Below are 56193 nucleotides of genomic sequence, written 5' to 3' on the forward strand. Positions count from 1 at the left end.
CCTCCTGAGACAGCATGACCTGCCTGGCAGGGAGAAGGAAAAACACGATGGTCGAACTATTCGGGGAAGCGAAGTCGCGTCGCGACATTGCTGCCAGCGCAGGACGTTTTTCGCAATTTGCCGGCGTGCGGCTGATGACCTTGTCGGATGGTGTGGAATGCGGCATCCGCATGCTCGAATTCCGCAGCGGCACGGGCCTGCGCTTCACCGTGCTGGTGGACCGCGCTCTCGATATTGCGGATTGCGACTATCGCGGCATGGCGATCGGCTGGCATTCTCCATCAGGTTTTCGCCATCCGGGCCTGCACGAATACGAGGGCGAGGGCGGCCTTGGCTGGATGCGCTCGTTCTCCGGCCTGATGATCACCTGCGGCCTCGACCATATCCTCTTCATGTATGACGAGCCGGCCGATCATTATGTCTACGGCCCGAAGAAGACCGTGAAGCATTCCATCCACGGCCGGGTCGGCACCATTCCCGGCAAGCTGGACGGCTACGGTGAGCGCTGGGAAGGTGACGATTGTTATCTATGGTGCGAAGGCACAGTCACCCAGGGCACGGTCTTCGGCGAGCATCTGGAATTGAAGCGCCGCATCGAGATCAAGGCCGGCACCAACGACATCCGCATTTTCGACACGGTGGTCAATCGCGGTTTCTACCGCACGCCGCACATGTTTTGCTACCACATCAATGTTGGCCACCCTGTGCTGGCCGAGGGCTCGCGCTACCTGGCGCCTGTGCGCGATGTCGTCTGGGCAGCGCATGCCGGGCCGGACTATCAGAAGCAGGGCGTCGGCTACCGCACCATGCCGGCGCCGCAGTTCGGTTTCCACGAGCAGGTCTGGCAACATGAAATGGCTGCCGATGCGAAGGGCGAGGTGCCCGTGGCGCTGGTCAACGACCGCCTCGGCATCGGCTTCGAGGTCGTTACCCGCAAGGACCAGTTCCCCTGCATGTATGAATGGCAGAACCTGCAGGCGGGACAATACGCTGTAGGCATCGAGCCCTCGACCAACCACGTGCTCGGCCATGGTGCGGCCCGTGACCGCGGCGAACTGATCTGGCTCGAGCATGGCGAGGAGCGGCACTACGATACGACGTTCCGTATTCTGCCCGATGCCGACGCGATCGCGGTAAGCGAGGCCAGGATTACGGCCATTGCGCGCCAGCCGGATGCCGATTTCCCGCAGCCCTCGGGCAATCACGTCGCACTGGAGGGCAGGACATGAACATGCAGGCGGAGCAGCCCGTGCAGAAGGAAAGCACCATGATCTCGGTTGCCGGCAAGGTCATTCTCTATACCGGTGCGGCCGGTGGACTCGGCGCAGAGACGACACTGAACTTCCTGCGTGCCGGTGCGACGGTCGTCGCGCTCGACAACGATCCCGCGAAGAATGCGGCCTTGCAGGCTTCCGCCGACAAGGAGGGCCTGGGCAATCTGGTGATCCGGGCCATCGATCTCTCGGACCTTGCAGCCCTGCGCTCGTCTCTGGAAGACCTGTCGCGTGAAGTGGGCGGCTTCGACATCGTCATCAACAATGCCGCCATCTACCCCTCGAAACCGTTCGAGGATTATTCGATCGAGGAAATGCAGCGGGTCCAGCGCATCAATGTGGATGCCGGTATCGTCTGCGTTCAGGTCGCTTTACCGCACATGCGGGCGCGCGGCTGGGGCCGCATCATCAACATTGCCAGCGTCACATCCAATGGCGGCTGGGCCAATCTTTCGCCTTATGTCCAGTCGAAGGGGGCACTGATCGGCCTTGCGCGCGCCTGGGCGCGGGAATTCGGCGCCTATGGTATCACCGTCAATGCCGTCTCGCCGGGTGCCTTTCCAACGGATGCGGAAAAGATCCATCCCGATCCGGAAGGTTATACCCGTTTTGTATTGGATCACCAGGCGATCAAGCGGCGCGGCAGCGCCAGCGACATCGCCAATGCCTTGATGTTCCTTGCTTCCGATGCCGCTGGCTTCATCACCGGTCAGACGCTGAATGTCGACGGCGGCTGGGTGATGAACTAGCGCCTCGGAAGCGAATATGCCATGTCGGTGCGGGGCACGGGCGTGCCCCGTGATGCGTGTCAGCCTGGAGTTTTCGCGTGAGCCAGCCTTTTTATCTCGCCGTCGGGTCGCTCAATCGTGAAGCCCCTTATTTCCAGGGCGCGCGGGGCGAGGGGCTCACCATCTTCTCCTTCGATGAGGACGCGCTCGAATGGACCCGTCTTGTCGCGACGTCGACGATCGACAATCCCACCTTCCTCAGCGTCGATGCGGCGTCGGGCGTCATCTATGCCAACTCGGAGGTTTTCGGCTGGCATGAGGGTACGGTGAGCGCCTTCCGTTTCTCACCCGAGACAAAGGCGCTCACCTATCTCAACAAGCAGCCGACGCTCGGCAGCATCGCGGCGCATAACATGGTGTCGCGCGACCGGCGTTTCGTATTGGTCGCCAACTACGCGATGGGCGGCGAGGGGCCGGACCAGTCCGTTGCGGTGCTCCCGATCCGGGAAGATGGCAGTCTTGCGCCGGCTGCGGCATCGGTGCGACTTGACGGTCCGCTCGGTCCCGTTGCCGACCGGCAGGAGAGGCCCCACGCCCATATGGTGAGCGAGGTGCCGCAGAGCGGTGCGGTGCTTGTCACAGATCTCGGTCTCGATCAGGTCGTGGAATACACGCTTTCGAACGACGGCAGGCTCGTACAGACCGCTAAGGTCTCGCTTCCGGCAGGCGCGGGGCCGCGCCACATCGCGCAGCATGCGAACGGTCGCTACGTCTATGTTTCCAACGAGCTCGATTCCACGGTGTCCTTCGTCCTGCGTCGCCCCGGCAGCATGACGGTCGAGCAGACGCTGCCGACCATCCGGCCCGGCGTGGAATCCCATGGTGCGGACATTCATCTGTCGCCGGACGGACGTTTCCTCTATTGTTCGAACCGGGGCGAGGACAGTATAGCATGTTTCATGGTCGATCAGGCGACGGGTCAGTTGACGCTGCAGGACATCACCTCTTCGGGCGGCAAGACGCCGCGCAATTTTGCGCTCACGCCGAGCGGTCGCCATCTGCTGGTTGCCAACCAGAACGGTGATGCGATCGTGATCTTCCGGCGAAACGAAGAAACGGGTGCGTTGACGGACAGCGGCATGCGTATCGAGATCGGCACCCCCGTATGCGTGAGGCCCTTCATCCTGTGACGGACGAAATGCAGCCCGCAAGACGAGGCCGCCGGAAGGGCGCCGGGGTGACGATGGCGGATGTCGCCGCCGCCGCCGGCGTTTCCATGCAGACGGTTTCGCGTGCGCTGCGCTTTCCCGACACGGTGACGCCGGAAAACCGCAAGATCATCGACGACGCGATCAGGAAGACGCATTACGTCCACAATCTCGCGGCAAGCCATCTCGCCTCCCACAAGAGCAACACCGTCGCCGCCGTCATTCCGACGCTGTCGGCTTCCGTTTTCGCCGAAACCATGCAGCATTTTTCCGAGGTTCTGCATCGCGAGGGCTACCAGATCTTCCTCGGCAACACCGATTACCGGCTCGACCGAGAAGAGGAGGTGATCCGCAGCCTGCTCGGGCGGCGGCCGGACGGCGTGTTCCTGATCGGCACGCACCATACCCGCGCCAGCGTGACCATGCTGAAACGGGCCGGCATTCCGGTTGTCGAGGGCTGGGACATGACGGAAAAACCGATCGATCGGCTCGTCGGCTTTTCCAACACAGCCGCGATTGCCGAGATGGCGCGGCATCTGGCGCGCTCCGGGCGAACGAACATCGTCTTTGCCGGCGTGCTGCGCAAGGGCGACAGCCGCGCGGCCGAGCGGCGGGACGGCTTTGCCGCCGCCATGGAGGAGCTGTTTCCGGGCAAGACACCGCGCATTTCCATATCGCGTGATCTGCCGTTGACCATGGCGTCGGGCGCGGACCTTTTGCGCAAGGCACTGGCGCGCTATCCCGAGGCTGATGCTGTGATGTTCTCGAGCGATATCATAGCCTCGGGCGCGCTGCAGGAAAGCGTGCGCATCGGCCTGAAGGTGCCGGAGCGTCTTGCCATCACCGGCTTCGGCGACTTCGAGCTTGCCCGGCATCTCATTCCGTCGCTGACGACGGTCTCCGTGCCGTCGGCGGAAATCGGCCGCGAGGCCGGGCGTCTTCTTCTGGAGGGCATGCGCGGCATCCAGTCCGAAACCACGCTCATCGACATGGGTTTCAAGCTGATGATCCGCGATAGCGGCTAAGAGGATGGAATATCCGGCCGGTGTTCGAAATCGGTTAGCACTTCGCAACCCGTCGCCGTCACCCGCAGCATAGATTCGAGCCGCACGCCGCCGATATCGGGATCGAGTGCTGTCGGCTCCACCATGATCACCATGTCTTGCTTCAGCGTCTCGCGTTCATAGGCGACGAGGCGCGGCCACTCATGCACGCTTGTCCCGATCGAGTGGCCGGAATGGTGGGCGTAGGAGTAACCATGCCGGATGATCGCCGCCCGCAGGCTCTGGTCGAGCCGATCGATGCCGAGGCCGGGGCGAATGGTTTCGATCGCCAGATCCAGGGCGGCTCGGGCTGCCTTGAAGAGCTTTTCGAAGCCGGCGGACGGCTGTCCGATCATGGCGGACGCGCAGCTGTCACCCCAGTAGCCGGCAACGCGCGGCGCAAGATCGCAGATCAACGGATCGCCTTTTTCAAGGATGCGGTTGCCGGGCCAGCCCATGAATTGCGATGTGCGCTCGCGTCCGGAAATCAGGTCGCCGGTTACCGGCAGTCGCGCGCCGGCGCGGGTTTCCATTGCAAGCCGGATGGCGGCGAAGACGTCGAGTTCGCTCATGCCGGTACGGGCCGTCGAAAGGAAGGCCTTCTGCCCCGCCGAAGCCGTCAATGCAGCCTCGCGCAACAGACCGATTTCGGTCTTGGTCTTGATGGCACGCTGCCAGCGGAAGGCGGGCTCTATCGGAACGATGGTGCTTCCCTCGTCGAGCGAGAGAATCGACAGGATTGAAGCCGGCAGTGCGTGTTGCTCCACCGCGATTTTTCCACCGACCCTGAGGCGTTGCAGCAGTGCTGTCGCCTCCCCGATATAGTTCGCGAAGATGTCGGTCGGCTCCTTGAAGGAGAAGCCGGTATAGGTGACGACGAGATCGGCCCAACTCCCGGTTCCGGCCTCCAGATTGGTGACGAGCAGCCCGGTTTCGCCGTTGACACCGACAATGCCGAGGCTCGGGCCGCCGGCGAAAGGCGAGGGGCCGGCCTCGATGCCGGAGACATGGCCAAGCGCATAGGCGACGCCGTCGGGGCTGGTGAAGAGACCCCAGTCCGCACCGGTCTCCCTGATGGCGGCGATGGTTTTTGCAAGCCGTTCGTCCATGGATCTCTCCTCAGATCAGGTTGCGGATGTGCTGGTCGCGTCCGTAGGCTGCGACCAGCAGGAGGATCAGTAGGCCGAGTGCCGACTGCACCAGCGCTTCCGACAGGCCGAGGCCGATCAGCAGCGTACGCAGTTCGACCAGCACGATGGCGCCCGCGACCGTGCCGACAAAACCGCCGCGCCCCCCGATCAGCGCGGTGCCGCCGATCACCACCGCCGAGACCGTCTGGAACAGGTAGGGCGTGCCGACGGTGGCGCTCGACGAGCCGGTAAAGCCGACGAGCAGGATGCCGGCAAGAGCCGCGAAGGCCGCACTGAGGGCAAAGGTTGTCGCCCACATTGCAACGGGGCGCACCAGCGCGAGTTCGGCCGCCTTCAAGTTGGAACCCAATGCGTAGAGGCGGCGGCCATAGACGGTTCGCTGCAGCACGAAGACGCAGCCGAGTGTCAAGGCAAGCGTAAAGGGGATCAGCCAGGGGAAGGGCAGTGGGCCGATCGTGCCCCCAAGCGATACGAACTCGTTGATGAAGGGTGGTGCCGATCCGGTTGGAAGCCCCCGCGTCCAGAGCTGCACGGCTGCCTGAACCACCGTGCCGACGCCGAGCGTCACGATCAGCGGATGGATCGAGAGGCCGGCCGAGAGCGCGCCGGACACTGCGCCGATGGCGGCCGCGCAGCCGATGACGATGAGGAAGGCGGGCAATGCCGGCATGCCGCCGCCGTAAAGGCTGGCGAAGACGACATTGGCAAAGCCGATGACGAAGGGGATCGAGAGATCGATGCCGCCAAGGATCATGACGAGCGTCTGGCCAAGCGCCGCGATCGCCAGCAGCGACGCCAGGATGAGCATGGCGCGAACTGAAAACACGCTGCCGAAACCTGGGATAAGGATCGTTCCAAGCAGGAAGACAATGATCACGCCGATGACGGCGATCAGGGCGCGGTTGGAAAAATGGGCGGTCGTCATCGGCTGGCCTTCCAGGTCTGGAACCGTGCTTTCAGCTTTTCGGAATTGAGGCAGACGGCGAGGACCAAGACGACGCCATAGGCGGCCTGCAGCATGAAGGTCGAGACGTTGAACGATGTCAGCACATTCTGCAGCAGGAAGATATCGGCTGCGCCAATGAAGGCCGCCGCCAATCCGCCGACGCCACCCGCAAGGCTCACGCCGCCCAGGGCTGCGGCTGCAATGGCGATCAGCGTATAACCGGGGCCGATGTTCGGATCGCCCGAGCCGATCAGCGCGGTGAGCGCAAGGGCCGCGACCCCGGCGGTCAGGCCGGAAAACACATAGGAGAAGAAACGGATGAGCGGCACGTTCACACCGGCGGTAAATGCCGCCCGGTCATCGCTGCCTACCGCCATCAGGAGCTCGTAGAACGGCAGCCGCTTGAAGATGAGCCAGGCGGTGATGACGACGCCGACTGGGATAAAGGACAGCGGGCCGGCGAGAGCGGACAGCCAACTAGGCACGGTGCCCGAAGGCGAGGGCAGGATGGAGAGCGCAAGGCCGCCGTAGATGAGATAGGTGGCGAGCGTCGCGACGATCGGCTGGATGCGCAGAATGGCGGCCAGGAGGCCGTTCAGGGCACCGGAGGCCAGGCCGAGCAGGAGGGCGGCGGGTACGATGATAAAGGGCGAGGATATGCCGAGATCGCCGATGACAACCTTTACGAGGATGACGTTGATCAGCCCCATCAGCGGGCCGACCGACACATCGATGGAGCCGCGGCCGGCGAGGAACGGCAATGTCGTCGCCATGGTCGCGAGGATCATCGGTGCGGCGAGGCCGAGTACGGCCGGCCAGTTTGCGGGAGAGAACCGCACGGGGTTGAGGAAGGCGTTGAGCACGATGAGAACGAGGAAGAGGATCGCCGCAAGGCGGGTCTCGCCGCGATCCCAGAATCGTGCTTTGCGAAAGGTCATTGGATCGGTGCTCATGTCGGCGCTCCTTCCTGCCCGAACATCGCGGCCATGACGTGCTCCATAGTCATGGAAGCACGGTCGAGAACGGTACTGCATTCAAAGTCCCGGAAGATCGAGACCGTATCGCAGAGCTCGAGGATTTCCTCGATCTCGCTTGAGAGAATGACGAGAGCAATGCCGTTCTCGGCCGCGAGCTTGCGGAAGGCCTCGTAGAATTTCAGGCGCGTGTTCAGATCGACGCCGCGTGTCGGGTCGTTGAGCAGCATGACGCGTGGTTTGAGGGCGAGCAGGCGCGCGAGGAGTATCTTCTGCTGGTTTCCGCCGCTCAGAGCAGAAATCGGCGCGTCGGCCGAGGGATAGCGGATAGACAGGAAGTCCGTGTAGGCGGCGAGCTCGTCCTTCAGGCGCTTGCGATTGAGAATGCCGGCCAGCGAAAAACGTGGCATGGAGGGGATTGCGAAATTGTCCAGCACGGACAGCACAGGAAAGATGCCGGTCGCACGCCGGTCGCGCGGCAGATAGACGACGCCATGGCTCGCGGCCTCGTAGTGATCGCGATAACCGAGCGGGCCGCGATCGGCTGTCTCGACGGTGATCGCTCCGTCGCGATATCGGCCCAGGCCGGCCAACGCGAGCAGAAACTGCTCCTGCCCATGGCCTTCGAGGCCGGCAACGCCGGTTATTTCGCCGGCGCGGATTATACCCGACAGCGGTGTCTTGCCGGGAGCGAGGACGAGATTGTCGTAGCGCAGAAGGATGGTGCCATCAGGCATGGATCGCCGCCTCCGGGGCCATGAGCTTCAGGAGCCTCCCGGTCGTGATGTCGTTCCGCTCGAGGGTCTCGACGACGCGCCCGCTTCGAAGCACGGTGACGCGGTCGGAAAGCCGGCGGACCTCTTCAAGCCGGTGCGAGATGAAGATGACGATGTTGCCCGTAGCGGCATAGTCCTCGATCGCACTGAAGACGAGATCGCGGTCGGCATAATCGAGCGCGGCCGTTGCTTCGTCGAGAAGCAGGATGGACGGTAGGCGGACGAGCGCGCGGGCGAGGACGATGAGTTGCTGGCTGGCGAGTGGCAATTCGCCCGCCGGTGCGGACAGCGGAATGGGGAAGCGTGCGATTTCGGCAAGCAGCGCCCTGGCGAGCGGCGCGCGCGCGGATTTTTCGATCCGCCGCTTCAGCGGTCCGTCGTAGCCGAGAAATATGTTTTCGACGACGGTGCGGTGCGGAGCGACCAGCACCTCCTGGAATACGGTAGATAGGCCGAGATCATGCATGGCCCGCGGCGTGCGCGGGCTGATCGCGCGGTCGTTCAGTGCAACGGTGCCTTCGCTCTGCGATACGACGCCGGACAGTATTTTGAGCATCGTGCTCTTGCCCGAGCCGTTCTCGCCGAGGATTGTGTGGATGCCGGGCCGGAACGTAACGGATGCATCGCTCAGCGCCAGCGTCTCGCCATAGCGTTTGGTCAGGTGGCTGACTGTCAGTTCGATGCGGCCCTCGCGATGGGGAGCCAATCCACCGTTCTCGGCGACGACGCGATGGATGCGGGATGTCGCGACCGTCGTTCCGGATTGCGGATGTGTCGTAGCAAGCATGCAGGGCAGCCTTCTCGTTGCCGAACGCGAAGGAACCACCGCCGGATGTCCGGCAGTGGTCACCGTTCAGGCGATTACTTCGTGCAGGAGGCCGGGACTTTGGCGAAATCGTAGAGCGACGTTGCCTGACCGTTCGTGAAATAGCCGTTGAGCAGCTCTTCCGGGAAGGGGTCCTGCGGTGGCATCGGGAAGATCGCTGCCGAATCCGGTTTCATGCAGTCCTTGTACCAGGTCGGCAGGTCGGCCTGCGTGATGGTTGGCATCGGCGCGATGATCGTGTTCACGATCGGCTTCTGGCCCTCGATGATGCGCAGTGCGACGCGGAAAGCGTTCTGCGCGGCGACATGCGGCGAGACCTCGCCGCCGTAGAATTTGAAGCTGTCCTGGTTCTCATGCCAGAAGCCGAGGGCGTCGCCGGAAATGGAAGCCGCGATCAGCGGGAGAGGCCTGCCTGCCTGCTGGAAGGCTTCGGCGATGAAGCGTGCCTCGCTGCCGGTGGACCAGACCGCGTCGATCTGCTGCGGCGTCGTTGCCAGCGCCTGGAGAACGGCGGATTTCGTCGTCGTGCCCGTCCATTCGCCGCTGACCTTGCGGGCGATCGTCAGGTTGCCGCTTTCGGCGACCGCCTTGTCGAGGCCGGCATTTTCCTGCTGCACCAGGGGGTGGCCGGAAATGCCCTCGACCTGGAGGATCGTGCCGCCATTGGGCAGCCCCTCGGCAATGCCCTTGCCCATCTGGTAGCCCCAGAGGTTCTGATTGTGCATGACGTTGATGGCGGCGGGCGTCGTAACGGCGCCGGCGGAGGTGATGACCGGAATGCCTGCCTTTCGGGCATCCTCGATGACCGCGTTCAGCGCCGTCGACGAGCCGGCGATCGTGGTGATGACCGAGCAGCCACGCTCGATGAAGGAGCGGATCTGCGAGATCTGCTGCGTGGCATCGCCGTTGGAATCCGAGACGATGAATTCCGAGACGTCGCCGGCTTCCTTGGCGCCGTTGACGAGGCGGGCGAGTTCATCGTTAAAGGTCACGCGCCAGGGATTGCCCATATAGGATTCCGAGTGGCACCAGCGCCACGGCTTGGCCGGAGCCTTGAAGTCGGCGAACGCGGCCGGCGCCACGTCGACGGCCTCGGTATAGAGCACGCGTACATTTTCCGGCAGGGCCTGAAGCGCGTCGGAACGGGCGTCCGCATAGGCGGGAACTGCGGCCGACGAGAGCAGCACGGCAGCAAGCAAACTCAGGCCGCAGCCTGGCTGGAACGTCTTCATTGTCTTCCTCCTCCCGCGGCACCTCCGCCGCGTAACCTTTACCAATAAATTATCTATTCATCATCTTGGCGTTGGTCAACATTAAAGTTAGCGCTCATCATTTCTCCTTCGACTGTAGCCACGATAATCGCATCCATGCCCCCGCGCAATTCAAAAATAGTTAGCGCTCACTCTAGACAGATCAAATTTATCCGATAAGTTTCGGCCAACTTGAGAACGTGCAGGAGCGACCGCATATGGGTGTTTTGTCGGGTATAAGGGTTCTGGATTGCTCCATCGCCATGGCGGGCCCCTTCGCGGCGCAACGGCTTGGCGATCTGGGTGCCGACGTGGTCAAGGTCGAACCGACGACGGGCGAGTGGCAGCGTCATGTCGCGGCCGGGGGGGCCGGAGGCAATCGTGTCAACGTCTCGTTTCTGTCGCTCAATCGCAACAAACGTTCGCTTGCCGTCGATCTCAAGTCGGAGGACGGTAAGAAGGTCCTGCTCGATCTCGTCAAGACCGCCGACGTCTTCCTGCAGAACTACCGCCCCGGTGTGGCCAAGCGCCTCGGTGTCGACTACGAGACGCTGTCGAAGATCAATCCGCGCCTCGTCTATGTGTCGATGTCGGGTTATGGAGAGGACGGCCCCTATGTGAACCGCCCGGGGCAGGACCTCGTTCTACAGGGCATGTCCGGCGCCATGCTGTCGGCCGGCCGCGAGGGCGAGCCGCCGACGGCCGCCGGCCAATACCTCGTCGATGCGATTACGGCATACACGGCCTTCGAAGGAGCGCTTGCCGCGCTGTTCCACCGCGATCGGACCGGCGAGGGGCAACTCGTTCAGGTCAACATGCTGGACGCCATCACGACGATCCAGATGCAGGAGCTCTCGGTCTTCACGGTGGGCGGCAAGCCGCAACAGCGGTCCGCCGAACCGCACGCCCATGTCTATATCCGCGCGCCCTACGGCGCCTTCGCCACCAGCGACGGATTCATCATCGTTGCCTTTCCGAAGCTGAAGACGCTGGGTGAAGTGATCGGCGAAGACAGTTTCCTGACGATGGATGACGAGGTCGATACCTGGGCGCGGCGCGATGAAATCTTTTCCAAGACCCGCGACCGGCTGAAGACGAAGACGTCGGCCGAATGGCTGGAATTGTTGCGCGCCGCCGATATTTGGTGCGGTCCGGTCTACGGCTATGCCGATCTCGTCGAGGACGAGCAGATCAAGCACAATGGGACCTTCGTCGATTACGACCACCCGACCGAAGGCCGGGTCAAGACGCCGGGCTTCCCGATCAAGTTTTCCAAGACTCCGTCCACCGTCGAGCGCGGCGCGCCCGTCACCGGCCAGCACACGCAGGAAATTCTGAAGGAAGCCGGTTACGACGATGAGACGATCGCCTCGCTTGTGGCAAACGGCGCCGTCGCGACGGGGGCGATCTGAGATGGCGACCGTCAAGGCGCTGACCTGGGACCATCCGCGCGGCTTCAACGCGCTCGCCGCTGCCGCACGGCGCGACGAGATGATTGCGGCCGGTCTCGATATACAGTGGGAAAAGCAACCGCTCGAAGGGTTCGAGTCCCATCCAATCGCCGATCTTTGCGCACGTTACGATCTCGTCGTGCTCGACCATCCGCATGTCGGCGAAGCGGTCGGTGGCGATTGCCTGCAATCGCTCGAAAGCGTGTTCGGCACCGATGTGGTCGAGGCACTTGCCGCCGAAAGCATCGGCCCGTCGCTGTCGAGCTACCGCTATGCCGGGAAGCACTGGGCGCTGCCGCTCGATGCCGCAACACAGGTGATGGCGCTGCGCGCCGATCTCGTCGAAGGCGGAGCGCCGGAGACATGGGCGGCGGTGGCCGAACTTTCCCGCCGCACCGGCAAGGTCGCGCTCTCGCTCGCGGGGCCGCATGCGGCCCTGAGCTTCCTGTCGATTGCCGCCGCCTATGGCGAACCGCCGGCCGAAGCCGATCCGGATGTCCTCGTTTCCAGCGAGACCGGAACGATTGTCTATGAGCTGATGGCGGAACTGGCATCGCTGAGCCCGCGTGTCGTGCGCGAAAAGAACCCGATCGGCATTCTCGACCATATGGCCGCTTCGGATGACGTGGTTCTGTGCCCGCTTGTCTATGGCTACGTGAACTACTCGGCGCCCGCGGCCGGCAAGCCGGTCGCCTTTGCGGACGCGCCACGCCGCGTCGCGGGCGGTCGCCCCGGTTCCACGCTCGGCGGTACCGGCATCGGCATCTCGAAGCGCTGCGATCCGAGCCCGGAACTGAAGGCACATCTGTTGTGGCTGATGAGCCGAGAGGCGCAGATTGGCTTCATTCCCGCCCATGACGGCCAGCCTTCGCGGCGCGAGGCGTGGTTCGACAATGGCGTCAACCGGCGCTGGAACGGCTTCTACCGCCAGACGGCGGAGACGATCGAGTCGGCTTACGTGCGCCCGCGCCACGACGGCTACATCGCCTTCCAGAGCAAAGCGTCCGCGCTTTTGCGCGACGCATTCGAAGCAAAGGCGGCGGCCGCGAGCGTGCTTGGCCAGCTGCAGGACCTCTACCGCGCCCATCGGCGTGGCGGTGAGGAGCGATAGGAGACGACATGACGGAGGAGATCCTTTTCGAGGTGGACGGCGCGATCGCGACGATCACCCTGAACCGCCCGGCCAAGCTGAACGCCGTCACGCCTGAAATGGCGGATGCCATCGTGGCGGCGGTCAAGGAATGCAATGACAGCGACATGATCCGCTGCGTCATCCTGACGGGTGCCGGCGAGCGCGCCTTCTGCGCCGGCTCCGATATCCGCGAACTCGATACCTACGAGACGCCCTGGCAGTTCCGCAACCGCGAGGATTATTGCGACGCCATCCACGCGCTGTTGAAGCCGACCATTGCTGCCGTCAACGGCTACGCCTTCGGCGGCGGGCTTGAGACGGCCATGGCCTGCGATATCCGCATCGCCTCGTCGAACGCGCAGTTTGCCGCGCCCGAAATCAAGCTCGGCTGGATCGGCGGGGGCGGCATGGCGGCGGGCCTTGCCCATTCGATCGGTCCGTCCAACGCGGCGCTGATGATCATGACGGGCGACCCCGTCAGCGCCGAAAAGGCGCAGCAATGGGGTTTGGTCAGCGATGTGGTGAGCTCCGAGGAATTGCTGCCGAGGGCACGCGCCATCGCGGAAACGATCGCTTCCCGCGCGCCGATCGCGGCAGAGACCGCCAAGCTCAACCTGAAGGCCGCGGCTTCGATGCCACATGAGAAGGCTGTCGAATACGAGCGCGATCTCCAGACGATCTGCTTTGCCACCGCCGATGCGCAGGAAGGCCGTCAGGCCTTCAAGGAAAAGCGCCCGCCGGTCTTCCGGCGGCGATAGGAGCGGGACATGAACACGGGTCTCGCCGCGCTCAAGCGTCTCGGACGCCACCGCGAAGCATCGGTTCTGCTGATGCTGTTCGTGGTTGCCGTCTATCTTTCCTTTGCCAGCGAGTATTTTCTGGCGCCGCGCAACCTCCTGAATGTCGGCCGGCAGGCTTCGGTCGTTGCCATCGTGGCACTCGGGCAGGCGCTGGTTATCATCGGTCGCGGCATCGATCTGTCTGTGGGATCGGTCATCGGCCTGTCGGCGGTGGTGGCGGCTGTCGTCATCAGGGATACGGGGCTTGAAAGCGTCGGCCTCATCGCGGGCCTGCTCACCGGTCTGGGCTGCGGCATCGTCAACGGCCTGCTCTATACGCGGCTGAAGATCAATCCGTTCATCGCGACCCTCGGCACGCTGTCGGTCGCGCGCGGTATCGCGCTGTTGATGACGGGCGGCATTCCGGTCCCGATGGGCGGCTTTGCGGAATTCGTCGGTGCGGGTCGCATCGGGGGCATTCCGGTTTCGTTCCTGCTGATGATCGTGCTGGCCATCGCCGTGCATGTCTTTTCGGTGCGCACTGTCCGCGGCCGCGAGATTTATGCGATCGGCGACAATCCCAAGGCATCGCGCCTTGCGGGTGTCGATCTGAAGGCGACACGCCTTTTCATTTTCGCTTTCTGCGGCCTGCTGGCCGGCCTCGGTGGCCTCATCCTGTCCGGCAACCTTGCGAGCGCCGATCCCAATCTCGGCGTCGGCTACGAACTCGATGTCATTGCCGCCGTCATCCTCGGCGGTACGGCGCTCAGCGGCGGGCGCGGCTCGATTGCCGGCGTCGTCATCGGAGCGCTGCTGATGGCGCTGCTCAACAATGCTTTCGTGCTGCTCGGCATCTCCGCCTACTGGCAGGTCGTCACCAAGGGTCTGGTGATCATCTTCGCTGTGGCGTTGGATGGCCTGCAGCGCGGTGGCGAAGACGATTGATCAATCAGTGGAGGAGATGAATATGATCAGTAAAATCATGAAATTGACGGCCGCGGCCGCCTTCGGTTTCGCGTCGATGTTTTCCGCGGCGAATGCGGCGGAACCGCCGAAGGGCGGAACGGTTGCTGCCGTGGAAAACACAAAGGGACCGATCAAGATCGCCTTCCTGTCGTTCCAGAACAATCCGTTCTGGACGCCGGTGACCGATGGCGCCAAAGCCGCCAACGAATACCTGAAGGGCTTCAACGCCACAGTCGATTTCGTCGATCTCGGCAACGAGCTTTCGGCCGAGGCGGTTGTTGCGGGCATCGAGGGCGCGCTCGCCAAGCAGTATAACGGTATCGTCGTCGTTCCGATCTTCGACGGCACGGCACGTATCATCAACGAGGCGACGGAAGCCGGCGTGCCGGTCTTCAACATCGTCGCGGAAGGCGCGGCTCCATCCGAACGCCTTGCATTCATCGGCCAGGATGCGACCTCGGCGGGCGAACAGATCGGCAAGTTCATCCAGGAAAAGATGGGCGGCAAGGGTAAGCTCGGCGTCATCACCGGCTATTTCGGCGCCACGCAGCACACCCAGCGGATGAACGGCGCCGTCGATTATCTCAAGGCCAATGCGCCTGACATCCAGATCGTCGGTCCGTTCGAGAACAAGGACAAGGCGGAAGAGGCTTATTCGCTCGTCCAGGACATGATGACGTCCAATCCTGATCTGTCGATGGTTTATGTCACGGCAGGCGGTCCGTTCGGCGCGGCGAAGGCCGTCAAGGATCTCGGCCTGACCGGCAAGGTCGGCGTCGTCGGCTTCGACCATACGCCCGACAATATGCAGTACCTCAAGACCGGCGAGATGGTCGGCCTGCTCGACCAGGCGCCGTACCAGCAGGCGCTCGACGCCAGCATCATGCTCTACAACTACCTCGTCGCCGGCACCGAGCCGCCGGCCAAGGTCATCCCGGTCGTTAGCAATCTGCTGACCCCCGCCGATGCCAAGTAACATCGTGGAAAACACGACCGGCGCATCTCGCGCCGGTCAGCCACTCGTTCGCGCCCGCGCCGTCGCGAAAGCGTTTTCCGGCAACGCGGTGCTGCATTCCGTCGACCTCGATCTTTATCCGGGTGAAGTGGTCGGGCTGCTGGGCGAAAACGGCGCCGGCAAGTCGACGCTGATGCATATCCTGTCCGGCGGGCTCACCGCGGATTCCGGCACGATCGACCTTGCAGGTGAGCCGGTGCGGTTCGGCAATGTCGGGGATGGCATCGCAGCCGGCATCAGCTTCGTCCATCAGGAACTTTCGGTCGTCGGCGCCCTTTCGGTTGCGGAAAACCTCTATTTGGGACGGTTTCCGCGCACGCCGCTCGGCTTCGTCGACACCGCGCTGATGCGCGCGTCGTCGAAGGCTTTGCTCGAAAGGGTCGGAGCGAGCGGTCTGGACCCGGCACAGGAGGCGGGTTCGCTTCGCGCCGGCGAGCAGCAGCTCATCGAGATCGCCAAGGCGGCGGGGCGCCAGCCGCGCCTGCTGGTCCTTGACGAGCCGACATCCTCGCTGACGCCGCATGAGGTGGAAAGCTTCTTCTCCTATGTCCGCAATGCGCGGGATGCGGGCACGGCGATCATCTTCATCACGCATCGTCTGGAGGAAGCGCTGGAGCTCTGCGACCGGTTGGTGGTTTTGCGAAACGGCGCCATCGTCAGCGAGCGCAAGCCGGCGGAAACCAGCCGCGAGCAGCTCATCGCCGACATGACCGGCAAACCTGCGATCTACGATTACAAGCCGCGTGCCATCGATACCAAAGCCGTCGCGCTGTCGCTTCGCAATGTTTCGGATGGTGCGCATCTTGAGGATATCAGCCTTGAGGTTCGACGTGGCGAGATTCTCGGCCTGTTCGGGCTAGTCGGAGCCGGGCGTACCGAACTCCTCGACGTGATTCATGGCGTCCGGCCGCTGAAATCAGGGCAGCTTACTCTCGACCAGCAGCCCTTCGCACCGCGCGATCCGAGCGCGGCGGTGAAAAGCGGCGTGGTGCTGGTGCCGGAAGGACGCAAGACCGCAGGCATCCTGCCGCAGCATTCGGTGCGCGACAATGCCGCCATTTCGAGCCTCAGGCGCTTCGCCGGCCGGATCTTTTCCGATCGCAGCAGGGAGGCGGGCCGCATGGCGGCCTTTACCAAAAGCCTCGGCATCCGCATGGCCAACGACACGCAGCCGATCTCGACCTTGTCGGGTGGCAACCAGCAGAAGGTCATTTTCGCCCGCGCCCTTATGGCCGAACCACGGCTCCTGCTTCTGGACGAGCCGACACATGGCGTGGACGTGGGGGCGAAGGCCGATCTCTACACCATCATCGCGCAGGCCGCAGAACGCGGCCTGACCGTGCTCATGGCCTCATCGGAGGTGCCGGAAATTCTAGCCCTTTGCGACCGCGTGGCGGTTCTGTCGAAGGGCCGGCTTGCCGGCATTCTCGATCGGACGGAGATGAGCGAAGACAGAATACTGACATTGGCATTCAGGGAGCATTGATCATCGTGAGCGATATTATGTCGAGCCTTGCAACAGGGTGTTTCGTGGGCCGAGCTTGGCTTCCGGAGGTGAAAGGGCCCGCCCTCGTGACGATCCGCGACGGGCGCCTCTTCGACATCACGGCAAGGGAAAGCGCCACCATGCGCGACCTCCTGGAACGGGAGGCGCCGGCGGAATTCGTACGCACTGCCGAAGGCCGCGATCTGGGAGCGCTTGAAAATCTGCTCTCTCTCCGCGAGCCCGATCTTTCGCAGGTCCACCTGCTCGCCCCCATCGATTTCCAGGCGGTGAAGGCCTGTGGCGTCACCTTTGCCCGTTCGATGATCGAGCGTGTCATCGAGGAACGCGCGGCCGGCAATCCTGCGCGTGCGGCAAGTATCCGCGAGAAGGTGTCGCAGATCATCGGCGCCAGCCTGCGCGATCTCAAGGCCGGTTCGGACGATGCCCGGCGGGTGAAGAAGGCCCTTATCGAGGAGGGCCTGTGGTCGCAGTATCTGGAGGTCGGCATCGGGCCCGACGCCGAGGTCTTCACGAAGGCGCAGGTCATGTCGTCGGTCGGGACGGGGGCGGCCGTCGGCCTGCATCCCATCTCGAACTGGAACAATCCCGAACCGGAAATCGTGCTTGCGGTCGATAGCGAGGGGCGCGTGAAAGGCGCCACGCTCGGCAACGACGTCAACCTGCGCGATGTCGAGGGACGTTCGGCATTGCTGCTGGGCAAGGCCAAGGACAACAATGCGTCCTGCGCCATCGGGCCCTTCATCCGGCTGTTCGATGAGACATACACCATCGACGATGTGCGTAATGCCGAGCTTGATCTGTGCGTCGAAGGCAAGGACGGCTTCGTGCTGCGCGGCCAGAGCTCGATGCGGGAGATCAGCCGCGATCCGCTGGATCTCGTTTCCCAGACCCGCGGCGCCCATCATCAATATCCCGATGGCTTCGTCCTGTTCCTCGGCACGCTTTTCGCCCCCGTCGAGGATCGTGATGCGCCGGGCGAGGGGTTCACGCACAAGATCGGCGATGTCGTGACAATCTCGAACGACCGGCTCGGCGCGCTCGTCAACACGGTGAAGCTGTCGACCGAGTGCCCGCCCTGGACATTCGGCACTTCCCATCTCATGCGCAATCTTGTCGCTCGAAAACTCATTTAGGTATTTCGTTCCTGGCCTGTCCCTCGAAAAGTGGTTCTCTTCCAGCGTGGCGCTGTAACCTGCGCCTGGAAAATCCAGCGCGACCAGGTGCCAGCGGCCAGCCAAGTGTGACATGAGGTTACGAAACCCCTCGGAAGAACACGGGTACGGCGAGGTGAAAGGGCGGGCTATCTGATTTCGGTCCAGAGGATCACCTTTACGCTGCAGCATTTGCCCGCGAATAGGCGCCGGGCGGCATGCCGACATGCCGGCTGAAAGCGACACTGAAGGCGCTTGTCGAGCCATAGCCAACACGTTGCGCGACTTCCGCCATGGCGACATCTTCGCGAAGCAGTTCCTTCGCCAGCGCCATGCGCCAGCCGGTCGCATACTCCATCGGCGCGACGCCGACCTCTCTTCGAAAGCGATCAAAGAAGGTCGATCGCGACATCGCGGCATCCCGAGCGAGTGTCTCAACCGTCATGTTGCGACCGGGATCCGCGTGGATACGGCGCAGGGTGGGTGCCAGTAACGGGTCCGCCATACCGCGAAGCAGGCCGGGCGGAGCCGTCGCACTTGCCGATGATCGCAATGCCTCGATCAGCAACACCTCCAGAAGCCGGTGCAGCACCATTTCGCGGGCGGTACGGTCAGCCCTTGTTTCCTCGTTTATCATATTCACCAGCCTCATCAGCCGCTCTTCGCCACGGACGTGGATGACCTCCGGAAGGAGCGACACGAGGAGCGCCTTGTCGTCTGTGCCAAAGGCACAATGACCGACCATCGCCTTGATGTCGGTGGGCGCCTCGGGTTCTCCGAGCCGGAAGACCCCCGGGCTCGTCTCCAGACGCCGGGCAAGCGCGCCTCGCGGCAGCGGTTCCAGGCTGCTCATCGTGAAAGAGAAGATCTTCGGGACCAGCACGAAGTCCCCGGCCGTCAGCACCACCGACTGACGGCCGGAGATCGTCATCAGGCAGCTGCCTTCGACGATGGCGCAGTAGAACGGACTGCCGAGTTCCGTACGCTCGACGAGCCACCGGCCGCCACCCGTTACGAGCTTCGATATCGACAGGCTCGGCTTCAGCAGGGAAACGACTTCGGCGACCGGATCGTTCATTTCTCGGACTCCTGCTAAATACTATTGGACAATTGCTTATAGCAAGTCCGGCTACGCCCGTCCATCTTCTGAGAACCTAACAGTCAGGAGACAACGACATGCCAAAAATCCTCATCACCGGCTGCTCATCCGGCTTCGGCCTCGCCATCGCGGAAAGATTTGTGATGGCAGGGTGGGACGTGGTCGCCACCATGCGAACCCCGCGGACCGACCTGCTGCCCCATAATGAAAGGCTCAAGATTCTGGCGCTGGACGTGACCGACGCAGATAGCATCACAAAGGCGGTTGAAGCGGCTTGGCCAATCGATGTTCTCGTCAACAATGCCGGTGTCGGTATGCTCAATGCTTTCGAAGGCGCTGAGATGTCGAAGATCCGGGAGCTTTTCGAAACGAACGTGTTTGGCGCGATGGCAGTGACCCAATCTGTCCTTCCACAAATGCGCGCCCGCCGGTCAGGCGTAATCGTCAACGTCAGTTCTACCGTCACCCTCAAGCCGCTGCCGGCACTCTCCGTCTACAGCGCCAGCAAGGCGGCGCTGAACGCCTTTACCGAAAGTCTCGCTCTAGAGGCTGCTCTTTTCGACGTCCGCGCCAAGCTCGTCCTGCCCGGTTCTGCCCCGACAACGGAGTTTGGCAAGAACGCCGTCGCCCGCATGGGATTGGAAATTCCCGAGCCTTACAGCGAATTCGTCCATGACTACCTGACGACGCTGCGCTCAAGCTCGGAATGCACAACCGCGGAAGAGGTGGCAGACGCCGTCTGGCGCACCGTGACGGATCCGCAAACGCCGATGAAAGTACCTGCCGGCGCCGACGCTCAAACCTGGTTCCGCGAGACCGGCCACCCGGTGATCTGAAGGACACGTCCCGACGGTATCGCTGATATGAGCCTGCTTGTACTCTCGCTCAATGTCGAGGTGCCCGTCTCGTCGATCTGCATCACATTGTCCGCGTGCTGACGGTCGGTTGCCCGAACCTTTAGGTCCGTGCTGGGATTGAGGCGGATGCGGCCATCAGCGATACAAGCGCTCGGGATTGCGGCAATTCAGCCGCCACCCAAAATCGTACCGTTCGTTGAGGCAACGGATTGGCCAGATTCTTGAACCAGCACTCAGCGTTCGCACTTTGCCAATCCGACGAAATTCGTGTGCCGGAGCGCGAGAGGCCTACCTTTATCGACACAGCCAAATTTCGCGAACGCCTGATCGGTCGTCGGTGACGGGAAGGCTGGTCTGAGAATAGGCCAGCCTTTCCACCAAAAAAGCAAAGTATGGCGATGTACAAGAGCTGCTGTCGCAAGGTTTGCTCTTCTACGCCATCGTCGGCTCCGCAAGAAACGTCGTCGCAGCCCGAGCCAAGACCGCCGCCCCGATCGGGAGGGCGCTTTCGTCGACGCGAAACTGGGGATGGTGAAGCGGATAGACCGCATCGATGGCTTCGTTACGAATGCCGAGGCGGAAGTATACGGACGGACGTTTCTCGCTGTAGAAAGCAAAGTCGTCCGCGGCGGTCCAGCCGGGCGCATTGATGACATGGTCGCGCCCGACCACATCCGCACCCGCCCGCTGGATGATGTCAACCATTTCCGGTGCGTTGACGACCGGCGGCTCGCCGCGGCGAAGGTTGATGTCGACGCTGGCGCCGTGTGCCGCGGCGAGGCTTTCAAGGATCTGGCGCAGGCGGCGCCAGGCCTTCTGGCGGGTTTCCTCATGACCGCTGCGGATCGTGCCCTTCAACCGGACTTCGGGGGCGATGACATTGTACGCACCGCCGCCCTCGATGCCTGTAACGGAAACGACCAGTGGGTCGTAGGGATCGATTTCCCGCGAGACGATCTTCTGCAGTTCCGTGACCGTTGAGCAGGCAACGGCGATCGCGTCCACGCCGTCCGAAGGTTTTGCGGCATGGGCGGAATTGCCGGTAACCACGACGTCGAAGGTATCGCAGGCAAGCGTGTAGGGACCGGCGCCGACCGCAATCCGCCCGGCTGAGATGTAAGGATCCACGTGGATGCCGATTGCAGCATCCACGTCATCGAGCAGGCCTTCTGCGATTACACGCCGGCCGCCGAGCGGTTCGGCCTCCTCCGCCGGCTGGAAGATCAGCCGCACGGTGCCGTTGAAGGTTTGCTTCTGACTGTCCAGCAACACGGCGGCGGCGTAGCCCATCGCTGCATGGGCATCGTGGCCGCAGGCATGCATCACGCCCGGCCGCTCCGATGTAAACGGCACGCCCGACCTCTCGTTGATCGGCAAGGCATCGATATCGGCGCGGATCACCACCTTGCGGTTGGACGGACCGGCCGTGCCGACGATGTCGACGGCAAGCCCGAAGCCGGCGACGGGCCGAACCGCTTGAAGACCAGCCTCCTCGAGGACCTGCTTCAAATAGGCCTGTGTCTCGCGCTCTTCATTGGAGAGTTCCGGATTGCGGTGGAGGTGACGCCGGATGTCAATCATCCGGCGTTCCAGGGCGGGTTCCATTCCCGCTTGCTCGGGCTCACGCTTTGACATGGATATCCCGCGGGAAGTTTGTGAGGGTCTCGCAGCCGCGTTCGGTCACCAGGAAGGTTTCGCTGATTTCGATGCCCCAACCGTCCATCCACATTCCAAGGATCGAGTGCAGCACGTTGCCGGGTTTCAGGATGGATTTATCGCCGGGGCGCAGGCTGATCGTGTGTTCTCCCCAATCCGGCGGGTAGGCGACGCCGATCGAGTAGCCGATCCGCGATTCCTTCTTCAACCCGTAGCGCTCAATGACCTGACGCCAGCTTGCTTCGACCTCTTCGGCCGTCACACCCGCCTTGACCGTCGCAAGCACAGCCTCCATGCCTTCGAGCACCGCCTTACTCGTATCGCTCACTTTGGTTGGCATGGTGCCAAGTTGCATGGTTCTTGCAAGGCCTGCCGTGTAGCGTCGGACGACGCCGGCCAATTCGAGCGCCACCGTCTCGTTTTCACCAAAGCGCCGGTCGCTCCACATGACGTGTGGCGCGGAGGCATTTTCACCCGCAAGAATGGTGGGAGGAAGCGCGGTGATATCACCTGCGAATTCCGGTGAGCCGGCCACCTGCGCGGCCTGGATGCGTGCGATGGCATCGCATTCGCGCACACCGGGTGCAATCGCATCATAGGCGGCGGCCACCGCCGCTTCGGCAAGGCGGGACGCCTTGCGCAGATAATCGACCTCTGCTTCGGACTTCACACTCCGGATCCAGTTCACCAGCAGATCCGCATCGTGGAACGTTGCATTCGCAAGACCTGCCGTCAGACGGGCATGCGCCTTCGGCGAATAATAATAGGCCTCCAGCTCGATGCCGATATTGCCGCTGCCCCAACCTTTGCGGGCAATCCATGCGGCAATCCAGTCCATCGGGTGGCGATCGACGCGCTGCACGTGATCTTCCGGGAAGCCGACGACGTTCTCCGGCGGCATCCACGCCGTTAGCAGGCCGCCGGCCGCATCCATGGCGCGGCCGATCCAGACAGGCTCGTCATCGGTGATCGGCACGAGCACGACCTGTGGCGTGTAGAAGGACCAGCCGTCATAGCCGGTAATGTAGTGCTGATTGGCGACATCGTTGACGATCAGCAGGTCGAGGTTACGGCGTGCCATTTCCGTGCGGATGGCGTGAAGTCTGGCTTTGTATTCCGAAAGCGCGAAGGGAAGTTCGATCATGAAGAGCGCATCCTGTGGCCGGGTTATGAGGTTTCGGTGAGTTTAAGCAGGCTGCAGGGGGCCTCGGGGTCGGCAGCGATGCCGCATAGCCGGAGGCTGGCCCAGGCGGCTGCCAGATTGCTGGTGACCACGGGGAGACCCGTCTGCCGCTCGATTTCCGGCACGCATTGCGCCGCCCGCAATGCTGTGCAGGCGATGAAGAGTGCCTTTGTCTGCGGCGTGACGGTCGCACGCGCCAGCCTGACGATCTCGTCATGTGGCAGGCGCGCCATGTCGCGGTCGTCCTCCATGCCGAGGCAGGTGAGACGGTCGACCGAGAAGCCTTGCCCAGAGAAGAAGGCATGCATGGGTTCCGCGGTGCGCGTCACATAGGGTGTCAGGATGGCGATGCTTTCGGCGCTGAGGGCCCGAAGGGCGCGAGCCGCCGCACCGGCGGGCGTTATGACCGGCGTGCCTGGCTTGCCGGCACCGAGCGCCGCGGCAATCTCGTCCTCGCCGATGATCACCGACGCGGAGGTGCAGCCATAGACAATGGTATCCAGCTGCTCGTCGGGTAGAATGAGCGCCGCAGCCTCGGTGAGGAGCGGCTGCATGGCACGCAGGTTTTCAGGCGTGGTCGGATTGGCGTAGGCCACGCGTGTGACATGGACGGCAACCGCGTCGCTCGCCACCAGACGGCGGAAATCCGCTTCAACAGTATGATCGGTCGCAAGCGCGATCAGGCCGATGCGCCGGGAGGAAGGCCGTCCGTCCAGTGCTTTGCGTGGCTGGATTTCGTCGATCATGCGCGCTCCGCAAGGTTCGAAACCTATTGAGCCGCGCAGACAAAAGCATGTCAATCTGAGAAAAAGATACGTGTCAATTTGCTAGAGCGACAAGATGTTCCGATCGGGGGCTGCACGTAGCAGGGAGGCGAGAACATCCAGGCCTTTTCGCAGAGCGTCCTCATCTGTTGCGCCAACAGCGATGCGGACGGCGCCAACGGGTGAGCCCGAGAGGGAGAACGGGGTGCTGGGCGCGACCGCAACGCCACGGGCTCTGGCCTGCGAGACGAACGCGACCTCGTCATGATCGGGAGAGAGAGGCAACCAGACGTGAAGCCCTTCAGGGTGGGCGCGGTAGGAAAGGTCCTCGAAGCATTTCGAAACGATCCGATTGCGGGCGCGAAGCGTTTCGCGCTGCCAGGTGACCAGAGCGTCTATCGTGCCGTCGCCAAGCCATAGTGTCGCGATCTCGGCGACCACAGGCGTCGCCATCCAGGTTGTCATAAGCTGGCGGTTTGCGATGGTTGCGGTGAGATGGTCCGGCCCTGCGACATAGCCGATGCGCAAACCGGGCAGGGTCACTTTGCTGAAGCCCGTCACGTAGATCGTCCGTTCCGGCGCAAGCGCTGCGACCGGGCGTGGACGATTGGAAATCAGCGGTCCGAAAACATCGACTTCTATGATCGCGATATCGTGTTTGCGGGCGACATCGACAAGGGCGTGGCGCCGGGCTTCCGACATAAGAATGGCCGTTGGATTGGCGAGATTGGGCTGCAACGTGATCGCGCGGATCTCCTCGTGACTGCACGCCTCGTCCAGTGCTTCGGGCAGCATGCCGTCGGCGTCGGTCGCGATCGCGCGAACGCGGATCCCGAGATAGTCCGCCAGCGGACGCACCACATGATAACAGACCTCTTCAGCCGCCAGGATCGCACCGGGGCCAACAGCGCTCATGAGTGCCAGGGTGAAGGCGGAGGACGAGCCGTTGGTCAGGAGCACATTCTGTGATGACACTTTAAGGCCGAGGGTCGCCAGCCATCGAGCGGCCGCGTCGTTGTGCCGGGGGAAAATCGTGTTGGGCCGAAAAGACAGGGCGGAGGCAGGCGTCATCACGTCACCAAGCGAATGGAGCGCTGCTTTCATGCGATCGAGCTGTCGTTGGGTGCACACAGGTGTGACGATCGAAAGGTCGACCACATCCGCGCTGCCGTCAGTCATATAGGGCGGCTGGAATGAAGGGCCGCTTGGTTTGACATAGGTACCGCGGCCGACCTCGCCCGATACGAGACCGCGGCGTGCCAAGATGTCATACGCCTTGCTGATGGTCTGGATGGAGAGCTTGAGGTCATAGGCGAGATCGCGATGCGCCGGCAGCTTTTCATCTTCGGCGAGGCGACCGTTCTTGATCGCGGCCGAGATCTGGTCGGCGAGGGAAACATAAACCGGGCGCCGCAGCAGGCTTGCATCGGGTTGCCATATTGTCATGTGTTTGTCTGACGTAAATGCGTGACAATTTCAATGCCGGATTCCACGTCAGTCAAACCAAGCGAGCCGCGCGGTTCCCAGTGCAGCAAGACGATAAAATCTGCAAGTTCGCCTCCCAAGGCATGACTGCGGAAAGCAGTCCGACTCGGTTCGTGGCAACATCGGCCCATCGCCACTTGGGCTATTGGCCGCTCAAGGTCATCTTTGACGTTTCGGGTGCGTCGGCGTTCAAATAGGCGACGAAATCCCTAAGCATCGGTACCCGGCGGGGGCGGAAACTCTCTTCCGTCATTCGAATATCGGCGATGCGGTCGACGCGGAATTTGCGGAAGTCTTGCCTGAGGCAACACCAGGCAAGGAGCACCAGCACCCGCTCCAGATAGACGATCGCCAGTGGCAGCACTTGCCGGTCGGTCCGCTGCTGCTCCGCGTTCACATAGCCGATCACCACAGCGCGCTCTTGCCAGCAGGCCTCGCGCAGAAGGCCGACATCGGCGATCGGTGGGTCGCGGCGTTCGAAACGGTAGACTTGGGAGGCGGCATGCAGCGCCTGGCGTTGGAGTCGATCGGGCAGCGTTGCCGTGACCTTTGAAAGCACAGCGCCTGCCGCCGCCGCGAGGGCCGGCTCCCCCATATGCTGCACTTCGGCAAGGCCGAGTACCAAAGCTTCGATCTCAAGCCGTGTGAACGTCTGTGGTGGTAAGGCGATGTCTTCCGTCAACCGGTAGCCGAAGCCGCGCTCGCCGTCGATGACGGCGCCTGCTGCACGCAGGCTGTCGATGTCACGGTAGAGCGAGCGTAAGGACACGCCGGTCTCCTCGGCAAGGCGTGCGGCCGTAACCGGGGAGGGGAGAGTGCGAAGCGCCTGGAGCAGGCGGAAGAGGCGATCACTACGAGGCATGACTTTGGAGGATAGGCGAAACCTACTGACGAAAACTGACAGTTAGCCGACATTACAAGGTTCGGGTTGTCAAACGCAATCAAGGATCCACACTATGCTGACGCTCTTCCATTCCCCTCGCTCGCGCTCGTCGCGTATCGTCACCCTGCTTCACGAACTCGACGCCGTCGACAAGGTCGCGATCGAGATTGTCGATATCGCCCGCGGCGACGGCAGCGGCCGCAAGGATCCGCAGAATCCGCATCCGGAAGGCAAGGTGCCGCTGCTCGTGCATGACGGTGTCGTCATCTGGGAGAGCATCGCGATCATTCAGTATCTGACGGATCTCTTTCCGGAGAAGAGGATGGCGCCGGTTGCCGGTGATCCGCAGCGTGGTCAGTATCTTAGCTGGCTTGCCTGGTATGCGGGCGTCGTCGAGCCCGTGCTGGTCATGCAGGCAGCCGGGGTCTCGCATCCTTTCGTGGACTTTACCTTCCGCAGCCCGACGGAACTGGCGGCGCGCCTTAAAGCCGCGCTTGCGGATAGCCCCTATCTGATGGGAGAGCGATACACAGCTGTCGATTTGCTGCTGCATTCGCCCTTTGCTTGGTATCCTGCAGCGACGCCGGACAGCGACGTGGTCAAGGCCTGGGTACAGCGGTGCGGCGAGCGGCCATCGCTGCAATGGACCGCCGATTATGATGCCCGCACCGAGACTGCCGCCTGATCGCTGGCGCTGGCCGCCCCAGCCGGGCGGCCAATTTTGCGTTAGATGGATCTCCCTCGACATCTCTTGTAGCGAGCGACTAAGGAGGTATCGCCAGCACCACGATCCTGGCTCTTACCAATCGCCGCAAATGCCCGATCTGATTGCGGAAGAGCAGCGATGCGAATACGACCGGGCCCAGCGTCGGCGGACCACGGACGAGCCTCCGATCCATCTCGCGCTCCCCTTTAAGGCTTGGTTGCCAAGCCCATCAGATGGTTGGCAACGGCCTCGTAGGCCGGCAGCGATGTCGGATCGTTGGCGGCATTACCAGCGGTCGGGTGCGAGGAGAAGCGGGCGATGACCATCTCTGCCGTAGGATCGACATAGATTGCCTGGCCATGCACGCCGCGCGCCATAAAGGCACCGTGCTCGTTGTGTGTGACCCACCACATCCCACGGTAGCTCCAACCCTTCAGGGCCGGATAGCCGCCTTTTTCGAAGGCTGTCTTGTCGCCGCCGCCGCGGATGCTGTCGATCGCCTTTTGCGGAACGAGACGCTGGCCGCCGGCCATGCCGCCGTCGAGTAGCAGCTGGCCGACGCGCGCCATGTCGCGCAGGCCGGCGTTGAGCCCGCCGCCGGCAAATGGCGTTCCGGTGGAATCGACCGTGTAATAGGCGTCCTGCTCGGCGCCCATCCGGCTCCAGATTCGCTCGGAAAGAAGGTCCGCCACCGACTTTCCCGAAGCACGGGCGATGATCCAGCCGAGTGCATCGCTGTTGATCGTCTTGTAGCCGAAGGCAGGACCGTGTTCCCCTTCCTTCACCACCGTCTTGAGATAGTCGAAATAGCTGCGCGGACCTTCGTAGCCCTCAGGCTTCGGCAGCGGGTTGCCGGCGGCCGAATAGGTCCATACGTCGGCCTTGGGGTCGGCATAGTCCTCGCTATAGCGCAGGCCCGTCGTCATATCGAGCACCTGCCGCACCGTCGCGTCGCCGAAGGCGCTTTGTTTCAATTCAGGAACGATCGTCGCGACTTTCGCGGTCTCGTCCAGCGTGCCCTCTGCCACCAGCATCTCGCCGAGCAGGCCGGTCAGCGATTTCGTCACCGACATCGCACCGTGTTGGCCCGTTTCGGTGAGGCAGCCGGAATAGCGTTCGTAGACGAGCACGCCCTTGTGCAGCACAACGATGCCGTCCGTGTAATTGGCGGAGAGAGACTGCAGCCAGGTCATGTCCTTGCCGGCGCCTGTCGGCCGGAAGGTCACGCCGTCGATGGCGGGATCGATCCTGCGTTCGAGCCCCGCGGGCGCGCCGAGGCCCCGGCTCACATTGACCGTTGGCATCAACTGGCGGAAATGGCAGACCGTCCAGCGGGATTTCGGGAAGGCGAAATAGTCGCTGTCGGAAAAGCGGATGATCCTGTCTTCCGGCGGCGGAAAGCCTCGCATCCAGCCGAGGCCTTGCGGGTCGGATTGCTCGGCCGTCAGGGCAAGTGCACTTTGGCCCGCAGCATCGACCGGAGCGGCGAAAACCGGCACGGCGGCGGCAAGCGCGACCGACAGGGTCCTAGAAATTGACGATGACATTGACGAAACCTCCAAGCCAGTTCGGCGAATTTTCCTTGGTCAGGGAATCGATGCCCTTGCCGGGAAACGAGATGCTGGCACCCGCCGTCAGGAAGGTGTTCGGATTGATGACGCGTGAATATTCGAGATAGATGTCGTCCGCGAGATGGCGGTTGCCGACGCCGGCCATCGGCGTGGGTGTGCCGTCGATGTCGTCGAGGCGTGTGCCCTGGCCGAACTGGATGGGGCTGTTCAACTCGTTGGCGCGAATATGGGCATAACGCAGCGTCCAGGTGTCGGCCTGCGTCGGCTTCACTTGCAGGCTGATCTGGTGGGCGCTGACATTCGAGTTGAGGAACATCATCGAGGACTTCGTGCCCGTCGACCACGAACTCGGATTGCCCTCGTAATAAAGCGGGTCGAAGCGTTCCAGCCGGGAGGTCGAGGGATCGTCGCCTGAGAAGGTCTGGTAGCTGTAGGATATGGTCGGGGCCCAGGACATTTCCTCGAAGGCATAGCCTATCTGGATGCGTCCGCCCCAGGCTCGAAGGTCGATGTCCGGGTTCCACTGATAGGCGAAGTCTCCTCCGACGAAAAAGCCGGCCAGCGCGCCTTCGAACGGATTGGCGCGGCCATAGGCGTTGAGGAAGCTAAGGCCGTCGCGCGCACCGGGCAGGATCACCGGCGGGCCAATGCCCCCGGCGGCGGCGCGGGGGTAGGGCGAATTGGAGTTCACGACATGTCCGAAAGTGAGACCCGCATACCGGTACTCATCGACCTCGTAGCGGAGGTCTGTGCCAAGGATCTTCGTGCCGCTGTCCTTGTCGGACAGTTCGTTAGCGTCGATGTAGAAGGCCGTCGCCGCAAGATCATCCCGGCCGAAACGCAGGATCGCCGCCTGTTCCCAGGCCTTGCGGGGGCCAAGCTTCAGTGCGCCGCGCTCAAATCCGCTCGATCCGCCATTGGCGATCAGCATGCCCGTGCCCGCCTTGAACGGGCGCGGCCCGACGGACATGTCGAAGAACGATCCGGTCTCGGCCGTGGTGCGAAACCCGAGATAGGCATCCTCAAGCGTGACGGCGCCCGTGCCGCCGGCATCGAAGGCATCCGTGCCGAGGGTGCCGGAGGCGACGGCGGACAGTCTCCCATAAAGGGCGACATGTTCACCGACATCCGCCGTGAAGCTGATGCCGGGCATGAAATAGCCTTCGAGCCAACGTGTATCGCTATCGAAGCCGGAGGTCGGCGCGAAGGTGTCGGCGAAGTTCCAGAACAGGTTCTGTTCGGCGACAGCGTTGACCCCGGCTTGAAGGTGTAGGCGCACTTCCAGTCCCGGCTCGTCGATCAGGAGCATGGGATCCTGCGCGCGTGCTGCGTCGGGTGCTGCCGCCAGTCCGAGCACGCCAAGGGCTGCGATCGTCCGTCGGCGGTCCTCTCGCTTGTCCATGTCTTGCTCCAATCGGCTTGTTGGCGAGGACATCGGTGACCTCACATAGACATGGATTCCGCGGAGAGGTCCACCTAATGTCTTCATAACTGTAAAGAGTTTGCGAAGGCCGCCGCCCCGAGGCGAGCGCGCCTGGCTTCGCGGCGAAATCGCGGCCACGGCCATCGCGCTGTTCGGGAGCCGTCTAGCACCAAGGTCTTGTTGACACGTCCCAGAGAACAGGCGGGATATTTCGTCGATGCAATGCATGCGGTCGATGTCCAGACAATCGACGAGCGAGGGGTTGCTATGAACAGCTGAAGGCATGCACTACGGCGAGGTGTTCTCGGCCGCCGCGCATTTACAGGCTCGCAGTCGGAAAGGGTGCCGCTTGCAACAGAACAGTACCCGATGTCGGAGAACGGCGCGAAGGCGTCAAGAATACGGTCGCGCGCGGAGGTCCCTGGGGGGCAACGTAACCGCTGCCCCCTCCATTTCAAGTCTCAGCCGAGCACGGCTTTGACGGCATCGGCTGTCGATTTCACGACGATATCGGCCTCTTCCCTTGTTAGGCAGAGCGGCGGGGCGAAGCCGAGGATGTCGCCCTGCGGCATGGCGCGGCCGATGACGCCGCGTTCGAGGAGGGCGGCGGAGATCTGCGGGCCGATCTTCCTGGCGGGGTCGAAGAAGGCGCGGTCGTCTTTGTCCTCGACGAACTCGATGGCCGCCATCAGTCCGTCGCCGCGCACTTCGCCGACATGCTTGTGGTCTCCAACGGCCTTGGCGAGTTCGCTGCGGAAATAGGCGCCGGTGGAACCGGCATTCTCGACCAGGCCGAGTTCGTCGATGAGCTCGAGATTGGCGACACCGGCGGCGGCGCAGATCGGGTGCGCGGAATAGGTCCAGCCATGGCCGATGGCGCCGAGTTCGTCGGAGCCCTTGACCAGCACGTCCCAGACCTTGTCGGAGACGATGGTGCCCGACAGAGGGGCATAGGCGGAAGTGAGGCCCTTGGCGATGGTAATCAGCGCCGGCTTCATGCCGTAGTGGTCGGAGCCGAACATCGTGCCGAGGCGGCCAAAGCCGGTCACGACCTCGTCGGCGACGAGCAGGATGTCGTATCTGTCGAGCACGGCCTGGATCTTCTGCCAGTAGCCCTTCGGCGGCGGCACGATGCCGCCGGTGCCGAGGATCGGCTCGCCGATGAAGGCGGCGACCGTCTCCGGCCCCTCGGCGAGGATCATCTCCTCCAGCTTGTCGGCGCAATATTGCGAGAACTGCTCCTCGTCCATCGAGCGGTCAGGCCGACGGAAGAAATAGGGGGCTTCCGTGTGCAGGATCGGGGCGCGCGGCAGGTCGAAGGCGTTGTGGAAGAGGTGGAGGCCGGTCAGCGAGCCGGTCATGACGCCCGAGCCGTGATAGCCGCGCCAGCGCGAGATGATCTTCTTCTTCTCGGGGCGGCCGAGAATGTTGTTGTAGTACCAGATCAGCTTGATGTTGGTCTCGTTGGCATCCGAGCCCGACAGGCCGAAATAGACGCGGCTCATGCCCACGGGCGCGCGGTCAATGATCATCTTGGACAGTGTGATCGAGGCTTCCGTGCCGTGGCCGACATAGGCGTGGTAATAGGCGAGGTTCTTGGCCTGGTTTGCGATCGCATCGGCGATCTTCTGACGGCCATAGCCGACATTGACGCAATAGAGGCCGGCAAAGGCATCGAGGCTCGTCTTGCCCGTCGTGTCCGTAATGTAGACCCCTTCGCCGCCGCCGATAACACGCGTCGGCGTCTCGCCGCGGGCGTGCATGCCCATATGGGTCGAGGGGTGGAAGAAGTGGTCGCGGTCCCAGGCGGTGCGTTCGTTGTTTCCGTCGAGCATGGTCGTTCCTTTCGTATGTGGTGCCTGGATCAGGCAGCTGTATCGATGCAGAGATATTTGAGTTCGGTGAAGGCCTCCATGCCGTGGCGCGAGCCCTCGCGGCCGAGGCCGGACTGTTTCCAGCCGCCGAAGGGGATCGGCCCGCCGGTGATCTTCACCCGGTTGACCGCCACCATGCCGTATTCCAGCGCGCGGGCAAGGCGCATCTGGCGTGCGCCGTTTTCTGTGACGACATAGGCGACAAGGCCGTATTCCGTATCATTTGCGCGGGCGATCACCTCCGCCTCGCTGTCGAAGGCCGTGACGGCGGCGACGGGGCCGAAGGTCTCCTCGCGCATGATACGCGCGGCGTCGGGCACATCCGTCAGAAGCGTCGGTTCGTAGAACAGCGGACCTGCCGCGTGGCGCTTGCCGCCGGTCAGGAGGCTCGCGCCGTGTTTCAGCGCATCGGCCACCTGTTCCTCCACCTTGGCGATGGCGCGTTCATGCATCAGCGGGCCGATCTCGACGCCCGGTTCAAGCCCGCCGCCGACCTTTAAAGCCGCGATCCGCGCCTTGAAAGCCGCGGTGAAGGCGGCGAGCACCGCGCGCTCGACATAGATACGGTTTGCGGCAAGGCAATCCTGGCCCGATGTGGCGAACTTGGCGTTGACCGCGATGTCGGCGGCCTTGTCGACATCCGCATCGGCGAAGACGATCAGCGGGGCGTGGCCGCCAAGTTCCATCACCAGTCGCTTCATGGTCGGCGCGCATTGGCCAGCGATCAGCTTGCCGATCTCCGTCGAGCCGGTGAAGCTCAGGGCGCGGATGCGGGCATCGGCGTTCATGCGGCCGACGATGGTTGCGGCATCACCGGTCACGACATTGAAGACGCCGGCGGGAAGGCCGGCGCGCTCGCCGAGTTCGGCCAGCGCCAAAGCCGAAAGCGGTGTCTCGCTGGAGGGATGGGCGACGACGGTGCAGCCGGCGGCGAGTGCGGCGGCAGCCTTGCGGGTGATCATGGCGCAGGGAAAGTTCCAGGGCGTGACGAGGCCGACGACGCCGAGCGCCTCGCGGCGCACGATCATCTCCGCGCCCGGAAGATGGCTCGTCACGCTTTCGGCGTTGAGACGTTTTCCCTCCTCGGCATACCATTCGATGAAGGAGGCGGCATAGTCGATCTCGCCGCGCGATTCCGCCAGCGGCTTTCCCTGTTCCAGCGTCATCAGCAGGGCGAGGTCCTCGCGCGCGTCGAGGATCAGGTCGTGCCACTTGCGCAGGATGGCGGCGCGCTGCTGCGGCAACAGGTCTCGCCAAGCGGGGAAGGCCTGCATCGCAGCCGAGACGGCATCGGCCGTCTGCCCGGCATCGAGGGACGCGACCCAGGCGAGCGTCGCGTTCGAGGCAGGATCCGTCACGGCGAAACTCTCGCCGTCGCGGCCAGCCACCCAGCGGCCGCCGACATAGGAGAGTTCGCGCAGCAGGTGCGGGTCGGCGAGGCGGGCGAGCGCATCGTGAAACGTAGTCCGGGCGAATTGGGCGGTCATGGCGGCCTCCTCTGGCTTGTGAGAGGAGTCTGCCAGAGGTCTGGGCGGCAGATTGTCTATTGCCGGGGTGTCAGGCAGAGACTTTAGCCAAATCGGAGGCTGGCCGTAGACAATCTCTCTACGGCAGGCTCATTCGGAGGCCGGTAGAAGGGTGGCCAGCGGCAGCACCGTTTCCTCCTTCACCGTCTTGGTGACGATGTAGGTGAAGTAGCGGTCGATGCCAAGTTCGCGGTCGAGCAGGCTGTCGACAAGGCGCTGGTAGGCGTCGATATCCGCCGCCATGATCCTCAGGATATAATCGACCCCGCCGCCGACCGACCAGCAGGCGACGATCTCCGGCGTTGCCGCCACGGCCCGCTCGAACCGGTCGAAATCCGTCTGGCGATGGTTTGCCAGCGTCACCTCCATCATGACGCTGGCGACCGGCGCGACGCGCCGCACCGCCACACGCGCGTGATAGCCTGAAACGATGCCTGCTTTTTCGAGCTTGCGCAGCCGGAGCCAGCAGGGCGTGGGCGACAGCCCCGCCTTTTCCGCCAGCGCCAGTTTGGTGATGCGGCCGTTCTCCTGGATCGCCTCCAGGATGCGCAGGTCGATGGCGTCGAGTTTCATGCGGTCGCCCTCCGGGCGGAGATCATGTCAAAGCTTCGAAAAAGACAATGGAAAGGCATTTTGGCGTTGTCAATTGAACTGAATTTGAGCACTGTTGAAATCATGACAACTTGGCGTCCCGATCTATCTCAATTGCGCCGGCCGGCCTACCTGTCCCTCGCCGAGCAGATCGCCCGCGCCATCCAAGAAGGACAGCTGCCCAACGGTACACGCCTTCTGCCGCATCGCAAGCTCGCCGACGACCTGAAGCTCTCCGTGCAGACCGTCAGCCGCGCCTATGACGAGCTGATCCGCCGCGGCCTCATCTCGGGAGAGGTCGGCCGCGGCTCCTTCGTGCAAACGCAGCCGAAGGAGCCGGAGCCGCCCTATCTGCCGGAGCGGCTGGGCGAGCTGGTGGACCTTTCGATCCTCAAACCCGTTTGCGAACAATTGCATCTCGAGCGCATGCGCGAGGCCTTCGGCTGGCTGGCGGAGAACCTGCCGTCGAGTTCGGCGCTGTCCTTCCGCCCCAACATGGTGTTCCCGCGCCATCGCGCGGTCGCCGCCGAATGGCTGGCGCGCTGCGGCCTCGATATCTCGCCGCTCAACATCAGCCTCACCAATGGCGCGACCTCGGGCATGACGGTGGCGCTGATGAGCGTGGCTCCGCCCGGCTCCACCGTCGCGACGGAGGCGATCAGCCACCACACGCTGGTGCCGCTCTCGACCTATCTCGGCCTGCATCTCGAAGGCCTGCCGATCGACCGCGACGGCATGATCCCCGAAGCGCTGGACGATGCCTGCCGGAAAGGCGTCATTCGCGCGGTGTTCCTGCAGCCGTCCGTGATCAACCCGACGGCGACGCTGATGAGCGCCGAGCGTCGGCAGGCGCTCGCCGATGTCGCGCGGCGTCACGATATCGCGATCATCGAGAACGACATTCTCGGTCCGCTCGTCGAGCGCAAACCACCGCCGGTCGCCGCCTACGCGCCGGAGCGCACGCTCTACATCACCAGTTTCACCAAGATCACGGTGCCGGGCCTGCGCATCGGCTATCTCGCGGCCCCCGACCGCTATGTCGCCGCCGTTGCAAACCGGCACCTCGTTTCGAACTGGATGGCGACCCCGTCCATTGCCGAGATCGCCACCCGCTGGGTCAGCGACGGCACCGCCATGGAGCTCGTCAACTGGCAGCGCCGCGCGCTTGCTGTGCGCCATGCTATCGCGGAGGAAGCCTTCGCTGGCCTGCCCTATCATGCCCATCCGCAGAGCCTGCATGTCTGGCTGCCGCTGCCGGAAGGGCATACGGAGGAAGGTTTCGTCTCGCAGGCCCGCCTGCGTGGCGTCGCCATCGCACCGGGCTCGTCCTTCCGAACGGCGGACCAGGGCTGGCATCCGGCCGTGCGCATCTCGCTCGGCTCGACGACGGAGCAGGAACTTCGCACGGGTCTCGGCATTCTGGCTTCACTGGCCAGCGGAAACCCGGAGGCGTTGCTGCTCGCGATTTAGGGCGAATTGCCCGCCAAATGCGCAGGAAAACAATAATTGTCATGAGATTATTATTCGGATTGACATGATTTTGATCGCCGCGCATCGTTAGGCCATCACTTGTCCCGACAGGGAGAGACAGGCATGGCCGCACCCATCATCCGCATCGACAACATCACCAAGCGCTACGGTCCCCTGACCGTGCTCGACGGTTTGTCGATGGAGGTGCTGCCGGGGGAAAAGCTCGCCCTCATCGGTCCGTCCGGCTCCGGCAAGACGACGATCCTGCGCATTCTCATGACGCTGGAAAGCATCAGCGGCGGCCATATCGAGGTCGAGGGCGACCAGCTCTACCATATGCCGAAGAACGGCAGCCTCGTGCCGGCGGATGACCGCCACCTGCACCGGATGCGCGAGAAGATCGGCATGGTCTTCCAGCACTTCAATCTCTTTCCGCACAAATGCGTTCTCGACAATGTCACGCTCGCGCCGATGCTGACCAAGGGCGTAGCGAAGGCGCAGGCGGAGAAGCGGGCGATGGAGCTTCTCGACATGGTGGGCCTCGCCGACAAGGCGAAGAACATGCCCGCCCAATTGTCCGGCGGACAGAAGCAGCGTGTCGCCATCGCCCGCGCTCTCGCGCTCTCGCCGAAGATCATGCTGTTCGACGAGGTGACCTCGGCGCTCGACCCGGAACTGGTCGAGGAGGTGCTGAACGTCATGCGCAAGCTCGCCGCCGAGACCGACATGACCATGCTGCTTGTCACCCACGAGATGGGCTTCGCCCACGACTTCGCCGACCGGGTTCTGTTCTTCGACCGTGGCAAGATCGTCGAGGAAGGCAAGCCGGACGAGATTTTCCGCAATCCCAGGCAGGAGCGCACACAGACCTTCCTGCGCAAGATCATCGCGGCAGGGCACCGCGTCTGAGGGGCCTGCGCCGTTCGGAAACAAGGCTCCAAGCACACTCGATAACAACCAGAAACAGCCAGAGGAGTTCACAATATGAGCATGAGGACGTTTTTGACCCTGGCCGCCGGCGCAAGCGCGCTGATGGCCGCCGTCGCCACCACCCCGGCTTTCGCCGACGATGCCAAGCTGGAGGAGCTGAAGGGGCAGGGCTTTGCCCGCGTCGCCATCGCCAACGAGCCGCCGTTCACCGCGGTTGCCGCCGACGGTAAGGTTTCGGGCGCTGCGCCCGATGTCGCCCGCGAGGTCTTCAAGCGCCTCGGCGTCGCTGATATCGTCGCATCGATCTCGGAATATGGCGCGATGATCCCCGGCCTTCAGGCGGGCCGTCATGACGTCATTACAGCCGGCCTCTTCATGAAGCCGGAGCGTTGCGCGGCCGTTGCCTATTCCGAGCCGATCCTCTGCGACGCGGAGGCCTTTGCGCTCAAGAAGGGCAATCCGCTCAAGCTGAAGAGCTATAAGGACATCGCCGACAATCCGGATGCCAAGATTGGTGCGCCGGGCGGCGGCACAGAAGAGAAGCTGGCGCTCGAAGCCGGCGTTCCGCGTGACCGCGTGATCGTCGTGCCGGATGGCCAGAGCGGCCTGAAGATGCTGCAGGACGGCCGCATCGATGCCTATTCTCTGCCCGTCCTCTCCATCAACGATCTCGTCGCCAAGGCGAATGATCCAGAGATCGAGGTCGTGGCCCCGGTGGAGGGTGCTCCGGTCTATTGCGACGGTGCGGCCTTCAAGAAGGGCGACGAGGCCCTGCGCGATGCCTTCGACGTCGAGCTCGCCAAGCTGAAGGAAAGTGGCGAATTCGCCAAGATCATCGAGCCCTACGGCTTCTCGGCCGCAGCCGCGATGTCGACGACGCGCGATAAGCTCTGCGCTGCGAAGTAAGCGCGCGCTCCATCTCGTCCTCTCCCTTTGCCAAGGGGGAGGGCGCCTTGACCTACTCTCGAACGGGAAAACGATGACCGACTGGTCCGGCTATATAGGGCTGATCCTGCAAGGGGCGCTCGTGACGCTTCAGCTCACCGTGATGGGCTCGGTGCTTGCCGTCATCATGGCGTTCCTCGCCGGCCTCGGCCGCGTCAGCCGCTTCATGGCGGTGCGTGCGCTTGCCACGACCTATATCGAGTTCTTCCGCGGCACTTCGATCTTCGTGCAGCTCTTTTGGGTCTATTTCGTGCTGCCCTTCGCCGGCGTCACGCTGTCGCCGCTGCAGGCCGGCGTGCTGGCGCTCGGCCTCAATGTCGGCGCCTATGGTGCGGAGGTGGTGCGCGGCGCCGTCAAGGCGATCGGCCGCGAGCAGCGCGAGGCCTGCATCGCGCTCAACCTGACGCGAGGCCAGGCGATGCGCCACGTCATCCTGCCGCAGGCCCTGCCGCTGATGCTGCCGACCTTCGGTAACAATGCGATCGAGCTTCTGAAGGGCACGGCCGTCGTGTCGCTGATCTCGCTCACCGACATGACCTTCCAGGCGCAGGTGGTGCGCGCCCAGACCGGCAGCACGCTGATCCCCTTCGCGGTCATTCTCGTGCTCTATTTCCTGATGGCGCTCGCCATCTCCACCGGCATGCGCTGGCTGGAACGCCGCGTCACCCGTGGCCTCGACGGCGTGAGGACCTGACGATGGAATGGGACTGGAATTTCGTCTGGCAGATCATGCCGACCCTGCTTGAGGGCCTGAAGATCACGCTTTTGGCGACCGTCCTGGGTGCCGCCGTCGCCGCGGTCGTCGGCCTGCTCTTCGCCATCCTGCGCATGACCGCGCCGAAGCCGATCGCGCGCGCGACGAGCTTCGTCGTCGAGTTCATCCGCGGCACGCCGCTGCTCGTGCAGCTCTATTTCATCTTCTACGTGCTGCCGGATATCGGCATCCGCCTGCCGGCGCTGCTGGCCGGCGTCATCGGGCTCGGCGTGCATTACGGCACCTATGCGGCCGAGGTCTATCGCGCCGGCATCGAGAACGTGCCGCGCGGGCAGTGGGAGGCGGCGAAGGCGACGAACCTTTCCGGCCGCCAGACCTGGATCCACGTAATCCTGCCGCAGGCCATCCCGCCGATGATCCCGGCACTCGCCAACTATCTCATCGCCATGTTCAAGGAGACACCATTGCTGTCGGCCATCACGGTGCTGGAACTGATGAACCAGGCGAAGAGCGTCGCCAACAGCAGCTACCGCTACATCGAGCCCATGACCATGGTGGGCGTCTTCTTCCTGATCATGAGCCTGATCTCCGTCGTCTTCCTGCGCTGGCTGGAAGAACGGTACGCCCGCCTGGAGGAACGCTGATGCAGACCCTCGATCTTGCCCTCGCCTCGCGTGCGCCAAAACTCGACGCCCGCCCGCTGAAAAAGCGCGTCGGCCTGATCATCCTGGCGACCGATCACACGACCGAGGTGGATTTTCAGCGCATGGTGGCAAGCGACCGGATCGGCGTCTATGCGACCCGCATTCCCTATGCCAACCCGGTAACGCCGGAAAACCTGCGCGCCATGCAGCCCTCGCTCACGGCCGGCGCAGCGCTCATCCTGCCGGACGAGCCGCTCGACGTCGTCATGTATTCCTGCACATCGGCTTCGGTCGTCATCGGTGATGCCGCGGTGGAAGCGGCGGTGAAGACCGCCAAGCCGGGAGCTGCCGTCGTCACGCCCACGGCCGCGGCCGTGTCCGGCCTCAAGGCCTTCGGCGCCAAACGCATATCCGTGTTAACGCCCTACACGCTGGAAACCAGCCGGCCGATGGCCGATTATTTCTTTGCGCTCCGCTTCGATATCGCCTGCTTCACCTGCCTCGGCCTCACGGACGACCGGGAGATGGCGCGGATCGCGCCGGAGGAAATCGTCGCCTTCGCGAAGGAGGCCATGGAGCCCGATTCCGATGCGCTCTTCATCTCCTGCACCGCTGTTCGCGCGGCCGGCGTCGCGGCCGAAATCGAGGCCGCCATCGGCAAGCCTGTCGTCACCAGCAACCTTGCCACCGCCTGGGCCTGCCTGCGCCTGTGCGGCGACGAAGCGCCCCGGCCGGAACTCGGCCGGCTGATGACGCTCGCCTATCCGGGCGCCAAACCATGACGGACGCGCGCCTTCCCGTAACAATCAAAGATATCGAGCAGGCGGCTCGCCGCATCGATGGCCGTGTCCTGCGCACGCCGTTCGTTCCTTCCGCGGCCTTTTCCAAGCGCTTAGGCGTGCCGGTCGGCCTGAAACTCGAACATCACCAGACGACTGGCAGCTTCAAGCTGCGCGGCGCGACCAATGCGGTGCTCTCCCTTTCGCCCGAACAGCGGGCGCGCGGTGTCGTGGCGGCCTCGACAGGCAATCATGGCCGCGCCCTTGCCCATGCGGCCAAGGCCGAAGGTTCGGTCGCGACGATCTGCATGTCCAATCTGGTGCCGGAAAACAAGGTCGCGGAAATCCGCCGGCTCGGCGCCGATGTCCGCATCGTCGGCCGATCGCAGGACGAGGCGCAGCTGGAGGTGGACCGGCTGGTCAGCGAAAACGGCCTCGTCATGGTGCCGCCCTTCGACGACAAGGCGGTCGTTGCCGGGCAGGGCACGCTCGGGCTGGAAATCGTCGAGGCCATGCCTGACGTCGCGACGGTGCTCGTACCGCTTTCCGGCGGTGGGTTGGCGGCCGGCGTCGCGGCGGCGGTCAAGGGCCGTTTGCCGAAGACCCGCGTCATCGGCCTCACCATGGAGCGCGGCGCGGCGATGAAGGCGAGCCTCGATGCGGGCCGGCCGGTGCAGGTCGAAGAGGTGGCGAGCCTGGCGGATTCGCTCGGCGGCGGCATCGGGCTCGACAATGCCGTGACCTTCGCCATGTGCCGCGCTTTGCTTGACGATGTGATCCTGCTCTCCGAAGCCGAGATCGCCGCTGGCATGCGGCATGCCTATGCTGAGGAGCGCGAGGTGATCGAAGGTGCGGGCGCTGTCGGCATCGCGGCGCTGCTTGCCGGCCGGCTCGGCCGGCTGGACGGCCCGGTGGCTATCGTCTTGTCCGGCCGCAATGTGGATATGGGCCTGCACCAACGGGTCATGAATGGTGAGGAGGCGGCATGACGAAGATGAAGATCCTGACCGAAGGGGAGCTCCGGCGCATCGTGCCGCTCGATCTCGAAGCTATCGCCTGCGTCGAGGATGCCTTTCACGCGCTCGCCACCAAGGCCGTCGTCATGCCGCCGATCCTGCGGCTCGACATGCCGGAGCAGCGCGCGGAGGTGGACGTGAAGACCGCCTATGTGCCGGGCCTCGATGGTTTCGCGATCAAGATCAGCCCCGGCTTCTTCAACAACCCGGCCATCGGCCTGCCGAGTACGAACGGTCTGATGGTCCTGTTCTCGACAAAGACCGGCCTGGTGCAGGCGGTGCTGCTCGACAACGGTTACCTGACGGATGTGCGCACGGCCGCCGCCGGCGCGGTTGCGGCGCGTTATCTCTCGCGTCCGGACGCCGGCGTGGCCGCCATCTTCGGCGCGGGCATGCAGGCGAGGCTGCAACTGGAGGCGCTGAGCCTCGTGCGCCCGATCCGCGAGGCCCGCATCTGGGCGCGCGATGCGGTAAAGGCCGAGTCGGTGGCCGCGGAACTGACGCTGAAGCTCGGCTTCCCCGTCCGTGCAGAAGCCGATGGCCTTGCGGCGGTCGATGGGGCCGATATCATCGTCACCACCACGCCGTCGGAAACGCCGGTGCTCAAGGCCGAATGGCTCCAGCCCGGCCAGCACGTCACGGCCATGGGCTCGGATGCCGAGCACAAGAACGAGATCGAGCCCGCGGTCATCACGGGCGCCGGGCTTTATGTCGCCGACAGCCTGAAGCAGACCCGCCGTCTCGGCGAACTGCATCATGCCATTGAAGCCGGCCTTGTGACCGAGGGTATGGGCTTTTCCGAACTCGGCGAAATTGTCGCCGGGCGAAAACCGGGCCGCAGCGGCCCCGAGCAGATCACCGTGGCGGATCTTACCGGCACGGGCATTCAGGACACGGCCATCGCAACCCTTGCCGCCGCCCGCGCGGCAGCGGCCGGTGCCGGCACGACCTTCGAGAGTTGAAACCGGCTTTTCGCCGGGTATAGAGGAAAAACCGATGAAACAAGCGAACCTGAAGTTCTCACTTCCGGAATACGAAGCGCGTCTTCAAAAAACGCGCAAGGCCATGGAAGCCAAGGGCATCGACCTGCTGATCTGCAGCGACCCGTCGAACATGAACTGGCTGACGGGCTATGACGGCTGGTCCTTCTATGTGCACCAGTGCGTCGTGGTGCCGCCGACGGGCGAGCCGATCTGGTATGGCCGCGGACAGGATGCCAACGGCGCGAAGTTCACCGCCTATCTGAAGCACGAGAACATCATCGGCTATCCGGACCATTACGTGCAGTCCACCGAACGCCATCCGATGGATTACCTCGCAGCCAAGCTCACGGAACGTGGTCTCGACAAGCTGACCATCGGCGTCGAGATGGACAATTACTGGTTCTCGGCGGCCGCCTTCGCCTCGCTGACGAAACACCTGCCGAACGCCCGCTTCGTCGACGCCACCGCACTCGTCAACTGGCAGCGCGCGGTGAAGAGCGAGACGGAAATCAAGTATATGCGCAATGCCGCGAGGATCGTCGAAAAGATGCACGAGCGCATCTTCGACAAGATCGAGGTCGGCATGCGCAAATGCGACCTGGTGGCGGAAATCTACGATGCCGGCACGCGCGGCGTCGACGGCATCGGCGGCGACTATCCGGCGATTGTGCCGCTTCTGCCCTCCGGCGTCGAGGCCTCCGCGCCGCATCTCACCTGGGACGACCGGCCGATGAAATCCGGCGAGGGCACGTTCTTCGAGATCGCCGGCTGCTACCATCGCTACCATGTGCCGCTGTCGCGTACAGTCTTTCTCGGCAAGCCGACACAGGCCTTCCTCGATGCGGAGAAGGCGACGCTGGAGGGCATGGAGGCAGGCCTTGCGGTCGCAAAGCCGGGCAATACCTGCGAGGATATCGCCAATGCCTTCTTCGCGGTCCTCAAGAAATACGGCATCGTCAAGGACAACCGTACCGGCTACGGCATCGGCGTGTCCTACCCGCCGGACTGGGGCGAGCGCACGATGAGCCTGCGCCCCGGCGACAGGAGCGAACTGAAGCCCGGCATGACCTTCCACTTCATGACCGGCCTCTGGCTGGAGGACATGGGTTTCGAGACGACGGAAAGCATTCTGATCACCGAGACCGGCGTCGAATGCCTCGCCAAGGTGCCGCGCAAGCTTCTCGTGAAGGATTGAGCTATGGCGGACCGTGACCTTCGTCCATCGCCGATCAGCGCCACGGTCGATTTTTCGGCCGAGGGCGTGCAGCACGGCTTCCTGCGCCTGCCCTACAGCCGGGACGATTCCGCCTGGGGCTCGGTGATGATCCCGCTGACGGTGGTGAAAAACGGGGAGGGGCCGACGGCCCTTCTCACCGGCGGCAACCATGGCGACGAATATGAGGGGCCGATCGCGCTCTTCGACCTTGCCCGCAGGCTGAAGGCCGAGGACATCTCCGGCCGCGTCATCATCGTGCCGGCGATGAACTACCCGGCCTTCCTCGCCGGCACGCGCACCTCGCCGATCGACAGGGGCAATATGAACCGCAGTTTTCCGGGCGCGCCCGACGGCACGGTGACTCCGAAGATCGCCGACTATTTCCAGCGCACGCTGCTGCCGCTTGCCGATATCGTGCTCGATTTCCATTCCGGCGGAAAGACGCTCGATTTTCTGCCCTTTTGCGCAGCCCACATCCTGCCCGACAAGGTGCAGGAGGCGAAGGCCTTCGATCTCGTCCAGGCCTTCGGCGCGCCCTGGTCGATGAAGATGCTGGAGATCGACGCGGTCGGCATGTACGACACGGCGGCGGAGGAGATGGGGAAAATCTTCATCACCACCGAACTCGGCGGCGGCGGCACGGCGACGGCAAAGAGCGCCGGCATCGCCAAGACGGGTGTCGCGAATGTACTGAAGGCGGCGGGTATTCTCAATGGAACAGCCGAGGCGGCGCAAACCACTTGGCTCGACATGCCCGATGGCAATTGCTTCTCGTTTGCCGAGGACGGCGGTCTGATCGAGCCGCTCTTCGATCTCGGCGACCAGGTGAGGAACGGCGATGTGGTGGCCCGCATCTATCCCGTCGGCCGAACTGGCGCGGAGCCGGTGGAGATCCGGGCAAAGATGGACGGCGTCCTCGCCGCACGCCATTTTCCCGGCCTTGTCAAATCCGGTGACTGCGTGAGCGTGCTTGCGACGGTCGTGAGGTGAGATCTGCCAACCTTTATTGAGTCTTTGGTTCACATCCCATCAAGAGCTTGAACGCGTCTTCTTTGAAAGGCCCTTTCCGAGCCTTACGGACGCCTGACACGTTGCCCGCGGGTGGTGGCTCTGTCCGCAAACGTACAGGAACTTCGTTTCCCCTCTCCGGTTTTGACCATCCTGACAGGAGGTCATTATGCAACTCATCGAAACGAATGTTCACAGCGGCGAAGACACGACGACGGTTGAATTCGTCGGAGAGGGCGGGGAGAGGGTTTCGGTCTGCATGGTGGCGCATGACATTCCTGAAGTCGCCGCGATCACGCGCGCCAAGGAAATCATGGTGCAGCTCACCGCTTTCGATGCCGAACCCGCGCAGCAGGGCGATGTGGGCGACGACACCGAAAATGAGGAAGCTGTCGAGAATACCGGCTCCCGCTCCGAAGCACGGAGCTGATCATGGGCTCTCCCGTTACGATAATCACCGGGGCCGGATCCGGAATAGGTCGGGCCACGGCGGAGCTCCTTGCGGCAACGGGCCATCGTCTCGTGCTCTTCGACCGCGACAAAAACGGCCTCTCCGAAACGCGGGAGGCTCTCGTGACCGAGGCCGAGGCAATCACCATTGCCGGTGACGTTTCCGACGAAGCCGACGTCGGCGAGATGATCCAGAAAACGGAGGACCATTTCGGCCGCTTGGATGCGGTGGTGGCGAATGCCGGTATCAACGGCGTGTGGGCACCGATCGAGGATCTAAGCCCTTGCGAGTGGGACGAGACGATCCGCATCAATCTTCGCGGTACCTTCCTCACGCTTCACAAGGCCGTTCCGCTCCTGAAGAGTGCCGGAGGCGGGGCGATTGTCATCGTGTCGTCGATCAACGGGGTGCGCACCTTCACCAATCCCGGCGCGACTGCCTATAGCGCGACGAAGGCAGCGCAGGTGGCCATGGCGCAGCAACTCGCCCTGGAGCTTGGAAAACACCGCATCCGGGCAAATGTCGTCTGCCCGGGAGCCGTCGACACAAACATCGTCGCCGGCTCGGAAATCCGCAACCGCGCGGAAACGGAAGTACCGGTCATCTGGCCACAGGGCAGCATTCCCTTGACCGATGGCAGGCCTGGCCAGGCAATCGATGTCGCCAGGGTCATCCGATTTCTGCTCAGCGCCGAGGCATCGCATATGACCGGATCCCCCGTGTTCGTCGATGGCGGTCAGGGGTTGCTGCGATGATGGCCGGACAGGGCTGGGGGCCGCATTTTTGCAAGGACGGCTCGACGGTGTTCCGGCTTTGGGCGCCGGCCGAATCCACATCGGCGCTGGAGATTGATGGCTGCCGTGTTTCGATGGAGCGGCAGGACGAAGGTTGGTTCGCGGTCCGTCTCGACAGTCAACCCGTAGGAGCGCTCTACGCCTTCGTGCTTTCCGATGGGAGGCGCGTGCCCGATCCCGCCTCCCGCTTTCAGCCGCTGGGTGTGAATGGCCCGTCTTTACTGTGCGAGCCGGATCGTTTTGAATGGCGACAGACTGACTGGCGCGGACGTCCGTGGCAGGAGGCCGTGTTCTATGAGCTGCATGTCGGCACGTTCACGCGGGAGGGAACCTACAATGCAGCCGTCGAGCACTTGCCGCGACTTGCCGAGATCGGTTTCACCGCAATCGAACTCATGCCGATCGCCCAGTTTCCCGGCCGCTGGGGCTGGGGTTATGACGGTGTCTTCCAGTTTGCGCCGCACAACGCCTATGGCACGCCGGACGATCTGCGGCGCTTCGTTGACGCTGCTCATAAGCTAGGGCTGATGGTGTTCCTCGACGTCGTCTATAATCATTTCGGCCCGGAAGGTAACTTTCTGCCGCAGTATGCGCCCGGGTTCTTCCATAATGAGGATCCCACGCCGTGGGGATCTCGCATTGCGTTCGAGGAACCGGCGGTACGGTCGTACTTCATCGGAAACGTTCTTCATTGGCTGCAGGCGTATCGGTTCGATGGTCTTCGGCTCGATGCGGTCGATCAGATCGCCGATGCCGGAACGCCCCACATTCTGCGGGAAATCTCCGATACCGTGCATGCGGTGTTCACAGATCGTCAGGTGCATCTCGTTGTGGAAAATCCCAGCAATGGCGGCGATTTGCTGGCGGCAAACGAAAATGGTCATCGCCTGTTTGCGGCGGACTGGAACGACGAATTCCACCACGCCATGCACGTTGCCGTGACCGGGGAGGCCGAGGGCCATTACGCTCGTTACAAGGAGCGGCCCTGGCGACAGGTGAAGCACACGCTGGCGGAGGGGTATCTGGACCAAGGCAAGGTCACGGCCGGTCCTGTCCTGCCGCACTCTGCATCCCTGCCGCCGACGGCCTTCGTGCACTTTCTTCAAAATCACGATCAGGTCGGCAATCGGGCGCTGGGTGACCGGCTACATGCGTCAATCGATCCGAAGGTCCATTGTCTCCTGACCGAAATACTCTTTCTGTCGCCGCAGATACCGCTGGTCTTCATGGGCGATGACCATCTCAGCGACCGTCCGTTTCGCTTCTTTGCCGACTATAACGGAGATCTGGCTACTGACATCCACCGGAACCGGTTCAAGGAAGCGGAGAATTTTGGCGGCTATCCCGCTGGGGCAGGGCCGGAGGATATCGTTGATCCGAACGATTGGGTGACCTTCACAAGCTCGAAGCTCGACTGGTCGAACTTGGACGCGCCGGAGCGGCTGGACTGGCGCGCATTCATGACCCGTCTCATCGAAATCCGCCGTCGGTATATCGTTCCGCTGCTCGCAGATGCTCGCGGCTGCGCCGGGACCGTCATATCGCAAACGGACACGGAACTCTTCATCGACTGGCGGCTGAATGGCGGGCTGCTTCAACTGCGAGCAAATGCGTCCGATGAGCCTCGCACCCTTGGTGCAAACCTCGGCGATCTCGTGTACGCGCGCTGCCCGGTTGGAGCGAATAAGGAGGTACGCGCCTGGTCTACCCACCTCTTCTTTCGGCATTCGGCGAATTTCACGGGCGAGGCTGGTTCATGACGATAAGGAACTTTGTTGCGCCAACCTGGTTCGTGTGCCGGCGCTCCGCTGAGGACTGCGCCATGCAGGAGCGCGCGATCGATGACGGATACAGCATCTAAATTGCCGGGTGACCTCATGGATCGAGGAGATCCGCCACGCGACGGCGTATCCGAACCTATCCTGAAGCAGCTCGGGCCTGGCCTGATCACGGGCGCCGCGGATGACGACCCTTCCGGGATCGCCACCTATTCGCAGGCCGGCACGCAGTTCGGTTTCAATATGCTCTGGCTGATGCTGCTGACCTACCCGCTGATGTCAGCCATCCAGATGATCAGCGGGCGGATCGGCCGGGTGACGGGCTGCGGACTGGCCGCCAACTTGCGCACGATCTGGCCACGGTCAATGGTGTTGCTTCTGGTCGGTCTGCTGCTCGTCGCCAATACGATCAATATCGGCGCCAACCTATCCGCCATGGGTGCATCGGCCGAACTAGCGACAGGGCTACCGAGCATGCCGACGACCATCGCCTTCGCGATCGTGTCGCTAGGCCTGCAGATGTTCGTGCCTTACCATCGTTATGCCGCCTATTTGAAGTGGCTGACCATGGTCCTGCTGTCCTATGTCGCCGTGCTCTTCGTCGTCGAGATCGATTGGCTGGAGGCAGCCAAGGGCTTCGTCATGCCTTCGCTAGAGTTCAACGGCGAGACCTTCACGGTGATCGTCGCAATCCTCGGCACGACGATCAGCCCCTACCTGTTTTTCTGGCAGACCAGCCAGGAAGTGGAGGAAATCGAGGGTAAGGACGAGGCGCAACCATTGCGGCAGGCGCCGCGCCAGGCAAAGCGCGAACTGAAGCGCATCCGCATCGATACCTTCATCGGCATGGCGATCTCCAACCTCGTCGCCATCGCCATCATCATGAGTACCGCCGCTACGCTGCATGCGAGCGGAAAGACGCATATCGGGACCGCAGCCGATGTCGCCGAAGCCTTGAAACCCGTCGCGGGAAACTTCGCCTTCGCTCTGTTCAGCATCGGGATCATCGGAACCGGCATGCTTTCCATTCCCGTGCTCGCGGGCTCGGCCGCCTATGCAGCGTCGGAATGTTTCGGGTGGGCTTGCAGCCTGGAAAGCCGGCCGAGGGAGGCAGCAGGCTTCTATAGCGTCATCGCGATCGCCACCGTGCTCGGTCTTTCGATCGAGTTCCTTCCTGTCGATCCCATCCGCGCTCTTTTCTGGAGTGCCGTTATCAACGGCTTCGTCGCCGTCCCGATCATGGTCGGCATGATGATGGTCGTCAGCCGTCACGAACGGATGAAGCAGTTTACGGCCCGCCCGATGCTCGTTTGGACCGGCTGGTCGGCAACCGCTGTGATGGCAGCCGCGGCGGCGGCAATGGTGATCTATCGGTGATGTCTTAATACCGGAGCGTTCGACCCGCTCTGGAAATTGAGCGAGCGGGTCGTGGTTAGCTCTGTCCTAATGTGGGGATGTGTGCTGATCCACTGGAATTTTCTTCCGTGACCAAAAGCGCAATAAAGCGGGCTAGCCGTCGAGATCCTCGGCCATTTTCAGGTGGTGTTCGAGAGCCGGAAGCGTCTTTGCGGCCCATGCCTTCAGGTCGGCATTGTCGCCTTCAGAAGCGTAGCGCTTGAAGACATCGACGGCGTCCTCATGGGCATCTTCCTGATCGCTCTGGTAGGCATCGTCAAACTCCTTGCCCGAGAGGTTCTTGAGCTCGTCGAACGACTTCTTCTGCGCGTCAGACATGCCCATGGCCGCAGGCGCCTTTACCTTGCCGCCGTCGATCAGGCCCTTCAGTTCGCTCGATGTCTTCTGATGAGCGTCGATCATCTGCTGGGCGAATGCTTTTGTCGCGGCGCTACCTTTCTGCACCGCAAGCTTGCTCGATTCGATCTCGAAGATATCACTCATCGAGACCTCCTTCACGAAGTCCTCTGTTTTGGGAGGAATGTTCAAGGCGGAGTTGATGCCTGTGGTTTCGGCCGTCGATTGGGCAAAGGCGGCGGACGAAATCAGGAACACGGCAAAAGTGGCGGATAGAGTTTTCATGGCAGGTCTCCTTTGTTGTTTGAACCTCGCAGCCTGCCGCTTGTTCCGTGCGCCTTTACAGAAGAAGGCTAATCCTTGTCGCTCTTTATCGCGTCTGCCGTTGCTCCCAGCGTGTCGGCGACGAAGGCGCCACGCGCACCCATCGGAAGCGGCGGGCCTGTCGTGGTATCCCGTGCGGTCTGATGTTCGAGTTCCGCATTCAGTTCGGCTCCCACGATGAGAATACCGACCGAAAGCCAAATCCAGATGAGAAGGCCCATCAGGGCACCAAACGCGCCATAAGCAGCGTCATAGTCGGCGAAATTGCCGAGATAGAAGGAGAAGCCGACGGACATAACGATCCACGCGATCACCGTCAGCGCTGCGCCCCATGTCAGCCACCTCAGACGCGCCGGCGAGCGGCTCGGTCCATAACGGTAGATGCAGGTCACGGCGGCAAAAGCGAGCACCAGCAGGACTGGCCAGCGTAAGATCAGCAAAAGCCGCTCGTCGGACCCGTCTAGCCAGATATAGGCCAGGATGGCTGGAAGGAGAGCGACAGCGCCGATCAAAGCGGTAAGCCCCATGATTGCGCCGATCGTGAACGCCAGCCCGATCAGATTCCGCTTGAAGAAACCGCGCTTTTCATCCTCGTCATAGGCCACGTTCATCGCGTCGAAGATCGCGAGAACGCCGTTTCGCGTACTCCAAAGTGCAATGACGAGGCCAGCGAAGAAGGTCAATCCGAGCGTCCGGTCCCGGCTGGCGGCAAGACTGGCGATCTGATCGGCGACGATCTTGAAAGAACCGGGCGGAAGAAGCGACGCCAAGGCGTTGAGGTGATCTGCCATGGTCGATGGATCGGCGACAAGGCCATAGAGCGACACCAAAGCCGCCAAAGCGGGAAAGATGGCCAGCAGCAGATAGAAGGTTACACCGGCAGAGATAAGCATCACCCGGTCGGTCGAAACCTCATGGAACACCCGCCAGAAGACATCGCGAAGACCTTGGGCCGGGATTGACTCCGGCACCTCGGCTTCGCGGCCATGCGCATCGATGTCATGCTCGTCGGGAACCAGCCCGGACGCTCGTCGTGGCGGCGCAGCCACCCAGAGCGCTGCGCCGGCAATTGCCATCAATGCGATTGTCGATGCCAGCCGTTTCGAGCCGGCGCGATGACCTCTCGACATTTTACGGACGACCGGGGCGTACCGTCATCGATAGTCTCTCCTTCTAGCACCATACCCGGCGCCGAGAATGAAGGACAATGCGGTCGCGAGGCCGACGGCCACCAGAGGTCGCTCGCTGATGATCTGCTCAACGCGGCGTTCGATCACGCCGGCTGTGGCGCGCGCGGTGTCGCTGGAGCCGGAGATGGTGGCGCGTAAACGGTCGCGAAGGTTCTCGAGATCGCGTCGTATCGCGTAAAGCTCGGCGGCATGATCATCTGTCGACGCCGAGGGATCATTCGATGGGTGGAGCCCGAGAGGTTCACTTTCGTGAGGCTCGGCCTCTGCCGCTATCGAACCGGTCGCAGTCGCGGTGTGCGTCACGGAAACCGGGTCCGATGCTGGAAAGGTATCCTCCAGTCCCTTGTCGAGCCGGGTCTTGCGTTTTGCCGTCTGTTCCGCCTGCTCGTTCAGCAACGATATGACAGCGGGTGAAACGGGGTCATTGTCCATGCGTGCCTCCATAAATTCGCGTGGTTAGATCAGCTTGAGAGCGGTCTGCTCTCGACAGGCGAGAGTTTTGAAACCGGCGGCGCGCCGCTTTGCAAATCGGGGAGCGCCCATGACTGCCAGGCGGCGGTGGTGGTTGTCACGAAATTGGCCCATGCGAGGGCGGGAAGGAAGGCAAGGCTCAAGCCGATATCGGCAAGTTCGCTCCAGGCGTAAAGTCCGCTTTGGGAGACGGCTTCCTGCGCATCGGATGCGGTGTCAAGCGCGGGGTCGGCTATCACGCCGCGAGGGATGGGCTCACCGATAGGGTTGATGGTCATTGCCTGATCTCCATGTCTAATGATCGCAACGGAAACCAAGTCTGGGATCGGAAGTTCCCCGTCGGGCGAATTTTGCAGGCAACCTCGGCCGGCGCGAACGGGTATTGCACTGCTCCTTTCGCTTGGCCGAGGAGGTGCCCTTCAGCGAATGTCATCCGGATGAGGTGTCGATAGAGCGGTCGGCGATGTTGTCAGACGGTCCTGCGCTATCTATCTGTCGTCGGGTATTCAGAGGTTACGACATTGGCGAAACGCGCAGGAAGCGCCGATCTTCCCCTGCATGGCGGAAAAGTTCCGAGATGGCTCGGAGATCGTATGACGCGGCTCGGCGCGGTGATCACCGAGGCGATCGTTCATCACTATGGACGCGATGAGTATCTGCGCCGGCTGGCCAATCCTTTCTGGTTCCAGTCCTTCGGCGCCGTCATGGGAATGGATTGGCATTCCTCGGGCATCACGACCAGTGTTCTCGGCGCCTTGAAGCGCGGCCTGGTTCCGCTCTCCGGTGAGCTGGGCCTTCATGTCTGTGGCGGGCGCGGCGCCCAGTCACGCAAGACGCCGGGCGAATTGATGAACATCGCCGATCGCGTCGGCCTCGACGGCGTGGGACTTTCTACGACGAGCCGATTGGTCGCGAAGATAGACAGTGCCGCGGTGCAGGATGGGTTCGACCTCTATCTGCACGGATTTGTGGTTGCCGACGATGGAAAATGGGTTGTCGTACAACAGGGCATGAACGGCGACAGGCGTCAGGCTCGGCGGTATCACTGGCTGTCCGAGGGGCTGAACGGTTTTCTCGATTCACCGCATGCCGCCATCGAGGGGAGGGATCAGGGGGAAATCGTCAATCTTGCCGACAGGCGCGCGAAACCCTCGCGGGAGGCGCAACTCGATCTTCTCGCATCGTTGGGGCCGGACCGTATCATCCGCGAACTGGCCTCGATCGAAGCGCCGGCATGCGGCGTGAAAGAAAGCGGCGCGCAACTCACCTTGCCGCATCTCGTTATGCCTGCACATCACGACGTACGCGAAAGCGACATCAACATGCGGCGCCTGCACGGCAATCTCGCTGCGGCAGCGGAGCGCGGAGCGGCCGATTTCGAGGGGCTGCTCCTCACGCCTGGCGTGGGGGCGCGCACTGTTCAGGCTCTGGCCTTGGTGGCCGAGGTCGTGCACGGGGCACCCTGCCGCTTTTCCGATCCCGCCCGGTTTTCGCTCGCCCATGGTGGTAAGGACAGGCACCCTTACCCGGTGCCGTTGAAAGTGTATGACGAGACGATCGGCGTGATGAAATCCGCAGTCCGCAAGGCGAAGTTGGGCTTGGACGAGGAATTGCAGGCATTGAAGCGGCTGGACGAACAAAGCCGTCAACTCGAACGCTATGTGACGGGGCCGGATCTGAAGGAGATCGTCGCCGGGGAATTTCGCCAATCGGCCGCCGTCGGCGGCCGCAGCGTGTTCGGCTGGGAACGTGATCTCAAGAAGTCGAATTCAGACGATTAGGCTTGCCCCCGCGCAATATATTCCTGCCACGAGCCGGCGGCCGGGCGTGCCGAATAACTCACGTCGCCTCCACGCTTGATGATGGATGACGCCGCCGTTCGATCGTCACTCCGGGTCGGCTGCCATCGCCTCGTTGGCTCGCATCGGCTGAAGGTCACCTTCGGTGATATGGAGGAGGTCTGCGGTCGCGCCTTCACGATCGTATTTTTCACTCGCGATGCTTTCGAGCAGCGGCCTGTGCCGTTTCAGGAGCCCGACCGGCCCGAGCGGGTCGGAATCGAAAAATTGTAGGGTGCTGGCATAAATGAAGACGTTGATTGTCGTGCCCTCGGCCGTCAGCATTGGCCAGAAGAGCCCTAGTTCCTTTGGCGCCGATGCGCCGTTCTTCTTCATGAGAGGCATTTCGTTTCCTGCATGCGCATGTCTGTTGTCGGGAAGGCCCGCTGCAGCGGGGGCTGCAAAAACCTCCCCGGTTCGTCTCCGTGAAACGGAAGGACGGTGCTGAAGTGGAGCGCGGTCGCTGGAAGTCAATCTTCTTGGCAAATGGCAGTCGAAATGACGAAGGGCGCGACCCTGTCGGAAAGCGCCCGTCGAACCCGGACGATGTCCTGGAGCGTTCGGCGCCTGAGATATTCGGTTCGCCCTTGCAGCATCAGAAATGCATATCGATAGACGCGCGAACCTTAGCGATCCCCTCCGAGATGCAGCTCTTTGGTATGGAGGAATAACCCATACGGAAGAAACGGCACGGATCACTGCTTTTCGGAAAGAAGGGCGCGCCGGATTCGACGAGCACGCCATCCTGCCGAAGGACTTGCACCAGCCGGTCCGCATCCAGCCCTTCCGGACCCTCCATCCAAAAGGACGTTCCGCCGAAAGCGGAGGCGCCAGCAATCTTCAGACCTTCGCGTTGAAACGCCTCGGCCATCGCAATGTGACGCGCATGATATTCCGTGCGCATGCGGTGCAGCACCGCATCGTAGTGACCGAGAGCGAGGAAATAGGCGGCCGTTCGCTGCAGGTGGCCGGGCGGATGGCGCAACATCAGCGAGCGCAGGGCGCGCGCCTTGCGAATGAACGGCGCGGGCGCGACGAGGTAGCCGAGCCGGAGGCCGGGGAACAGCGACTTGGAGAAACTGCCGATATAAAGAACGCGGCCTGTCGTGTCGAAGGCCTTGAGCGCTGGGGAGGGCGGGGCGAGGAAGCTGATCTCGAACTCGTAGTCGTCTTCGACGATGACGAAATCCCGCTCGATCGCCGCCTGCAGGAGCCGGACTCGGCGGTCGATCGGCATGGTGGCGCCGGTCGGCGAATGGTGGCTGGGCGTCACCACGACGGCATCGACATCCTCCGGCAAGCTGTCCGGCGGCAGGCCCTCCGCATCGACGTCGATGGTCGTCACCCTGGCGCCGCTCATGAGCAGCGAAGCGCTGATATCGGGGTGGCAGGGGTTTTCGCACACCGCGCTGGAGCCGTGTTGCAGGATAAGCCGGGTGACGATCCACAGCGCGTTCTGCGCGCCCACGGTAACGAGGATCTCATCGGGCGTCGCGTGGATGCCGCGTCGCGGCAGGGTGCGCGAACAGATATAGTTGACGAGCCGCACGTCGTCGGCTGCGGCAAAATCGCTGGCCATGAGGATGAAATCTTCACGGGCGAGCGCGCGGCGGGCACAGTCGCGCCACGCGTTCAGATCGAACAGGGTCGGGTCCATCTGGCCATAGAGGAACGGATAGGGGTAGCGCCGCCAGTCGAGCGGCTTCTCCACCTGGCGAACCGCGTCGAAATCCATCGTCACCTTGCTGTCCCAGTCGACGGGCTGCGCACCGAGCGGCAGCGCGATATTCTCCGCGCCACGGCCCGGCGGATTGCTGGCGATGCGGTAGGCACTGCGGCCCACCACCTCGAGGTAACCCTGAGAGACGAGTTCCTGATAGGCGAGCGTCACGGTGATGCGCGAGATGCGGAGGTAGTCGGCGAGCCTTCGGGTGGAGGGAAGCTGCGCGCCGGGCTGGATCCGGCCGCCGACCACGGCCGAAACGACCGTCTCGCGCAGCTGCGCCTGGAGGCCAAGCCCATTTTCGCGCTCGATGAAGAAGATCGTCTCGGAAACGTATGTCCGCATGATCGGCGTCCTCCGGATCATCTGGACTTATTCAACTTCCAAACTGGATATAACGCAAGCCGTATAACGGGCTTATCTCTATAACCACGAGACCGGCACAGCCGGCGGGGATCACCAAAGGAGGACAGCATGCTTTTCAGGACTTTTCAGGGCCTGGCGGCCACGACGACGCTTATGGCAGGGCTTTTTGCGTCAGGCACGGCTTACGCTGAGACCCAGCTGGTCGTCGGCTACCAGCAGATTGTCGGCCCGTTCGTGGCGGCCATCGCCGACGGCCGTTTCGACGCCGCCGCCAAGGAGGCGGGTTACAGCATCGACTGGCGCCAGTTCTCGTCGGCCGGCGACATCACGACGGCGCTGGCCTCGGGCGACGTGCCGATCGGCGTGATCGGTTCCACCGGCACGGCGGCCGCGGCAACGCGCGGCGTCGACCTGCAGCTCTTCTGGATCCTCGACAATATCGGCAAGTCCGAGGCGCTGGTCGCCCGCAACGGCTCCGGAATCGAGAAGCCGGAAGACATGAAGGGCAAGAAAGTCGCGGTGCCCTTCGTCTCGACCTCGCATTTCCATCTGCTGGTCGGCATGAGCCAGGTGTGGAAGGTCGATCCGAAGGAGGTCGAAATCCTCAACCTGAAGCCGCCGCAGATCGTTGCCGCCTGGCAGCGCGGCGATATCGATGCCGCCTATGTCTGGCCGCCGGCGCTGTCGGAAATCCTGAAGACCGGCAAGACCATCTCCGACAGCGAGGTCATCGGCGCGGCGAGCGTGCCGACCTTCGACGGTCTGGTGGTCGACAAGGCCTGGGCGGCGGAGAATCCGAAGCTCATGGAGGCCTTCACCAAGGTGCTGGCCCAGTCCTATGCGGATTACAATGCCAACAAGGCATCCTGGACGGTGGATTCCGCGCCGGTCCAGGGCATCGTCAAGCTCATCGGCGGCGACGGCCCGAGCACGGTGGAGGCCCTCAACCTGCTCTCCTTCCCGAATGCCGACGAACAGGCATCCGATACATGGCTTGGCGGCGGCGCGACCCGCGCGCTCAATGAAAGTGCGAAATTCCTCGTCGAGCAGAAGCAGATCGGCAAGGCGCTCGACGATTACGCGCCCTATGTGAACGCCGATTTCGCCAAGGCGGCCGCGAAATAACGCGTATCTGCCGCACTTGCACCGGCCGCCTTTGGCCGGCCGGTGCCACCTTCATCGCATAGAGCAGGTCCAGCGAAACCGCTTGCGCCGTTTCGCGTTCGGAGTTGCGTCAGAATCTATACGACCCGTGACCGAGGTGCAGGGAGGCATGTCGCATGGAAACGCTTAGCGTCAGAAACATCAGTCTAACCTATCCGGGGCTTTACTCGGACCAGGCGGTGATTGCCCTCAAGGGGGTCAATCTTACCATCAACAGCGGCGATTTCGTCGTCGCACTCGGCGCATCGGGCTGCGGAAAGACGACGCTGCTCAACCTGATGGCGGGCTTCATGGCGCCGTCGGACGGTGATATCTCGCTCGGCAACCACCGCGTCAACGGCCCCGGCGCCGAACGCGGCGTGGTGTTCCAGAAGCATGCGCTCCTGCCATGGCTGAACGTCATGGAGAACACCGAATTCGGCCTGAAGCTGCGCGGTGTCGACAAGACGAAGCGCCGGGAACTGGCGGCCAAGAACCTGGCGCTGGTCGGGCTGCAGGATTTCCATAACCACATGATCTATCACCTTTCCGGCGGCATGCAGCAGCGTGTCGGCATCGCGCGCGCCCTGACCTGCGATCCCGCCATGCTGCTGATGGACGAGCCCATGGCCGCCCTCGACGCGCTGACGCGCGAAACCATCCAGGAACTGCTTCTGAAGGTCTGGCAGCTCACCAACAAGATGTTCTTCTTCATCACGCACAGCGTGGAGGAAGCGCTTTTCCTCGGTTCGCGGCTGATCGTCATGTCGCCGCGCCCCGGCCGCATCACCCATACCTACGAACTCGATTTCAATCGCCGGTTCCTCGCGGAGGGCAATGCCCGCGCCATCAAGTCCAGCCC

General features: G+C 63.0%; 53 protein-coding genes (1 of these 53 running past the window's edge). 30 read left to right on the forward strand and 23 right to left on the reverse strand.

What is annotated here, in order from left to right; genetic code table 11:
• The first annotated feature begins 47 nt into the window (after positions 1-47).
• The 4 genes from ACOZKU_RS00865 (at position 48) to ACOZKU_RS00880 (ending at position 4235) form a co-directional block, all read left to right on the forward strand.
• Positions 48-1229, forward strand: coding sequence for an aldose 1-epimerase family protein (locus tag ACOZKU_RS00865; RefSeq protein WP_421577251.1), 1182 nt, complete (start codon positions 48-50; stop codon positions 1227-1229).
• A 2-nt stretch (positions 1230-1231) separates the two neighbouring features.
• Complete coding sequence (locus tag ACOZKU_RS00870; protein ID WP_421577314.1) at positions 1232-2023, forward strand: SDR family NAD(P)-dependent oxidoreductase; 792 nt, start codon at positions 1232-1234, stop codon at positions 2021-2023.
• A gap of 77 nt (positions 2024-2100) precedes the next feature.
• Positions 2101-3192, forward strand: a complete 1092-nt coding sequence (locus ACOZKU_RS00875; protein ID WP_421577252.1) for a lactonase family protein — start codon at positions 2101-2103, stop codon at positions 3190-3192.
• A 53-nt stretch (positions 3193-3245) separates the two neighbouring features.
• Entirely contained in the window at positions 3246-4235 is a 990-nt protein-coding gene (locus tag ACOZKU_RS00880; RefSeq protein ID WP_421577315.1) for a LacI family DNA-binding transcriptional regulator, read from the forward strand.
• Here the strand turns inward: ACOZKU_RS00880 and ACOZKU_RS00885 are convergent.
• From ACOZKU_RS00885 to ACOZKU_RS00910, 6 genes are all read right to left on the reverse strand, one after another.
• Positions 4232-5362 carry a M24 family metallopeptidase gene (locus tag ACOZKU_RS00885; protein WP_421577253.1) on the reverse strand — a complete coding sequence of 377 codons (1131 nt, stop codon included), beginning with the start codon at positions 5360-5362 and terminating at the stop codon, positions 4232-4234. The genes ACOZKU_RS00880 and ACOZKU_RS00885 overlap by 4 nt on opposite strands.
• Before the next feature lie 10 nt (positions 5363-5372).
• Complete coding sequence (locus tag ACOZKU_RS00890; RefSeq protein ID WP_421577254.1) at positions 5373-6329, reverse strand: ABC transporter permease; 957 nt, start codon at positions 6327-6329, stop codon at positions 5373-5375.
• Positions 6326-7303: an ABC transporter permease gene (locus ACOZKU_RS00895; RefSeq protein ID WP_421577255.1), complete on the reverse strand. Its 978-nt coding sequence runs from the start codon at positions 7301-7303 to the stop codon at positions 6326-6328. Before ACOZKU_RS00895 ends, ACOZKU_RS00890 begins: the two co-directional genes overlap by 4 nt.
• Positions 7300-8061, reverse strand: a complete 762-nt coding sequence (locus tag ACOZKU_RS00900) for an ATP-binding cassette domain-containing protein (protein WP_421577256.1) — start codon at positions 8059-8061, stop codon at positions 7300-7302. The genes ACOZKU_RS00895 and ACOZKU_RS00900 overlap by 4 nt, the downstream gene beginning before the upstream one ends.
• Entirely contained in the window at positions 8054-8887 is an 834-nt protein-coding gene (locus ACOZKU_RS00905; protein ID WP_421577257.1) for an ATP-binding cassette domain-containing protein, read from the reverse strand. Before ACOZKU_RS00905 ends, ACOZKU_RS00900 begins: the two co-directional genes overlap by 8 nt.
• 74 nt (positions 8888-8961) lie before the next feature.
• Positions 8962-10158: a substrate-binding domain-containing protein gene (locus tag ACOZKU_RS00910; protein ID WP_421577258.1), complete on the reverse strand. Its 1197-nt coding sequence runs from the start codon at positions 10156-10158 to the stop codon at positions 8962-8964.
• Between the two features lie 236 nt (positions 10159-10394).
• Between ACOZKU_RS00910 and ACOZKU_RS00915 the strand changes: the two genes are divergently transcribed.
• From ACOZKU_RS00915 to ACOZKU_RS00945, 7 genes are read left to right on the forward strand one after another with little or no spacing between them, the layout of a single operon-like run.
• Positions 10395-11588: a CaiB/BaiF CoA transferase family protein gene (locus tag ACOZKU_RS00915; RefSeq protein WP_421577259.1), complete on the forward strand. Its 1194-nt coding sequence runs from the start codon at positions 10395-10397 to the stop codon at positions 11586-11588.
• 1 nt (position 11589) lies between these two features.
• Positions 11590-12738 carry an extracellular solute-binding protein gene (locus tag ACOZKU_RS00920; RefSeq protein WP_421577260.1) on the forward strand — a complete coding sequence of 383 codons (1149 nt, stop codon included), beginning with the start codon at positions 11590-11592 and terminating at the stop codon, positions 12736-12738.
• An 8-nt stretch (positions 12739-12746) separates the two neighbouring features.
• A complete protein-coding gene (locus ACOZKU_RS00925; RefSeq protein WP_421577261.1) occupies positions 12747-13517 on the forward strand; it encodes an enoyl-CoA hydratase/isomerase family protein in 771 nt (256 codons plus the stop codon).
• Positions 13518-13526: 9 nt separating this feature from the next.
• The gene (locus tag ACOZKU_RS00930) at positions 13527-14483 is read left to right on the forward strand and encodes an ABC transporter permease (RefSeq protein WP_421577262.1); all 957 of its coding nucleotides are present in this window, start codon (positions 13527-13529) and stop codon (positions 14481-14483) included.
• 22 nt (positions 14484-14505) lie between these two features.
• Complete coding sequence (locus tag ACOZKU_RS00935; RefSeq protein WP_421577263.1) at positions 14506-15480, forward strand: sugar ABC transporter substrate-binding protein; 975 nt, start codon at positions 14506-14508, stop codon at positions 15478-15480.
• Positions 15470-17005 (forward strand): sugar ABC transporter ATP-binding protein, encoded by a 1536-nt coding sequence (locus ACOZKU_RS00940; protein ID WP_421577264.1) that lies wholly within the window; start codon positions 15470-15472, stop codon positions 17003-17005. The genes ACOZKU_RS00935 and ACOZKU_RS00940 overlap by 11 nt, the downstream gene beginning before the upstream one ends.
• A 17-nt stretch (positions 17006-17022) precedes the next feature.
• The gene (locus ACOZKU_RS00945; protein ID WP_421577316.1) at positions 17023-18159 is read left to right on the forward strand and encodes a fumarylacetoacetate hydrolase family protein; all 1137 of its coding nucleotides are present in this window, start codon (positions 17023-17025) and stop codon (positions 18157-18159) included.
• Between the two features lie 196 nt (positions 18160-18355).
• Here ACOZKU_RS00945 and ACOZKU_RS00950 read toward each other — a convergent pair whose 3' ends face one another.
• Positions 18356-19255: a cupin domain-containing protein gene (locus ACOZKU_RS00950; protein ID WP_421577265.1), complete on the reverse strand. Its 900-nt coding sequence runs from the start codon at positions 19253-19255 to the stop codon at positions 18356-18358.
• Positions 19256-19353: 98 nt separating this feature from the next.
• Here ACOZKU_RS00950 and ACOZKU_RS00955 point away from each other — a divergent pair, with 98 nt between their 5' ends.
• On the forward strand, positions 19354-20112 hold the full coding sequence (locus ACOZKU_RS00955) for an SDR family oxidoreductase (protein WP_421577266.1): 759 nt from the start codon (positions 19354-19356) through the stop codon (positions 20110-20112).
• 453 nt (positions 20113-20565) lie between these two features.
• On the opposite strand, the gene ACOZKU_RS00960 is transcribed toward ACOZKU_RS00955, so the two are convergent.
• From ACOZKU_RS00960 to ACOZKU_RS00980, 5 genes are all read right to left on the reverse strand, one after another.
• Positions 20566-21714: a M20 metallopeptidase family protein gene (locus ACOZKU_RS00960; RefSeq protein ID WP_421577267.1), complete on the reverse strand. Its 1149-nt coding sequence runs from the start codon at positions 21712-21714 to the stop codon at positions 20566-20568.
• 40 nt (positions 21715-21754) lie between these two features.
• Positions 21755-22933, reverse strand: coding sequence for a M24 family metallopeptidase (locus ACOZKU_RS00965; RefSeq protein ID WP_421577268.1), 1179 nt, complete (start codon positions 22931-22933; stop codon positions 21755-21757).
• A 23-nt stretch (positions 22934-22956) separates the two neighbouring features.
• The gene (eutA, locus tag ACOZKU_RS00970; protein WP_421577269.1) at positions 22957-23718 is read right to left on the reverse strand and encodes an ectoine utilization protein EutA; all 762 of its coding nucleotides are present in this window, start codon (positions 23716-23718) and stop codon (positions 22957-22959) included.
• A gap of 81 nt (positions 23719-23799) precedes the next feature.
• Complete coding sequence (locus tag ACOZKU_RS00975; protein WP_421577270.1) at positions 23800-25182, reverse strand: PLP-dependent aminotransferase family protein; 1383 nt, start codon at positions 25180-25182, stop codon at positions 23800-23802.
• Between the two features lie 181 nt (positions 25183-25363).
• Entirely contained in the window at positions 25364-26083 is a 720-nt protein-coding gene (locus ACOZKU_RS00980) for a helix-turn-helix transcriptional regulator (protein WP_421577271.1), read from the reverse strand.
• 94 nt (positions 26084-26177) lie between these two features.
• On the opposite strand from ACOZKU_RS00980, the gene ACOZKU_RS00985 reads away from it, so the two are divergent.
• Positions 26178-26789, forward strand: coding sequence for a glutathione S-transferase family protein (locus ACOZKU_RS00985; RefSeq protein ID WP_421577272.1), 612 nt, complete (start codon positions 26178-26180; stop codon positions 26787-26789).
• Positions 26790-27016: 227 nt separating this feature from the next.
• Here ACOZKU_RS00985 and ACOZKU_RS00990 read toward each other — a convergent pair whose 3' ends face one another.
• The 5 genes from ACOZKU_RS00990 to ACOZKU_RS01010 form a co-directional block, all read right to left on the reverse strand.
• The gene (locus ACOZKU_RS00990) at positions 27017-28357 is read right to left on the reverse strand and encodes a serine hydrolase domain-containing protein (RefSeq protein ID WP_421577273.1); all 1341 of its coding nucleotides are present in this window, start codon (positions 28355-28357) and stop codon (positions 27017-27019) included.
• Complete coding sequence (locus tag ACOZKU_RS00995; protein WP_421577274.1) at positions 28338-29783, reverse strand: alginate export family protein; 1446 nt, start codon at positions 29781-29783, stop codon at positions 28338-28340. Before ACOZKU_RS00995 ends, ACOZKU_RS00990 begins: the two co-directional genes overlap by 20 nt.
• Before the next feature lie 482 nt (positions 29784-30265).
• Positions 30266-31639, reverse strand: coding sequence for an aspartate aminotransferase family protein (locus tag ACOZKU_RS01000; protein WP_421577275.1), 1374 nt, complete (start codon positions 31637-31639; stop codon positions 30266-30268).
• 29 nt (positions 31640-31668) lie between these two features.
• A complete protein-coding gene (locus ACOZKU_RS01005) occupies positions 31669-33165 on the reverse strand; it encodes an NAD-dependent succinate-semialdehyde dehydrogenase (protein ID WP_421577276.1) in 1497 nt (498 codons plus the stop codon).
• Between the two features lie 129 nt (positions 33166-33294).
• Complete coding sequence (locus ACOZKU_RS01010; protein WP_421577277.1) at positions 33295-33777, reverse strand: Lrp/AsnC family transcriptional regulator; 483 nt, start codon at positions 33775-33777, stop codon at positions 33295-33297.
• 66 nt (positions 33778-33843) lie between these two features.
• Between ACOZKU_RS01010 and ACOZKU_RS01015 the strand changes: the two genes are divergently transcribed.
• The 14 genes from ACOZKU_RS01015 (at position 33844) to ACOZKU_RS01080 (ending at position 47901) form a co-directional block, all read left to right on the forward strand.
• Positions 33844-35265: a PLP-dependent aminotransferase family protein gene (locus ACOZKU_RS01015; protein ID WP_421577317.1), complete on the forward strand. Its 1422-nt coding sequence runs from the start codon at positions 33844-33846 to the stop codon at positions 35263-35265.
• A 123-nt stretch (positions 35266-35388) separates the two neighbouring features.
• Positions 35389-36174 carry an ectoine/hydroxyectoine ABC transporter ATP-binding protein EhuA gene (ehuA, locus tag ACOZKU_RS01020; protein WP_421577278.1) on the forward strand — a complete coding sequence of 262 codons (786 nt, stop codon included), beginning with the start codon at positions 35389-35391 and terminating at the stop codon, positions 36172-36174.
• A gap of 81 nt (positions 36175-36255) precedes the next feature.
• Positions 36256-37101 (forward strand): ectoine/hydroxyectoine ABC transporter substrate-binding protein EhuB, encoded by an 846-nt coding sequence (gene ehuB / locus ACOZKU_RS01025; protein WP_421577318.1) that lies wholly within the window; start codon positions 36256-36258, stop codon positions 37099-37101.
• Positions 37102-37174: 73 nt separating this feature from the next.
• Entirely contained in the window at positions 37175-37834 is a 660-nt protein-coding gene (gene ehuC / locus ACOZKU_RS01030) for an ectoine/hydroxyectoine ABC transporter permease subunit EhuC (protein ID WP_226918630.1), read from the forward strand.
• A gap of 2 nt (positions 37835-37836) precedes the next feature.
• Positions 37837-38499: an ectoine/hydroxyectoine ABC transporter permease subunit EhuD gene (gene ehuD, locus ACOZKU_RS01035; RefSeq protein WP_421577279.1), complete on the forward strand. Its 663-nt coding sequence runs from the start codon at positions 37837-37839 to the stop codon at positions 38497-38499.
• Positions 38499-39281, forward strand: a complete 783-nt coding sequence (gene eutA / locus ACOZKU_RS01040; RefSeq protein ID WP_421577280.1) for an ectoine utilization protein EutA — start codon at positions 38499-38501, stop codon at positions 39279-39281. The genes ehuD and eutA (ACOZKU_RS01040) overlap by 1 nt, the downstream gene beginning before the upstream one ends.
• A complete protein-coding gene (gene eutB, locus ACOZKU_RS01045) occupies positions 39278-40267 on the forward strand; it encodes a hydroxyectoine utilization dehydratase EutB (RefSeq protein ID WP_421577281.1) in 990 nt (329 codons plus the stop codon). The genes eutA (ACOZKU_RS01040) and eutB overlap by 4 nt, the downstream gene beginning before the upstream one ends.
• On the forward strand, positions 40264-41256 hold the full coding sequence (eutC, locus tag ACOZKU_RS01050) for an ectoine utilization protein EutC (protein WP_421577282.1): 993 nt from the start codon (positions 40264-40266) through the stop codon (positions 41254-41256). The genes eutB and eutC overlap by 4 nt, the downstream gene beginning before the upstream one ends.
• A gap of 34 nt (positions 41257-41290) precedes the next feature.
• Complete coding sequence (gene doeA / locus ACOZKU_RS01055; protein ID WP_421577283.1) at positions 41291-42472, forward strand: ectoine hydrolase DoeA; 1182 nt, start codon at positions 41291-41293, stop codon at positions 42470-42472.
• Between the two features lie 3 nt (positions 42473-42475).
• The gene (doeB, locus tag ACOZKU_RS01060; protein WP_421577284.1) at positions 42476-43483 is read left to right on the forward strand and encodes a N(2)-acetyl-L-2,4-diaminobutanoate deacetylase DoeB; all 1008 of its coding nucleotides are present in this window, start codon (positions 42476-42478) and stop codon (positions 43481-43483) included.
• Positions 43484-43670: 187 nt separating this feature from the next.
• On the forward strand, positions 43671-43931 hold the full coding sequence (locus tag ACOZKU_RS01065) for a hypothetical protein (protein WP_314093040.1): 261 nt from the start codon (positions 43671-43673) through the stop codon (positions 43929-43931).
• On the forward strand, positions 43928-44707 hold the full coding sequence (locus tag ACOZKU_RS01070; protein WP_421577319.1) for an SDR family oxidoreductase: 780 nt from the start codon (positions 43928-43930) through the stop codon (positions 44705-44707). Before ACOZKU_RS01065 ends, ACOZKU_RS01070 begins: the two co-directional genes overlap by 4 nt.
• Positions 44704-46506 carry a malto-oligosyltrehalose trehalohydrolase gene (gene treZ / locus ACOZKU_RS01075; protein WP_421577285.1) on the forward strand — a complete coding sequence of 601 codons (1803 nt, stop codon included), beginning with the start codon at positions 44704-44706 and terminating at the stop codon, positions 46504-46506. The genes ACOZKU_RS01070 and treZ overlap by 4 nt, the downstream gene beginning before the upstream one ends.
• 117 nt (positions 46507-46623) lie before the next feature.
• Positions 46624-47901, forward strand: a complete 1278-nt coding sequence (locus ACOZKU_RS01080; RefSeq protein WP_421577320.1) for an Nramp family divalent metal transporter — start codon at positions 46624-46626, stop codon at positions 47899-47901.
• Between the two features lie 132 nt (positions 47902-48033).
• Here ACOZKU_RS01080 and ACOZKU_RS01085 read toward each other — a convergent pair whose 3' ends face one another.
• From ACOZKU_RS01085 to ACOZKU_RS01100, 4 genes are all read right to left on the reverse strand, one after another.
• A complete protein-coding gene (locus ACOZKU_RS01085) occupies positions 48034-48561 on the reverse strand; it encodes a DUF4142 domain-containing protein (protein ID WP_421577286.1) in 528 nt (175 codons plus the stop codon).
• A gap of 68 nt (positions 48562-48629) precedes the next feature.
• Positions 48630-49676 (reverse strand): YihY/virulence factor BrkB family protein, encoded by a 1047-nt coding sequence (locus tag ACOZKU_RS01090; RefSeq protein ID WP_421577287.1) that lies wholly within the window; start codon positions 49674-49676, stop codon positions 48630-48632.
• 78 nt (positions 49677-49754) lie between these two features.
• Entirely contained in the window at positions 49755-50222 is a 468-nt protein-coding gene (locus ACOZKU_RS01095) for a hypothetical protein (RefSeq protein ID WP_421577288.1), read from the reverse strand.
• 29 nt (positions 50223-50251) lie between these two features.
• Positions 50252-50539: a hypothetical protein gene (locus ACOZKU_RS01100; RefSeq protein WP_421577289.1), complete on the reverse strand. Its 288-nt coding sequence runs from the start codon at positions 50537-50539 to the stop codon at positions 50252-50254.
• A gap of 243 nt (positions 50540-50782) precedes the next feature.
• On the opposite strand from ACOZKU_RS01100, the gene ACOZKU_RS01105 reads away from it, so the two are divergent.
• Positions 50783-52042, forward strand: coding sequence for a DUF763 domain-containing protein (locus ACOZKU_RS01105; protein WP_421577290.1), 1260 nt, complete (start codon positions 50783-50785; stop codon positions 52040-52042).
• A gap of 105 nt (positions 52043-52147) precedes the next feature.
• On the opposite strand, the gene ACOZKU_RS01110 is transcribed toward ACOZKU_RS01105, so the two are convergent.
• Together ACOZKU_RS01110 and ACOZKU_RS01115 are read right to left on the reverse strand one after the other, a co-directional pair.
• Entirely contained in the window at positions 52148-52435 is a 288-nt protein-coding gene (locus tag ACOZKU_RS01110; RefSeq protein WP_421577291.1) for a hypothetical protein, read from the reverse strand.
• A 259-nt stretch (positions 52436-52694) separates the two neighbouring features.
• Entirely contained in the window at positions 52695-54167 is a 1473-nt protein-coding gene (locus ACOZKU_RS01115; protein WP_421577292.1) for a PLP-dependent aminotransferase family protein, read from the reverse strand.
• A gap of 174 nt (positions 54168-54341) precedes the next feature.
• Here ACOZKU_RS01115 and tauA point away from each other — a divergent pair, with 174 nt between their 5' ends.
• Together tauA and ACOZKU_RS01125 are read left to right on the forward strand one after the other, a co-directional pair.
• Positions 54342-55313, forward strand: coding sequence for a taurine ABC transporter substrate-binding protein (gene tauA / locus ACOZKU_RS01120; protein ID WP_314093233.1), 972 nt, complete (start codon positions 54342-54344; stop codon positions 55311-55313).
• Between the two features lie 155 nt (positions 55314-55468).
• Positions 55469-56193, forward strand: partial view of a taurine ABC transporter ATP-binding protein gene (locus tag ACOZKU_RS01125; RefSeq protein ID WP_421577293.1) — the 5' portion only. Its footprint extends 88 nt past the window's final position; 725 of the gene's 813 nt are visible here — the first part of the coding sequence; the start codon lies at positions 55469-55471; the stop codon falls past the right edge of the window.

Source organism: Shinella sp. M31 (assembly GCF_049199205.1).
Classification (GTDB): Bacteria; Pseudomonadota; Alphaproteobacteria; order Rhizobiales; family Rhizobiaceae; genus Shinella.

Excerpts from the sequence above, each read along its gene's own strand:
- ACOZKU_RS00865 (WP_421577251.1), top strand. The coding sequence starts at position 48 with ATGGTCGAACTATTCGGGGAAGCGAAGTCGCGTCGCGACATTGCTGCC.
- ACOZKU_RS00870 (WP_421577314.1), top strand. The coding sequence starts at position 1,232 with ATGCAGGCGGAGCAGCCCGTGCAGAAGGAAAGCACCATGATCTCGGTT.
- ACOZKU_RS00880 (WP_421577315.1), top strand. The coding sequence starts at position 3,246 with ATGGCGGATGTCGCCGCCGCCGCCGGCGTTTCCATGCAGACGGTTTCG.
- ACOZKU_RS00885 (WP_421577253.1), bottom strand. The coding sequence starts at position 5,362 with ATGGACGAACGGCTTGCAAAAACCATCGCCGCCATCAGGGAGACCGGT.
- ACOZKU_RS00890 (WP_421577254.1), bottom strand. The coding sequence starts at position 6,329 with ATGACGACCGCCCATTTTTCCAACCGCGCCCTGATCGCCGTCATCGGC.
- ACOZKU_RS00895 (WP_421577255.1), bottom strand. The coding sequence starts at position 7,303 with ATGAGCACCGATCCAATGACCTTTCGCAAAGCACGATTCTGGGATCGC.
- ACOZKU_RS00900 (WP_421577256.1), bottom strand. The coding sequence starts at position 8,061 with ATGCCTGATGGCACCATCCTTCTGCGCTACGACAATCTCGTCCTCGCT.
- ACOZKU_RS00905 (WP_421577257.1), bottom strand. The coding sequence starts at position 8,887 with ATGCTTGCTACGACACATCCGCAATCCGGAACGACGGTCGCGACATCC.
- ACOZKU_RS00910 (WP_421577258.1), bottom strand. The coding sequence starts at position 10,158 with ATGAAGACGTTCCAGCCAGGCTGCGGCCTGAGTTTGCTTGCTGCCGTG.
- ACOZKU_RS00915 (WP_421577259.1), top strand. The coding sequence starts at position 10,395 with ATGGGTGTTTTGTCGGGTATAAGGGTTCTGGATTGCTCCATCGCCATG.
- ACOZKU_RS00920 (WP_421577260.1), top strand. The coding sequence starts at position 11,590 with ATGGCGACCGTCAAGGCGCTGACCTGGGACCATCCGCGCGGCTTCAAC.
- ACOZKU_RS00925 (WP_421577261.1), top strand. The coding sequence starts at position 12,747 with ATGACGGAGGAGATCCTTTTCGAGGTGGACGGCGCGATCGCGACGATC.
- ACOZKU_RS00930 (WP_421577262.1), top strand. The coding sequence starts at position 13,527 with ATGAACACGGGTCTCGCCGCGCTCAAGCGTCTCGGACGCCACCGCGAA.
- ACOZKU_RS00935 (WP_421577263.1), top strand. The coding sequence starts at position 14,506 with ATGATCAGTAAAATCATGAAATTGACGGCCGCGGCCGCCTTCGGTTTC.
- ACOZKU_RS00940 (WP_421577264.1), top strand. The coding sequence starts at position 15,470 with ATGCCAAGTAACATCGTGGAAAACACGACCGGCGCATCTCGCGCCGGT.
- ACOZKU_RS00945 (WP_421577316.1), top strand. The coding sequence starts at position 17,023 with ATGTCGAGCCTTGCAACAGGGTGTTTCGTGGGCCGAGCTTGGCTTCCG.
- ACOZKU_RS00950 (WP_421577265.1), bottom strand. The coding sequence starts at position 19,255 with ATGAACGATCCGGTCGCCGAAGTCGTTTCCCTGCTGAAGCCGAGCCTG.
- ACOZKU_RS00955 (WP_421577266.1), top strand. The coding sequence starts at position 19,354 with ATGCCAAAAATCCTCATCACCGGCTGCTCATCCGGCTTCGGCCTCGCC.
- ACOZKU_RS00960 (WP_421577267.1), bottom strand. The coding sequence starts at position 21,714 with ATGATTGACATCCGGCGTCACCTCCACCGCAATCCGGAACTCTCCAAT.
- ACOZKU_RS00965 (WP_421577268.1), bottom strand. The coding sequence starts at position 22,933 with ATGATCGAACTTCCCTTCGCGCTTTCGGAATACAAAGCCAGACTTCAC.
- eutA (WP_421577269.1), bottom strand. The coding sequence starts at position 23,718 with ATGATCGACGAAATCCAGCCACGCAAAGCACTGGACGGACGGCCTTCC.
- ACOZKU_RS00975 (WP_421577270.1), bottom strand. The coding sequence starts at position 25,182 with ATGACAATATGGCAACCCGATGCAAGCCTGCTGCGGCGCCCGGTTTAT.
- ACOZKU_RS00980 (WP_421577271.1), bottom strand. The coding sequence starts at position 26,083 with ATGCCTCGTAGTGATCGCCTCTTCCGCCTGCTCCAGGCGCTTCGCACT.
- ACOZKU_RS00985 (WP_421577272.1), top strand. The coding sequence starts at position 26,178 with ATGCTGACGCTCTTCCATTCCCCTCGCTCGCGCTCGTCGCGTATCGTC.
- ACOZKU_RS00990 (WP_421577273.1), bottom strand. The coding sequence starts at position 28,357 with ATGTCATCGTCAATTTCTAGGACCCTGTCGGTCGCGCTTGCCGCCGCC.
- ACOZKU_RS00995 (WP_421577274.1), bottom strand. The coding sequence starts at position 29,783 with ATGGACAAGCGAGAGGACCGCCGACGGACGATCGCAGCCCTTGGCGTG.
- ACOZKU_RS01000 (WP_421577275.1), bottom strand. The coding sequence starts at position 31,639 with ATGCTCGACGGAAACAACGAACGCACCGCCTGGGACCGCGACCACTTC.
- ACOZKU_RS01005 (WP_421577276.1), bottom strand. The coding sequence starts at position 33,165 with ATGACCGCCCAATTCGCCCGGACTACGTTTCACGATGCGCTCGCCCGC.
- ACOZKU_RS01010 (WP_421577277.1), bottom strand. The coding sequence starts at position 33,777 with ATGAAACTCGACGCCATCGACCTGCGCATCCTGGAGGCGATCCAGGAG.
- ehuA (WP_421577278.1), top strand. The coding sequence starts at position 35,389 with ATGGCCGCACCCATCATCCGCATCGACAACATCACCAAGCGCTACGGT.
- ehuB (WP_421577318.1), top strand. The coding sequence starts at position 36,256 with ATGAGGACGTTTTTGACCCTGGCCGCCGGCGCAAGCGCGCTGATGGCC.
- ehuC (WP_226918630.1), top strand. The coding sequence starts at position 37,175 with ATGACCGACTGGTCCGGCTATATAGGGCTGATCCTGCAAGGGGCGCTC.
- ehuD (WP_421577279.1), top strand. The coding sequence starts at position 37,837 with ATGGAATGGGACTGGAATTTCGTCTGGCAGATCATGCCGACCCTGCTT.
- eutA (WP_421577280.1), top strand. The coding sequence starts at position 38,499 with ATGCAGACCCTCGATCTTGCCCTCGCCTCGCGTGCGCCAAAACTCGAC.
- eutB (WP_421577281.1), top strand. The coding sequence starts at position 39,278 with ATGACGGACGCGCGCCTTCCCGTAACAATCAAAGATATCGAGCAGGCG.
- eutC (WP_421577282.1), top strand. The coding sequence starts at position 40,264 with ATGACGAAGATGAAGATCCTGACCGAAGGGGAGCTCCGGCGCATCGTG.
- doeA (WP_421577283.1), top strand. The coding sequence starts at position 41,291 with ATGAAACAAGCGAACCTGAAGTTCTCACTTCCGGAATACGAAGCGCGT.
- doeB (WP_421577284.1), top strand. The coding sequence starts at position 42,476 with ATGGCGGACCGTGACCTTCGTCCATCGCCGATCAGCGCCACGGTCGAT.
- ACOZKU_RS01065 (WP_314093040.1), top strand. The coding sequence starts at position 43,671 with ATGCAACTCATCGAAACGAATGTTCACAGCGGCGAAGACACGACGACG.
- treZ (WP_421577285.1), top strand. The coding sequence starts at position 44,704 with ATGATGGCCGGACAGGGCTGGGGGCCGCATTTTTGCAAGGACGGCTCG.
- ACOZKU_RS01080 (WP_421577320.1), top strand. The coding sequence starts at position 46,624 with ATGGATCGAGGAGATCCGCCACGCGACGGCGTATCCGAACCTATCCTG.
- ACOZKU_RS01085 (WP_421577286.1), bottom strand. The coding sequence starts at position 48,561 with ATGAAAACTCTATCCGCCACTTTTGCCGTGTTCCTGATTTCGTCCGCC.
- ACOZKU_RS01090 (WP_421577287.1), bottom strand. The coding sequence starts at position 49,676 with ATGGCAATTGCCGGCGCAGCGCTCTGGGTGGCTGCGCCGCCACGACGA.
- ACOZKU_RS01095 (WP_421577288.1), bottom strand. The coding sequence starts at position 50,222 with ATGGACAATGACCCCGTTTCACCCGCTGTCATATCGTTGCTGAACGAG.
- ACOZKU_RS01100 (WP_421577289.1), bottom strand. The coding sequence starts at position 50,539 with ATGACCATCAACCCTATCGGTGAGCCCATCCCTCGCGGCGTGATAGCC.
- ACOZKU_RS01110 (WP_421577291.1), bottom strand. The coding sequence starts at position 52,435 with ATGAAGAAGAACGGCGCATCGGCGCCAAAGGAACTAGGGCTCTTCTGG.
- ACOZKU_RS01115 (WP_421577292.1), bottom strand. The coding sequence starts at position 54,167 with ATGCGGACATACGTTTCCGAGACGATCTTCTTCATCGAGCGCGAAAAT.
- tauA (WP_314093233.1), top strand. The coding sequence starts at position 54,342 with ATGGCAGGGCTTTTTGCGTCAGGCACGGCTTACGCTGAGACCCAGCTG.